38 protein-coding genes and 1 pseudogene (1 of these 39 running past the window's edge) are annotated in these 57,671 nt (G+C 64.0%); 21 read left to right on the plus strand and 18 right to left on the minus strand.

Going from position 1 to position 57,671, the window contains the following annotated elements; genetic code table 11:
• Nucleotides 1–106: 106 nt before the first annotated feature.
• Entirely contained in the window at nt 107–907 is an 801-nt protein-coding gene (locus ACWUI7_RS02440; protein ID WP_496640593.1) for a DUF2103 domain-containing protein, read from the minus strand.
• Between the two features lie 49 nt (nt 908–956).
• Nucleotides 957–2,162: an ArsA family ATPase gene (locus ACWUI7_RS02445; RefSeq protein WP_496640594.1), complete on the minus strand. Its 1,206-nt coding sequence runs from the start codon at nt 2,160–2,162 to the stop codon at nt 957–959.
• Nucleotides 2,163–2,328: 166 nt separating this feature from the next.
• Here ACWUI7_RS02445 and ACWUI7_RS02450 point away from each other — a divergent pair, with 166 nt between their 5' ends.
• Nucleotides 2,329–3,093, plus strand: coding sequence for a PHP-associated domain-containing protein (locus tag ACWUI7_RS02450; RefSeq protein WP_496640596.1), 765 nt, complete (start codon nt 2,329–2,331; stop codon nt 3,091–3,093).
• 405 nt (nt 3,094–3,498) lie between these two features.
• Complete coding sequence (locus ACWUI7_RS02455; RefSeq protein WP_496640597.1) at nt 3,499–4,281, plus strand: enoyl-CoA hydratase/isomerase family protein; 783 nt, start codon at nt 3,499–3,501, stop codon at nt 4,279–4,281.
• Nucleotides 4,282–4,291: 10 nt separating this feature from the next.
• On the opposite strand, the gene ACWUI7_RS02460 is transcribed toward ACWUI7_RS02455, so the two are convergent.
• Nucleotides 4,292–5,431, minus strand: coding sequence for an acyl-CoA dehydrogenase family protein (locus ACWUI7_RS02460; protein ID WP_496640598.1), 1,140 nt, complete (start codon nt 5,429–5,431; stop codon nt 4,292–4,294).
• A gap of 99 nt (nt 5,432–5,530) precedes the next feature.
• On the opposite strand from ACWUI7_RS02460, the gene ACWUI7_RS02465 reads away from it, so the two are divergent.
• The 6 genes from ACWUI7_RS02465 (at nt 5,531) to ACWUI7_RS02490 (ending at nt 12,694) form a co-directional block, all read left to right on the plus strand.
• Nucleotides 5,531–6,298 (plus strand): nucleotide-binding protein, encoded by a 768-nt coding sequence (locus ACWUI7_RS02465; RefSeq protein ID WP_496640599.1) that lies wholly within the window; start codon nt 5,531–5,533, stop codon nt 6,296–6,298.
• Nucleotides 6,295–6,987 (plus strand): DUF8054 family protein, encoded by a 693-nt coding sequence (locus ACWUI7_RS02470; protein WP_496640600.1) that lies wholly within the window; start codon nt 6,295–6,297, stop codon nt 6,985–6,987. Before ACWUI7_RS02465 ends, ACWUI7_RS02470 begins: the two co-directional genes overlap by 4 nt.
• Before the next feature lie 22 nt (nt 6,988–7,009).
• Nucleotides 7,010–7,744, plus strand: a complete 735-nt coding sequence (locus tag ACWUI7_RS02475; protein ID WP_496640672.1) for a DUF8116 family protein — start codon at nt 7,010–7,012, stop codon at nt 7,742–7,744.
• 264 nt (nt 7,745–8,008) lie between these two features.
• Nucleotides 8,009–10,423 carry a phosphoenolpyruvate synthase gene (gene ppsA / locus ACWUI7_RS02480; RefSeq protein WP_496640601.1) on the plus strand — a complete coding sequence of 805 codons (2,415 nt, stop codon included), beginning with the start codon at nt 8,009–8,011 and terminating at the stop codon, nt 10,421–10,423.
• A 451-nt stretch (nt 10,424–10,874) separates the two neighbouring features.
• A complete protein-coding gene (gene mfnA / locus ACWUI7_RS02485) occupies nt 10,875–11,942 on the plus strand; it encodes a tyrosine decarboxylase MfnA (protein ID WP_496640602.1) in 1,068 nt (355 codons plus the stop codon).
• Nucleotides 11,943–12,034: 92 nt separating this feature from the next.
• Entirely contained in the window at nt 12,035–12,694 is a 660-nt protein-coding gene (locus ACWUI7_RS02490) for a halocyanin domain-containing protein (RefSeq protein ID WP_496640604.1), read from the plus strand.
• A 21-nt stretch (nt 12,695–12,715) separates the two neighbouring features.
• Here the strand turns inward: ACWUI7_RS02490 and ACWUI7_RS02495 are convergent, their stop codons facing one another.
• Nucleotides 12,716–13,762 (minus strand): glycosyltransferase family 4 protein, encoded by a 1,047-nt coding sequence (locus ACWUI7_RS02495; protein WP_496640606.1) that lies wholly within the window; start codon nt 13,760–13,762, stop codon nt 12,716–12,718.
• A 150-nt stretch (nt 13,763–13,912) separates the two neighbouring features.
• Here ACWUI7_RS02495 and ACWUI7_RS02500 point away from each other — a divergent pair, with 150 nt between their 5' ends.
• A complete protein-coding gene (locus tag ACWUI7_RS02500; RefSeq protein WP_496640607.1) occupies nt 13,913–15,718 on the plus strand; it encodes a S9 family peptidase in 1,806 nt (601 codons plus the stop codon).
• Nucleotides 15,719–15,745: 27 nt separating this feature from the next.
• Here the strand turns inward: ACWUI7_RS02500 and ACWUI7_RS02505 are convergent, their stop codons facing one another.
• From ACWUI7_RS02505 to ACWUI7_RS02515, 3 genes are all read right to left on the minus strand, one after another.
• Nucleotides 15,746–18,277 (minus strand): heavy metal translocating P-type ATPase, encoded by a 2,532-nt coding sequence (locus ACWUI7_RS02505; RefSeq protein ID WP_496640608.1) that lies wholly within the window; start codon nt 18,275–18,277, stop codon nt 15,746–15,748.
• A gap of 3 nt (nt 18,278–18,280) precedes the next feature.
• Complete coding sequence (locus ACWUI7_RS02510) at nt 18,281–19,183, minus strand: sulfite exporter TauE/SafE family protein (protein ID WP_496640609.1); 903 nt, start codon at nt 19,181–19,183, stop codon at nt 18,281–18,283.
• A 100-nt stretch (nt 19,184–19,283) separates the two neighbouring features.
• Nucleotides 19,284–19,700 carry a plastocyanin/azurin family copper-binding protein gene (locus ACWUI7_RS02515; RefSeq protein WP_496640610.1) on the minus strand — a complete coding sequence of 139 codons (417 nt, stop codon included), beginning with the start codon at nt 19,698–19,700 and terminating at the stop codon, nt 19,284–19,286.
• Between the two features lie 221 nt (nt 19,701–19,921).
• Here ACWUI7_RS02515 and ACWUI7_RS02520 point away from each other — a divergent pair, with 221 nt between their 5' ends.
• Entirely contained in the window at nt 19,922–20,719 is a 798-nt protein-coding gene (locus tag ACWUI7_RS02520) for a bacteriorhodopsin (protein ID WP_496640673.1), read from the plus strand.
• A gap of 182 nt (nt 20,720–20,901) precedes the next feature.
• On the opposite strand, the gene ACWUI7_RS02525 is transcribed toward ACWUI7_RS02520, so the two are convergent.
• Nucleotides 20,902–26,322: a choice-of-anchor D domain-containing protein gene (locus tag ACWUI7_RS02525; RefSeq protein ID WP_496640674.1), complete on the minus strand. Its 5,421-nt coding sequence runs from the start codon at nt 26,320–26,322 to the stop codon at nt 20,902–20,904.
• A 1,572-nt stretch (nt 26,323–27,894) separates the two neighbouring features.
• A pseudogene (locus ACWUI7_RS02530) lies at nt 27,895–29,622 on the minus strand (Ig-like domain-containing protein); the annotation flags it as partial.
• Between the two features lie 51 nt (nt 29,623–29,673).
• On the opposite strand from ACWUI7_RS02530, the gene ACWUI7_RS02535 reads away from it, so the two are divergent.
• Nucleotides 29,674–30,276 (plus strand): hypothetical protein, encoded by a 603-nt coding sequence (locus tag ACWUI7_RS02535; RefSeq protein WP_496640611.1) that lies wholly within the window; start codon nt 29,674–29,676, stop codon nt 30,274–30,276.
• A 234-nt stretch (nt 30,277–30,510) separates the two neighbouring features.
• On the opposite strand, the gene infB is transcribed toward ACWUI7_RS02535, so the two are convergent.
• Nucleotides 30,511–32,304 (minus strand): translation initiation factor IF-2, encoded by a 1,794-nt coding sequence (gene infB / locus ACWUI7_RS02540; RefSeq protein WP_496640613.1) that lies wholly within the window; start codon nt 32,302–32,304, stop codon nt 30,511–30,513.
• 137 nt (nt 32,305–32,441) lie between these two features.
• Here infB and ACWUI7_RS02545 point away from each other — a divergent pair, with 137 nt between their 5' ends.
• The gene (locus tag ACWUI7_RS02545; protein ID WP_496640614.1) at nt 32,442–32,687 is read left to right on the plus strand and encodes a PRC-barrel domain-containing protein; all 246 of its coding nucleotides are present in this window, start codon (nt 32,442–32,444) and stop codon (nt 32,685–32,687) included.
• Nucleotides 32,687–33,145, plus strand: coding sequence for an NOB1 family endonuclease (locus ACWUI7_RS02550; protein WP_496640615.1), 459 nt, complete (start codon nt 32,687–32,689; stop codon nt 33,143–33,145). The genes ACWUI7_RS02545 and ACWUI7_RS02550 overlap by 1 nt, the downstream gene beginning before the upstream one ends.
• 117 nt (nt 33,146–33,262) lie before the next feature.
• Here ACWUI7_RS02550 and uppS read toward each other — a convergent pair whose 3' ends face one another.
• Nucleotides 33,263–34,249: a polyprenyl diphosphate synthase gene (gene uppS, locus ACWUI7_RS02555; protein ID WP_496640616.1), complete on the minus strand. Its 987-nt coding sequence runs from the start codon at nt 34,247–34,249 to the stop codon at nt 33,263–33,265.
• A 106-nt stretch (nt 34,250–34,355) separates the two neighbouring features.
• Here uppS and lwrS point away from each other — a divergent pair, with 106 nt between their 5' ends.
• From lwrS to ACWUI7_RS02570, 3 genes are all read left to right on the plus strand, one after another.
• Nucleotides 34,356–34,724 (plus strand): LWR-salt protein, encoded by a 369-nt coding sequence (gene lwrS, locus ACWUI7_RS02560; protein WP_496640617.1) that lies wholly within the window; start codon nt 34,356–34,358, stop codon nt 34,722–34,724.
• A 112-nt stretch (nt 34,725–34,836) separates the two neighbouring features.
• On the plus strand, nt 34,837–35,145 hold the full coding sequence (locus tag ACWUI7_RS02565) for a PadR family transcriptional regulator (protein ID WP_496640618.1): 309 nt from the start codon (nt 34,837–34,839) through the stop codon (nt 35,143–35,145).
• 127 nt (nt 35,146–35,272) lie between these two features.
• Entirely contained in the window at nt 35,273–35,731 is a 459-nt protein-coding gene (locus ACWUI7_RS02570) for a CopG family ribbon-helix-helix protein (RefSeq protein WP_496640619.1), read from the plus strand.
• A 330-nt stretch (nt 35,732–36,061) separates the two neighbouring features.
• Here the strand turns inward: ACWUI7_RS02570 and ACWUI7_RS02575 are convergent, their stop codons facing one another.
• The 4 genes from ACWUI7_RS02575 to ACWUI7_RS02590 form a co-directional block, all read right to left on the minus strand.
• Nucleotides 36,062–42,571 (minus strand): choice-of-anchor D domain-containing protein, encoded by a 6,510-nt coding sequence (locus ACWUI7_RS02575; protein WP_496640620.1) that lies wholly within the window; start codon nt 42,569–42,571, stop codon nt 36,062–36,064.
• A gap of 51 nt (nt 42,572–42,622) precedes the next feature.
• Entirely contained in the window at nt 42,623–44,584 is a 1,962-nt protein-coding gene (locus ACWUI7_RS02580; RefSeq protein WP_496640621.1) for a surface glycoprotein, read from the minus strand.
• Between the two features lie 625 nt (nt 44,585–45,209).
• Nucleotides 45,210–45,485, minus strand: coding sequence for a hypothetical protein (locus tag ACWUI7_RS02585; RefSeq protein ID WP_496640622.1), 276 nt, complete (start codon nt 45,483–45,485; stop codon nt 45,210–45,212).
• Nucleotides 45,486–45,767: 282 nt separating this feature from the next.
• Nucleotides 45,768–48,029, minus strand: a complete 2,262-nt coding sequence (locus ACWUI7_RS02590; RefSeq protein ID WP_496640675.1) for an AAA family ATPase — start codon at nt 48,027–48,029, stop codon at nt 45,768–45,770.
• A gap of 118 nt (nt 48,030–48,147) precedes the next feature.
• Here ACWUI7_RS02590 and endA point away from each other — a divergent pair, with 118 nt between their 5' ends.
• The 3 genes from endA to ACWUI7_RS02605 all read left to right on the plus strand — a co-directional run bounded on the left by endA (nt 48,148) and on the right by ACWUI7_RS02605 (nt 53,474).
• Nucleotides 48,148–49,341: a tRNA-intron lyase gene (gene endA / locus ACWUI7_RS02595; protein WP_496640623.1), complete on the plus strand. Its 1,194-nt coding sequence runs from the start codon at nt 48,148–48,150 to the stop codon at nt 49,339–49,341.
• A gap of 62 nt (nt 49,342–49,403) precedes the next feature.
• Nucleotides 49,404–51,008, plus strand: a complete 1,605-nt coding sequence (locus ACWUI7_RS02600; protein WP_496640624.1) for a tryptophan--tRNA ligase — start codon at nt 49,404–49,406, stop codon at nt 51,006–51,008.
• A 483-nt stretch (nt 51,009–51,491) separates the two neighbouring features.
• Nucleotides 51,492–53,474: a helicase HerA domain-containing protein gene (locus tag ACWUI7_RS02605; protein WP_496640626.1), complete on the plus strand. Its 1,983-nt coding sequence runs from the start codon at nt 51,492–51,494 to the stop codon at nt 53,472–53,474.
• Between the two features lie 92 nt (nt 53,475–53,566).
• On the opposite strand, the gene ACWUI7_RS02610 is transcribed toward ACWUI7_RS02605, so the two are convergent.
• From ACWUI7_RS02610 to pyk, 3 genes are read right to left on the minus strand one after another with little or no spacing between them, the layout of a single operon-like run.
• Entirely contained in the window at nt 53,567–54,178 is a 612-nt protein-coding gene (locus tag ACWUI7_RS02610; RefSeq protein ID WP_496640627.1) for an NfeD family protein, read from the minus strand.
• A gap of 57 nt (nt 54,179–54,235) precedes the next feature.
• Complete coding sequence (locus ACWUI7_RS02615) at nt 54,236–54,460, minus strand: DUF7312 domain-containing protein (protein ID WP_496640628.1); 225 nt, start codon at nt 54,458–54,460, stop codon at nt 54,236–54,238.
• 45 nt (nt 54,461–54,505) lie between these two features.
• Complete coding sequence (gene pyk, locus ACWUI7_RS02620) at nt 54,506–56,263, minus strand: pyruvate kinase (protein ID WP_496640629.1); 1,758 nt, start codon at nt 56,261–56,263, stop codon at nt 54,506–54,508.
• 234 nt (nt 56,264–56,497) lie between these two features.
• On the opposite strand from pyk, the gene ACWUI7_RS02625 reads away from it, so the two are divergent.
• Together ACWUI7_RS02625 and ACWUI7_RS02630 are read left to right on the plus strand one after the other, a co-directional pair.
• A complete protein-coding gene (locus ACWUI7_RS02625) occupies nt 56,498–57,400 on the plus strand; it encodes a DUF7351 domain-containing protein (protein ID WP_496640630.1) in 903 nt (300 codons plus the stop codon).
• Between the two features lie 88 nt (nt 57,401–57,488).
• Nucleotides 57,489–57,671, plus strand: partial view of an eL43 family ribosomal protein gene (locus tag ACWUI7_RS02630; protein ID WP_496640631.1) — the 5' portion only. It continues 84 nt past the right edge of the window; the window shows 183 of its 267 coding nt (coding positions 1–183); it begins with the start codon at nt 57,489–57,491; its stop codon lies off the right edge, out of view.

The raw sequence follows: 57,671 nt of genomic DNA on the forward strand, positions 1-57,671 counted from the left end.
AGTGTGTCCGAGTCTCGTGCGGTCGTGTTGGTCACACGGTCACCATCGCACATATGTGGAGAGGGTGTAACTGAAATAGTGTCCGCGTCTCACGAACTTGTGGTGTTCATCTCTCCTGTAACTCAGCCTCACAAAGTGCCTCGTTCAGGTCTGCTCGGACTCGTTCACCAGTCTCACGATCCATCGCCGTGGTCACGATCCGGTTTTCTTGCACGCTGGAGCCGTCACGCAAGAGCAGCCGAACGTTGCCGTTCGTGCCGGCCCGGGTCGCCTTCGCTCGGAGTCCAGTCCGCGAACCGGTGCCACCGGCATCTATCGGTCCTGGGACAATCTTCTTTACGTGTGGATGGTCAGCAACGGTGCGGATCGCGAGCCGACCCGACCGCCCACCGATGAGTGTTGAGTGTGACCCACCGATCTTCTCGCGCGGCGGCGTCTCGACCACCTCCAGCGCGCGGTCCCCGCGGCGGTCGAGCACCCACGCGACGACGGGGCCGTAGTCGGCGTCTCGGCTGCCCGCCTCCGAAGCCCCGTCACCGGTCACACCACCGCTATCGGCTGTATCACCACCATTGGGAACCCGGTAGAACTCGTGGTGGAGCTGTGCGCGGGTCTCCCGGAGCGGGTCGCGTGTGCCGGCGGCGTACACCGTCTCGGGGCGCTTGCGACGGATTTCGTCGGCGACCCGCCCGGCGAAGTTGCGGAGTTGGACGCCACTCAGCTCGTCGTCGTCTTCGGGTCGGGTCGTCACTGTCGTCTGGCCGACGACTGCATCCCCATCGAGCATGGTCAACTCGGCGCGGTCGGGAGCGAACTCGACGACGACCGCGTCGCTGTTTTCCGTGCGACAGGTCAGACAGTAGTCGCCCGGTTTCTCGAGCGGCGTCCCACACCGCCGGCAGTGCATACCGTCTTAACACGCGTGATGCCTAAAAGCGCGTTCGTTCGGTGACCGGTCACTCGAGACACGCGGCGACGACCCGAAGCGCAGCCTCACCGCGCACCTCGTTCGCGAGCAGCGGGACCCGTTTCACGTCGCGACCGCGAAAGAGGTCGGTCGCCTCACGGAGGGCCGCCTGCTGGACGTCCCACCGTCGAGCGCAGAATTCGCACGTCTCGGGGTTCGGCTCAACAACCCACTCCGGGGCGACGTCGGCGACGTCGCTCACGCGCTCCATCACGCGGTTGACCACGACGGTATGTACGGGGATATCGAACGAATCGAGTTGGGCAATGAGCCGCTCGGATTCGACGACGCTCATCTCCTCGGGGATCATCACTACGCGGAAGTCAGTGCGGTCGGGGTCCTGGAGCACGCCGCGGAGGCGTTCGATGCGCGCCCGGAGCGCCTCAAGATCGGCCTCGGCGGTGTCGTCCTCGCTGCCGCCGCCGAACATTCCCTTGAGCCCCTCCATCATGCCCGAGAACCGCTGGCGCAGCGTCAGGACACGCCCGAGCATCGAGTCCATGATCTCGGGGAGCTCGAGCAGCCGGAGTGTGTGGCCCGTCGGGGCGGTGTCGACGATCACGCGGTCGAAGCGCGGGTCGTCGAGGTACTCGAGCAGCTGCCGCATCGCGGCCGCCTCATCAGCGCCAGGCATCGTCCCCCCGAGCAGCGAGCCGAGCGACCCCTCACCGTCGGGGCCCGCGCCGTCGCTCGCACCACCGGCCGCTCCGCCCATCGCCTCACCCATCCCACCCATCGCCTCACCCATCTGACCGAGACCGCCGAGCGGGTCGCCGTCGGCACCGAACATTCCTTCTTCGAGTGCCGCGTCGGGGTCGATCTCGGCCGCGTACAGCGGCAGCTCCTCGTGTACAAGTGCCGGCTCCGCGGGAACGTCGACGCCGAGGGTGTCAGACAGCGAGTGTGCCGGATCCGTTGAGACGACAAGTGTCGTTTCGCCTGCGGCCGCCGAGGCGAGCGCGGTCGCGGCCGCCATCGTCGTCTTTCCCACGCCGCCTTTGCCACCAAAGAGCACGTACTCCGGGGCGTCGATGCGGTCCGGCATGGCCTCGTCACCGACTGTGGTTCCGGTGGGTTGGTCGTTGGTCGCCGGCTCGTCGCTGGTGGCCCGTTCGTCGTCGGCCGGCTGCCCGTCAGTTGGCGTCGCCTCGTCGGTCTCGACGCGCTCAACCGGCTCCACGTCGATCTCGTCCATGGCCAACACTGGTGGGGGCGGCCTTGTGTACCCGTCGGTCTCACGGAGGTGTGGTGGCGGCATTGCGTCTCGCGGCGTCGCGGCCCGTGGCGGTGGTACGACAGCGTCCCGCGCGGCCAGCATCCGGGAACGACACGCCTATTTGTGACTCCGGTGTAGCGCCGATGTGAGTCGTCCCCGAACGCGCGTCGACGCCCACGTAAAGGTGCTCGACGACGCCGTCGTCGCCCGGGCAAAGGCCCGCGGACTCGACGCCCTCGTGTACGCGCCCCACTTCACACGGCTGCCGACGATCAACGAGCGTGCAGCCCGATACACCGACGACGAGTTGACTGTCGTTCCCGCCCGCGAGGTGTTCACCGGCGACTGGGCGAACCGTCGTCACCTCCTCGCGCTCGGGCTCAGCGACCCCGTCCCGGACTACATCACCTTCGAAGGGGCGATGGCCGCCTTCGAGCGTCAGGGAGCTGCCGTGCTCGTGCCGCACCCAACGTTCGCGACCGTCTCGCTCACCCGACCCGAGATCGACGCCCACGCGACCCGGCTCGACGCCGTCGAGACGTACAGCGCGAAGTTGCTCCCGCATCAGAACGCGCGGCTGCCGGGGCTCGCTGACGACCTCGAGCTCCCTGGCTTCGGCTCCTCGTATGCACACCGGCGGGCGACGGTCGGCGAGGCGTGGACGACGTTCGACGAGTCGCTTCCTGACGTGGCTGCGATCGTTGAAGCATTCCGTGAAGAGCGGCCGCGACGGATCATCCGGCGGCCGGGAGTTCGCCACCGGCTCCGCGGGCTATTAGAGTACGCTCACCTGGGGTACGAGAATACGTGGACAAAGGCTGACCGACTGTTCCTCTCGGGTGACGAGCCTACGCTTCCCTCGAACGTCGCATACGAGGGGCGGTTTGACGACGTTGCGGTGTACGAGTGAGCGTGAAGCAGCGGGAAGGACACGACCCTGTGGCTCCTCGAACCGCATTCGATCGCCCGTCTCAGCCGATTCGCTCTCGTACGCGTGTGGTAGTCGTGTGACCGAGACGACTTCGTGACACCCGGGCACCAGTTGGGCCATGCCCTCCCCAGCCGATTCGCTCTCATATGCCGAGGGCTACGCGACAGACACGACCGCGCGACATCCGGGCACTCCTTTCAGCCACACCCTCCCCAGCCGATTCGCGAGTCGCCTGTGGCGACTCGCTCATCCCTCGCACGCGCTCGCAAGCCCGCCTTCGGCTGCCTTGCGAGGCGCGCGCCACCGCAGGTAGGTCGATCGGTGGGCGTCGGCCCGTGACGAGGATCCGTATCTATTTAGCCCGTGGGCGGACCCGAACGAACGATGCTGTACGACCACGTGAGCTACGCGGTGACGGGCGGGATCGCGACGATCACGATCGAGCGGCCGGACGTGTACAACGCGTTCACGCGTCAGACAGTCCTCGAGCTCAACGACGCGGCGCGAACCGCCGAGGCTGACGACGACGTCTACGCCGTGATCCTCACTGGCGCGGGCAAGGGCTTCTGCTCTGGCGCCGATACGACGGCGATGCCGGACTGGGACGATCAGACACCGGAAGAGTACGGCGCCTTCCTCTGGCTCATCCAACAGTTCGTCTGGCGACTCCGACAGATGGCAACCCCCTCGATCGCGGCGGTCAATGGCCCGGCGATAGGCGCCGGCTGTGACTTCGCGCTGGCGTGTGACCTGCGAGTCGTCGGCGAGAACGCGATCCTGCGCGAGGGATTCGTCAACGTGGGATTAGTGCCGGGCGACGGGGGGGCATGGCTTCTTCCGCGGCTCGTCGGCGAGTCGAAAGCCCGCGAGTACCTGCTGACCGGCCGAGACATCGAGCCGGCTGACGCCGTCGACATCGGCCTCGCCGTCGAACACGCCGACGACCCGCTGGCAGCGGCCGGCGACCTCGCAGCGGAGATCCGTGATACACCCGCTACCGCGGTCCAACTCACCAACCGCCTCGTCGATCCCGAGCGGAGCTTCGACGAGTACTGCAGAGAGGCGGCCGCGTTCCAGTGGGAGTGCGTCATTGACGATGAACACGCCGAGGCAGTGGCGGCGTTCAACGAGGGCCGCGAGCCGTCCTACGACCGCCCGAGCGAGTAGCGACGCTGGTCTAGCGGTCTGCGACCGGCGGCAACCCGTCTGATTTCAGCGCCCGCGCGATGGTGTTCAGCTGCATCTCGTCGGTGCCGGCGGCGATGCGCCGACTCCGGGCGAATCGGTAGAGGTACTCGAGCGGATGGCCCTGCTGATACGCGCGTGCACCGACGACCTGGACCGCCTCGCTCACCACCTCCTCGGCGATCTGTGAACAGTGCAGCTTCGCGGTCGAGGTGCGCAGTCGCGAGGGAGGGCGTTCGTGACCCTGCGCCCCGGCCGCACAGCCGTACACCAGCGACGCCGCGGTCTCGGTTTGCCGGTACATCTCGGCGAGCTTCCACTCGATGCCCTGGAACGAATCGAGCGACTGGTCGAACTGTTCGCGCTCGCTCGCGTACTCGAGCGCCTGCTCTACGGCCGCCTCCGCCCACGCAACGGTGAGCGCGGAGCTGCCGAGTCGCTCCCAGTTGAGTGAGATCAGCTGCTGTTTGAACGCCTCCTTCCCACGGGTGAGCACGTATTCCTCGGGGATCGTCACCTCGTCGATGGTGAAGTGCGTCTGGGCGTACCCCGCCATGTTCGTGTACACCTGTTCGATCTCGACGCCGGGGTCGTCGTAGGGAATCACCACGGAGCCGAGTCCCTCGGGGAACCGCACCCACGTGACCGCGGCGTCGCCGAACGGGACCCCACCGACCCACGTCTTCTCGCCGGTACAGACGAGCTCGCCGTCCACTTCTGTGACCTCGGTGGTCATGTTTGCGACATCAGAGCCGGCGTCCGGCTCTGAGATGGCGATCGAGACGAAGCTCTCACCAGCAGTTACGGCCGGCAGGTACTCAGCTTTCACCGCCTCGGAGCCAAATAAGTCGATCGCGCGCGGGCCAACCATGCTCTGCATGTAGGTGAACCAGCCCGTGTCTGGACAGGCCCGCCCGACCGCTTGGATCAACAACAGCGCCTCAACGTCGGTGAGCCCCTGTCCGCCGTACGCCTCGTCGATCGACGGGCAGTAGAGATCCGCTTCGGCCAGTCGTTCGAGGTTCTCCCATGGAACCTCACCGCCCCACGAGTACGCGTTGTCTGTGAACTCGGCGGCAACTGACTCGGCGTGCTCGGCGAACGCCTGCTGCTCGGCGGTAAGCGTCGTCATAGATCAATCCTACGAATAAATCATAATAAACCGTCTGGTGTGCGTTTCGACCCGACGGCGCACAGACAGTTTTTAGCTCACTGGCGCGGAGCAATCCGTATGGTCGAGGCGTTCGCGGTCGCCAGCGGCAAGGGCGGCACCGGCAAGACGACGAGCACGCTCGCGCTCGGCATGGCGCTAGCGGTCGAGTACGACGTGACTGTCGTCGACGCCGACACGGGGATGGCAAACCTGCTGTTTCACACCGGGCTCGATGACGCCACGGCGACGCTACACGATCTGCTCATCGAGGGGACTGCGACGGATGTCACGGAGGCAACCTACGAGCGATTCGGCCTGTCGGTGGTACCCTGTGGCACCTCCCTTGCCGGGTTCGAGGCGGCAGACCCGGCGCGGCTTCGTGACGTCGTCGCCGAACTTGCCACCGACACCGACGTCCTGTTGCTCGACTCGCCGGCCGCGCTGGGCTCGAAATCCGCGGTATTGCCCATCGTCTTAGCCGACCGAGTTGTGATCGTCGTCGAGCCGACGATACCGGCGCTCTCGGATGGGCTCAAGGTTCAAGAGTACGCCCGGTCGTATGGCACCGAGACCGCCGGCGTGCTGCTCAACCGGATCAGAGAGGCAACGGAGCCGGTAGCCACGCAGGCCGGGCGACACTTCGGTGGCCCGGTACTCGCGTCGGTCCCCGACAGCGACGTGGTCCGGGCCGCACGCCGAGCTGGGATGCCGTTGCTCGCGCACGCGCCCGACAGCGAACCGGCGGACCGCTACCGGGAGGCGGCCGCGCGACTCGAGGTTCGCGACGGCAACAGCGAGCAGGTGGCGGCACGGTTCAAAAGCGCCGTCGTGCCCGACACGCCATGACCGCCCCGACCGACGAGGCCTCCCTTTCTATCCCCCGCGGAGAGCTCCTTCGGTCTCGGGTGGTCGCCACCGTCGGAGAGACGCTTGCGGAGGTTCTCGACCGCGAACTCACCGGCTACGCGACGCTCGTGCCCCAAGAGACGCTGTTGTCGGCTGGCGACGCCCGCGGCGTGCTTACCTTCGAAGCCGGCGTACCCGTCTTGGCGTACAACACGGCGACGGACCGCGGCGGGTCGGTGGCGCTCGCTTCGATTGCGGTTCCCGGGCCGTACCGGGTCGAACTGTACGCCGTTCCCCGATCGGAACTGGAAGCGGCACACGCTGTTACGGCTCTCCGGGTCCCTCCGGACGCGCCGGCAACAGAACTGGCGGACGATCCGGCGCTCGCAGCCCGGACGAGAGATGCCGCCCCGGCCGAGCGCCAGCCCGACCGAAATGGCGGCGATGGCGGTGATGGCGACGCGGTCGCTGCGTTCCTGGCGGACAACGATCGGATCGAAGCGATACGAACACAGGCCCGCGAGGAGGCTCGTGCGCGGGCCACGGAGTGGGGACTCACCGAGGCACTCGCGAAGCCAGACGACGCCGCTGATCGAGGTGACACGGACGAACTGGACGACACGGGCGAACTGGACGACACGGCCGAGCTGGACGACGCAGCCGACACTGCTGAACCGGACGGGTTTTGACCGCGTCCATCGTACCGCACGTATCACTGTTCTCTCTCTCCTCCGACTGACGACACCACGTGACTTCGCAGAGTGGTACGCGGCGGGGCGTGCGTACACTCGCCGCGTCGCTGTCGAGATGGAGTTCACGGGTGCGACCCGGATCGAGGGAGACCAGGTTGCATCTCAGCTCGCGACCAATCCGAGTGCGCTCTCGCCCGCTGCGGCCCGGTCCGTCGCGGCGACGCTCCTTGCGGACGGCGTCTTCTCCGAGCCGTACTGCGAGTGGATGCCGCTGTGGTACGAACTCGCGCTTCTCGCGCCGGTGCGCTACGCTGACTGGCGGCTCGGTCGGGTTGCCCGCACGGTCGCCGCGACGGCGGACGTGTCCGTGTCGGCGCCGCGTTTCTCGCGGCCGCGTGACGTCGTCGTCAACGGTCATCCGCCGCTCGCTTTTATCTCCGGATTCCGCGATCGGTTCTTGCTTGCGGCCGCGCTGTTGCATCTTGAGTGGTTTGTCCACGTCGCCGCCGCAGACGGAATCGACGTGCCACCATCACTCGTCGCCCGGGCACGTGCCGAGTCACTGTCATACTATGCCGGCGACCGTGGGGCCCTCTCTCCGGTGGTGGCTCGGTTCCAAGCGGCGCTGTTCGGCGACGACGCCTGGGTACGCCGGATCGATGACGTCTACGGGCTCAACAGCTGGCTGTTTGAGATGTGGGAGCGGCTGCTTCGTGCAGAGCGTCGTCGACTCGAACTGGTACAGGGGCTGTAACACCCCCGTAGGGTACCCACATTTGACAGCAGGTAAGTATAGAATGTGAAGACACGTTCACCTGTGTACGAACCAGCGCTGGTTCGTCTCCCCTACGACGATTTCGGCCCTCCCCACCTGCTTTCATGTTGTCCGTTGTCGACGCCTCGCGGCAGCCCTGCTGGCCACGGCCGTTCGGACAACTCAGACGCGAGTAATCTTTTATTCACACTTGTTCGCTTCGGAAGATTCATACGTCGGGTCGTGGATTCACCGAACACACGAATGGCAGTACTTTGGCTGGACGACGTCGACGCCGACGACATCGACACTGTCGGCGGCAAGGGAGCGTCGCTCGGGGAGCTCACGGGCGCCGGGCTTCCCGTTCCGCCTGGCTTCGTCGTCACGGCGGAGACATATCGGGCGTTCATCGAAGAGGCGGGAATCGACGAGGAACTGTTTGCTGCCGTTGACGTCGACCCTGAAGACGCCGCGGCACTCCGTGCGGCCGAAACGAAAGCCCGGGAGCTGATCACCGAGACACCACTCCCCGAGCCCGTTCGCGAGGAGATCCTCGACGCCTACGGAGAGATGGGGACCGACGACGAGTCCGCATTCGTCGCGGTCCGGTCGTCGGCGACCGCAGAGGACCTGCCGGACTCCTCGTTCGCGGGCCAACAGGAGACGTTCCTCAACGTACAGGAGGCCTCGCTCCTGTCGCGGGTCAAGGCGTGTTGGGCGTCGCTTTTCACCCAGCGAGCGATCTACTACCGACAACAGCGGGGGTTCCCGCACGCCGACGTCGACATCGCGGTCGTCGTCCAGCGGATGGTCGACGCCGAAAAGTCCGGTGTGCTCTTTACTAGCCACCCGTCAACCGGTGACCCAGAAATGACGATCGAAGCCGCGTGGGGCCTCGGCGAGGCCGTCGTCTCCGGGGCGGTCTCACCGGACAACTACGTGTACGACCGCGGGCGTGGGACGCTCGCAGACGTCACCATCGCGGATAAGAAGATCGAGATGCTCAAAGATCCCGAGACCGGCGAGACGGTCGAACGTACGGTTGCGGACGACCGTCGTACGGATCGGGTCCTCTCGGACGCGGAGATTGACGAGCTCGTCGGCCTCGGCGAGCGCGTCGAAACCCACTACGGGACGCCACAGGACGTCGAGTGGGCGATCTACGAGGGAACCATCTACATGCTCCAGTCGCGGCCGATCACGACGATCCGCGAGTCACCGGCCGATGCGAGCGCCGAGGCCGGTGGCGTGGGCAGCGGGGCTGGCAGCGTGGGGCCTGAGGCGACCGGCGACGGTGCTGGCGACGCACCAGTGGGAGTGTCTCCAGTCCCGAACGGCGGCACGAACGCCAGTGCCACCGCTGGTGCGACTGGCTCTGCAGCGGGCGGCGATAGCGACGAGGACGTCCTTGTCGACGGGCTCGGCGCGAGCCCCGGAGCGGTCTCCGGAAACGTCCGCATCGTGACGAAGCTTGACCATCTCGACCAAGTTGATGACGGCGACGTGCTTGTGACGGAGATGACGATGCCCGACATGGTGCCGGCGATGAAACGCGCCGCCGGCATCGTCACCGACGAGGGAGGGATGACGAGTCACGCCGCGATTATTTCGCGCGAGCTCGGGGTGCCGGCGGTCGTGGGGACGACCAATGGCACGCAGGTACTCGAAGACGGTCAGTCGATCACCATCGACGGCGACAAGGGAACAGTTCGGGCCGGTGCCGACGATGCGGCCGAGCCAGCAGCCGAGTTCGAGCCCGTTGAGGCTGCTCGTCCGGAGACACCGGTCAAGCCGATGACGGCGACGGAAGTAAAGGTGAACGTCTCTATCCCCGCAGCCGCAGAGCGCGCCGCAGCGACAGGTGCCGACGGCGTCGGCCTGTTGCGCATCGAGCACATGGTGCTCTCACTCGGAAAGACCCCAGAGCGCTACATCGCCGATCACGGCGCCAGAGCGTACCAAGACGAGATCATCGAGGGTGTGCGGCGGGTCGCAGACGAGTTCTACCCGCGGCCAGTCCGCGTCCGAACCATCGACGCACCGACCGACGAGTTCCGCGAGCTCACGGGCGGTGACGGCGAGCCGCACGAGCACAACCCGATGCTCGGGTGGCGTGGCGCGCGGCGGAGCCTCGACAAGCCCGCGCCGTTCCGTCAGGAGCTCGCTGCGTTCGCACGACTCTTCGAGATGGGGTACGACAACCTTGAGGTGATGTTCCCACTCGTCAACGACGCGGCCGACGTGGCGGCACTCCGCGAACATCTTGATGAGGCCGGCATCGACCCCGAGACGCACCGTTGGGGCGTGATGATCGAGACGCCGGCGAGCGCCCTCCAGATAGACTCTCTCGCCGAGATGGGGATCGACTTCGCCTCGTTCGGGACGAACGACCTCACCCAGTACACCTTGGCGGTCGACCGGAACAACGAGCACGTCGCCGACCACTTCGACGAGCTCCACCCCGCGGTGTTGCGCCTCATCGGCGATACGATCGAGCGATGTCGCGAGCTCGACGTCGACACGAGCATCTGTGGCCAGGCCGGCTCGAAGCCCAAGATGGTCGAGTTCCTCGTCGAGTCCGGTGTGTCGTCGATCTCTGCGAACATCGACGCGGTCCGAGACGTCCAACACGAAGTGAAGCGGGTCGAACAGCGGCTGTTGCTCGACTCGGTTCGCTAGGTCTCGAGGGCCGGGTTGTTCTCGGTGCAATTCGGTGCGGCCTGTTCGACCACACCACAACGAACGCGACACATGGCCTGGCGTGCGCCTTGTGGGCCGCGGCAGCGGTCCGCAAGCGCGCGCGAGGGATGAGCGAGTCGCCCGTGGGCGACGAGTGAATCGGTTGGGGAGGATGTGGCCGAAACTCATGTCCGTGTATCACAAGATCATGCTCCCACTTCGCGTGCCACTGCCGAGAGTGGCGATTCGCTCTCATAAGCCGAGGGCTACGCGACAGCCACGACCGCGTGACATCCGGGCACTCCTTTCAGCCACACCCTCCCCAGCCGATTCGCTCGGTCGCCTCGCTCCCTCGCTTATCCCTCGCACGCGCTCGCGAGTCCGCCTTCGGCGACCTCGCGAGGCGCGCGCCATCGTAGCTCGTAAGCTTGGGCGCGAAAACGATCACGTGATGCAACAGCCGGAGCCGCAGTCGTTCGAGCGGGTCCTCTCGTCGATGTGCACAGAGCCGCACCCGGACGCTAGAGCGGCCGCGGAGCGATTCCTCACGAGTAATCCGGGTGACCCAGCGACGTACGAGACGATCGCGACACTCGAGACGCGCGCGGTCGAAGGGCTCGCAACGCTGGCTGATCACCCGAATCCGCCCGATGCCGCAGGGTACATCACCGCCGGCGGAACAGAGGCTAACATCCAGGCCGTGCGGTCGGCTCGAAATCGCCACCCGAAAGACGACGTCAACGTCGTCGCCCCCGAAAGCGTGCACTTTTCCTTCCACAAGGCCGCGTCGCTGCTTGACGTTGAGCTACGAACGGTGCCGCTTGACGATGACTACCGGGCCATCCCCGATGCCGTCGCTGCGGCAGCCGACGAGTCGACCGCGCTCATCGTCGGTGTCGCCGGCAGCACGGAGTACGGCCGTGTCGACCCGATTCCAGCGCTGGCCGAGGTCGCGTCGACAGTCGGCGCACGATTCCACGTCGATGCGGCTTGGGGTGGCTTCGTGCTCCCGTTTACCGACCACACGTGGTCGTTTGCTGACGCGGCCGTCGACACGTTGACCATCGACCCACACAAGTTCGGACAGGCGCCGGTCCCCGCAGGCGGATTACTCGCGCGCGAGGATGCAGCCCTCGACGCGCTCGCAGTCGACACGCCGTACCTCGAGACCCGCTCACAGGCAACGCTCACGGGCACCCGAAGCGGGGCGGGCGTCGCCGGCACCGTCGCGGCACTGGACGCGCTGTGGCCGGACGGGTACCGAGCGTCGGCGCGTCGGGCGATCGAGAACGCCACGTGGCTGGCAGCTGCGCTCTCCGACCGCGGCTACGACGTGGTTGAGCCGAGACTACCACTCGTCGCGGCCGCGGTACCGACGCCGACGTTCGAACGACTCCGCGAGCGCGGCTGGCGGGTGTCGCGGACCGGTGCCGGCGAGCTTCGAGTGGTGTGTATGCCACATGTCACCCGGTCGGTCCTGCGCGCGTTTCTCAACGATCTAGATCGCGTTCGGAGTTAAGTCCCGTCTCACGCCGGGGCTGTACACTCATCGCCACCGCGGCCGAGGTGCGGATCAACATATTCACTACGGACTACGACGAATCCGCGGGTATGAGTTCGGACGACGTCTCTCGGCGCGCGTTCATGCGGACGGCAGGCGGGTCGGTCGCCGTCGTCGGCGGCACGGCAGCCGCGACGGGAACTGCCGCGGGACAAGAAGACGGCGGGGGCGCAAGCGTAGAGCCGGAGTGGCCGAGCGGCGTCACGAGCGGTAACCTCGGTAGCTATCAGGACGCCCGGGGCCAAGATTCCGTGACGGTCTCTGTTGGCGCGGGTGAGAACGGCCTGGCGTTCGACCCGACCCAGCTGTGGGTCGACCTGGGAACGACGATCACCTTCGAGTGGACCGGCGCCGGTGGCGCCCACAACGTGAAGACAGTCGAGGGCGGCGGGCCGGCAAGTCTCGACAGCGGTGACCCGGTCGGTGAAGAGGGGGCCACCTACGAGTACGAGGTGACCGAAGAAGACGCCGGAATCTCCCACTATCACTGTGTGCCGCACACGGCCGTCGGCATGCACGCCGGTCTCGCCGTCGGCGGCGACATCCCGACCGTCGAGACGGGCGGTGGCGGCGGCACGAGCAGTGCCGTCTTTGTACCGGAGGGCGCCCGCGCACTCACCATCGCGACGTTCATCGCCATGGTGAGCACGCTCGGGCTCGCGTTCGTCTTCATGAAGTACGGCGGCACGGTCACCCAAAACGAGGTCTAGGCGGTCCACGCGGCCGCTCCGTCACGTTTCGACGAGTGACCGGTACCGGTCGAGATACTGATCGAGCACGACCGCCCCGTCGTACAACTCGAACGCTGGGTCAACCGACAGCCGCTCTGCACCCGCGACGGCTTCCATTGCGTCTGCGAGTTCGGCGGGACTCGTCACGAGTCGCCCACGCTTGCGTCCCTCGACGAGCTCGTGGGCGCTGGATTCTGCTTGGTACTCGACGAGACCGATACAGCCGCACGCGAGTGCCCACAGCAGCTCCGTCGCGAATGGCTCGCGTGCTGCGGTCTGTGTAAAGGTGTGGGCGCCTCTGAAGATCGCCACGCGCTCGTCGAGCGGCCGGTCACCGAGGAACGTGACTCGGTCGTCGATCCGGAGATCGGCGGCCGCCACCTCAAGTCTGTCCCGCTCAGGTCCATCACCGATCACGGCCGCCGTCCAGTCGTCGCGGCGTCGTTCAGCTAACGCCAGGAGGAACGTCTCGACACCAGCGTGGCGGTCGAGTCGCCGAGAGTACACTGCGTCGAACCGGTCGTCGACGGGTGCGCCCGTGATGCGGTCGACGTCGATCCGCTCCGGCACGACGTCAACAGCCGCGTCTGCGGCGCCATGCTCGCGAATTCGTGTTTTCGTCGTCTGTGTCGGCGTCGTCACCACCGGCGCGCGTTGTGCGAGGAGCCGAGCGACCGCCCGCGAGTCGGCCGGGTGCTCACGCCACCAGTCGACGAGGACTGGGGGGCCGCCGAGTCGTCCGGTGAGAACTGCGGCGAGCGCCGGGAGCGGCGGGGTGTTGATCGCGTGGACGACGTCGGGGGCGACCGCGCGGAGCTCGCTCGGGAGCCGTGCCGCGAACGTGGCCGGTGAGGGTTCATCGAGCACGGCTCGGTAGGCGATTCCGTCCAGCTCGAACGTCTGTACCGACCCTCCCCACCAGCGGGCACACAGCCACACGACGTCGTGACCCTGTGTGGCGAGGTCGACCGCGGTCCGGTGCGTCCGGGTGCGTGCCGGCGTCTCCCCGTGTTGTGGGGTAAAAAGCGAGACGACGGCGACGCGCATGGCTCGTCTGACGACGCCGTCTGTCAAAAAGCCCGCCCTCTTATTACCCTGGATCCACCACTTTATCACTCCACGTCCACCGCCTCATCACTCCACGTCCACCCCTTCACCACCCGAAACGGTTTGCTGGCGGCGACGGTAGTGTCGCGCATGCCCCAATACGACGTCGAACGATACCTCAACGTACGGAGCGCGAGCCGGGCGAGTGTGGGCGTCGACGGCCGCGTCTGGTTTCTCCTCGACACGACTGGCACTGCACAGGTGTGGTCGCTTACGTCGCCGCAGGCGTGGCCGACCCAGCACACGTTCTTCGACGAGCGCGTCACGTTCGTCGACGCCTCACCGGAGCGCGCGGAGGTCATCTTCGGCATGGACGAGGGCGGCAACGAGCGCGCACAGCTCTATCGGCTCGACGTCGGGTCGGGTCAGATCACGAACTGTACCGCCCACCCGGCGGCGAAACACCGCTGGGGTGGGTGGGCCAGCGACGGCGAGCGGTTTGTCTTTGCGTCGAACCGTCGAGACCAGTCGGTCTTCGACGTGTACGTCCAGGGCCGGACCGAGACCGGAACGGACGCCAAGTGCGTCCACGAGGGTGACGGCTGGCTCTCCGTCGCCGGCTGGTCGCCAGACGACGAGCGGGTGATCGTCCACGAAGCACACTCCTCGTTCGACCACGACGTGTACACGCTGTCGGTCGACACCGGTGAGTTGACCCACCACACCCCTCACGAGGGTGCTGTCCGGTACGCCAGCCCAGAGTGGGGTCCCGAAGGCGACGCGCTCTACTGCGTCACCGACCGCGAAAGCGATACGCTCCGGCTTGAGCGGCTCGATCTCGCCACCGGCGCGTTCGACGTCGTCGAGTCCGGCGACGAGTGGAACGTCGATGGGGTGACGCTCGATGAGTCGTCCCGGCGGATCGCCTACACGCGAAACGTCGACGGCTACACCGAGGTTTCCGTCGGCGAACTCGTCGCGGCCGATCGTATCGATCCCCTCCCCGCTCCCGACCTGCCGACCGGTGTCGCTGGGGGCGTCTCGTTCGGCCCGGACGGCGACCGATTCGCGGTGACTGCCACCGGCCGCACGACGAACGCAAACGTCCACGTCGTCGAGACGACGACGGGTGAGACCACACAGTGGACGACCGCGTCGACGGCCGGCATCTCGCCCGAGACGTTCATCGAGCCCGCACTCGTGCACTATCCGACGTTCGACGGCCGAGAGATACCGGCGTTCGTCTCGCTGCCCGAACGCGAGCCGCCGGCCGACGGCTACCCTGTCGTAGTCGACATCCACGGTGGCCCAGAGTCCCAGCGACGACCCTCGTTCGCAGGCGTCACCCAATACTTCCTCGACGCCGGCTACGCCGTCTTCGAGCCGAACGTGCGCGGCTCGGCCGGATACGGTCGATCCTATGCCGCCCTCGACGACGTCGAGAAGCGACCTGACGCGGTCGAGGACCTCCGAACCGCCGTCGAGTGGCTCCACGATCACCCGGAGGTCGATCCCGACCGCATCGCAGCTATGGGCGGCTCGTACGGCGGGTTCATGGTCCTCGCGGCGCTGACCGAGTTCCCTGACTTGTGGGCTGCCGGCGTCGACGTCGTTGGCATCGCCAACTTTGTTACCTTCCTCGAGAACACCGGCGACTGGCGCCGAACACTGCGGGAGGCGGAGTACGGCTCACTTGAGACCGACCGTGCGTTCCTCGAATCCATCTCGCCGATCACCACCATCGACGCCATCGAGGCGCCGCTTTTCGTCCTCCACGGCGCGAACGACCCACGGGTCCCCGTGAGTGAGGCCGAAGCGATGGCCGAGGCAGCACACGACAAAGACGTCCCGGTCCGAAAGCGGATCTTCGAGGACGAAGGCCACGGCTTCTCGAAGCTCGAAAACCGAATCGACGCGTACCGTGACGTCGTCGAGTTCCTCGACACCCACGTGTGACACCGAGTGTCGAGGACGGCACCACGCTCACGACGACAACAACGGCCGCGAGGAGTTCGTCACCACGAGCAGGCTTGAGAGTCCCATGGCGACCGCCGCGAACAACGGGTTCAACAGCCCCGTGACCGCGAGCGGGATCGCGATGGCGTTGTAACAGAACGCCCACCCGATGTTCCCTTTCACCCGCCGACCGGCGGCTCGTGAGAGTTCGAACACGGTCTCGACCGACGCGAGGTCGTCGTCGATCACCGCGACATCGGCGGCATCAGCTGCCATCGCGGTTCCTCCACCAAGTGCGATGCCGAGATCGGCGGCCGCCAGCGCGGGTGCGTCGTTTGTTCCGTCCCCGACCATCACGGTTCGCCCACGGCCTTTCAGTCGCTCAACCGTTTCGGCTTTACCTTCGGGCGGGACTCCGGCGAACACCTCGGTGACCGCGTCGTGCTCGCGGAAGACGGTCGCGGCCCGCGCGTCGTCGCCAGTCAACACGACGACGTCGACACCGGCCGTAGCCAGCGAGGAGAGCGTCTCGGCCCATCCTGGACGGAGCTCGTCGCCGACGACGATGACGCCTGAGGCGGCGCCGTCGCGCCCAACCGCGACCGGTACACGGCCCACGTCTCGTGCCGCGGTAATGGCCTCACTGACGGCCGTCGGTACCCGCCAGCCGCGCTCGTTGAACAGACCTGGGTGCCCGACGACGACCTCGGTCCCGTCGACGATACCGGAGACGCCGCGCGGGTGACTCTCGAAGGCGTCGACAATGGGCGCCGACTCGTCGGACTGGGCTGACTCGGCGGCCACGCCCGCACCGTCGGTCCTCGCCTGCCCGCTCGGGTCTGCCGCGGCGACGACCGGTTCACCGGTCTGTGCGGCCGCGATCGCTTCGCCAACCGGGTGTGCCGAACGCGACTCGAGTGCCGCCGCGAGTGCGAGCAGGTCGTCGTTGACGTCGCGGTCGACGACCCGCATCTCGCCGGTGGTGAGTGTCCCGGTCTTGTCGAAGACGACGGTGTCGGCGCCGCGGATCCGCTCGAAGACGGTGTCGTCGAAGACGACTATCGAGCGTTCTAACGCGTCACGAAGCCCGGCGGCGACCGCCAGCGGGGTCGCGAGCCCGAGCGCGCACGGACACGAAACGATGAGCACGGTGAGCGCAACGAGCATCGCCGCCGCAACGCCCGCCCCGAGCGCGAGGTTGACGACGGCGACCCCGACAGCGACCGTGAGCACGACCGGAACGAACACCGTCGCGAGCCGGTCAGCGAGCTTCTGGACGCCATGGGTGCCACTCTGGAGGTCCCACACGAGCTCTGCGACCCGGTCGAGACTAGAGCTCGCGTCGGGACCGACGGCGACGACGAGCGACCCGTCGGCGACGACCGACCCGCCGACGACGACGTCATCAGGGGTCTTTCGCACCGGCAGCGACTCGCCCGTGACGACCGACTCGTCGACGGCCGCGTCCCCGTCGATCGCCTCGCCATCGACCGGGACGCGTTCGCCTGCCCGGACGAGTACGCGGTCGCCCGGCGCGAGGTCGTCGATGGGGACCTCGGTCGTACTTGCGTCAGTTGCACTCGCGCCGGCGTCGCCATCGGCAGTCGCTGGGTCCTCGAGGCGACGGGCCGTGTCGACCTGTACCGTGGTGAGATCAGAGAGGAGCTCGGTCGCCCGAGACTTGATGCTCGACTCGTAGTGGTTCCCCACGGTGACGACGACGACGATAGCGACCGTCACGTCGTAGTAGATCGAGGGGCTCTCTAAGAACGCGACCGCAAGCGTGCTATAGAGGTACGCGCTTAGCGCGGCGATCGCGACGAGGAGGTCCATGTTCGGCGACCGCGTCCGGGCGCTCACGTATGCGCCCCGCAGGATCGGCCGGCCGGTGATGAAGAGGACGATCGTCGTCAGCACGCCGAGGACGATGAAAAAGTACGTCCCCGAGCTCGACGCCATCGCCTGGTTCAGGTACTCGAGCGTCCGCTGGTTGTAGAAGGGGAACGCGAAGTACGTCGGGTAGATCAACACGATGTACTGTAACATCACGGCCATCCCGACGAGAACGCCAATCGCGAGCCGAGCGGTGGCCAGGTCGTCGGCCCGTCGCCGCGAGAACGCGTCCTCTCGGTCGTACGCGCTGTAGCCAAGTCCGCTTACGGTCTCCGTGAGGTCGGCCGTCGAGACGGTCGCGGGGTCGTGGTCGACCCGGACCGTGTCGGTGACGTAGCTCGCACTCGCCGCGCTCACGCCCTCGGTCTGGGTCGCGACCGTCTCGATGAACGCCTCACAGGTCGCACAGTGCATCCCATCGACCTCAAGGAACGTCGCCTCGTGGTCGGCCGGGACCGACGGCGTCTCGTCTGTCGCGTCTGCTGTGGCCGTCTCGCGTCTCGCCGCGACGTCGTCGGCGTCGACGTCGACGTCACCGAGGGTCTCGTACACCCCGCGACAGCCGGTACAACAGAACTCGTTGTCATCGCCGTCGACGACGTCGACACCCGCAGTCGGGAGATCACACAGCGTACAACCGCCGTCGACTGCCTCGGTCGATCCCATCGGTCAGCCGCCTCCGTGACCGACTATCCGCACGCTGTTCGTCTCTATTTCGCCCAGCCATGTACTGCTCATCCCCATTCCACTCATCTCCATCCCAGTGTCGAGCGGGTTCCAGAACGGCAACATCGGGTGCGGGATGTGGATCCCGAGCGCCATCAGTCCGTGCGCGAGCAGGACGTACCCGAGGATCACGAACGCGACCCCAAGAAGTCGGTGAACGCGGCGGCGGTGGACCGCGTCGACGCTGCCGATCAGTGTGCCGTACAGGAAGACGGCCGGCATCGTCCCAATTCCCAGCGCGGCGAGTGCGGTCCCCCCGGCGAGCGCGGAGCCGCTGGCGAACGCGTAGAGGTACGCCGGGTAGAGGATCGGACAGGGGAGCAATCCGTGAACAGCGCCGAGCGCGACGATGCCCGGCCCGTTCGCGAGCCGATCGACGTGACCCGTGAGCCAGCCGGTGACCCGCTCGAGTCCGGGTAGGTGGACGCCGCCGGTCGCGCCGCCGAGGACGTAGCGCGCCCCAACGACGACAACGACGACACCGACCACAACGCCGACAACACCACGGACCGGGCCCGCAGCCCCGGTGATCGTCGCGGTCGTCACGAGCACCGCGCCGCCGAGTGCGCCGAGTGCGGTGCCGATGAGTGTGTAGCTCGCGGTTCGACCGAGATTAAAAAGTGCGTGTTGGCGAACCTCGTAGGTGGTGAGGTGACTCTCGCGGCCGTGCTGTTGGGTCGACCCGGCCGTGTGTCCACCGCCGTCGGTCCGTCCCGTATCTGGGTCCATCCGGGCCGCGTACGTGGTGACGAGCGGGCCGCACATGCCGATACAGTGGGCACCGCCGAGCAGCCCGATGGCGAGGAACAAAAGCACATCCACGCCGAACAGCGTCGTGAGGTCCATCGTGTAAGTCTGTGGACCTAGGGGCCCGGCGCGCTAAGGCGTTTCGTCACAGCGAGGGGTCTCACCGGCTCCAGTCAACCTGCTCCGATCGCCGCATCGGTCACTCCTCGACGAACACTGTCGCGTACATGCCGCCCGTCTCGTGAGGAATACAGACGTAGTCGTGCCGTCCGGCGACGCCGAACTCGTGGGTGAACCGATCGCCGGTGTCGAGCCGGCCGCCGAAGTCGGTCATCCACGCGTCGCGCGCGGCCGACTCGGTGTCGAACCCGCCGGAGGCGAAGTACGTGGCCGCGTCGGGGATCGCCGCCTGGTACGCGGTGACGGTGTGTCCGCGACTACTCGTGTTTTCCCAGACCACTGTGTCGCCGACCTCGACGGTCAGCTCTTCGGGAACGTAGCCGCTCGCGAGCATGCCGACGTCGTACTCGTCGGCGAGACAGCCGGCGACCGAGAGAGAGCCGCCGACCGCGACGCTCGCGGCCCCGACCCGTCCGAGAAACCGTCTGCGGTGCATATCGGTAGTCGGGTCTTCGGGCGTTTGAATATCGCGGTTGGTCCCGATGCGCCGGAGGGCCTGCGTCTCTCGTGCAGCCACCGAACCCGATCCGGGTGCTGCGTATCATACTAGTCAGGTCCGGTAATTTATATTCGCCACCACGAATGTGCGGGCGTCGTATGAACAAACTAGCTGCAGCTGATCTGGCGTTCGCATCGCTCGGGCGCGTCCCGATGGAGATGGGACAGACCGAGGTGTATCAGGCGATACAGGCCGACCAGCTTTTGAACCTCTCGTTTTGGGCGAATATCGTGCTCGCGGGACTGTCGATCCTGCTTTTCGTCTACATGGGGCGGCAGGTCGAGGACCCGCGCGCGCAGCTCATTTTTGTCGCGACGCTCATGGTCCCACTCGTCTCCATCTCGAGTTACACCGGCCTGGCGTCGGGGCTCACGGTAAGCTTCCTAGAGATGCCACCCGGCCATGCGCTGGCCGGCGAGGAGGTGCTGACGATGTGGGGGCGGTATCTCACGTGGGCGCTGTCGACACCGATGATCCTGCTGGCGCTCGGACTGCTCGCGGGGTCGAACGTGACGAAGCTGACGACCGCGATCGTCACCGACATCGGTATGTGCGTGACGGGTCTCGCAGCCGCGTTGACCACCTCCTCGTACCTCCTCCGGTGGGTGTGGTACCTGATTAGCTGTGCGTTCTTCGCGGTCGTACTGTACATCCTGCTCGTCGAGTGGGCAGACGACGCACAGATCGCCGGCACCAGTGAGATCTTCGACACGCTGAAGATCCTGACTGTCGTCCTCTGGCTCGGCTACCCGCTCTTCTGGGCGCTCGGTGCGGAGGGCTTCGCGGTGCTCGACGTCGCGATCACCTCGTGGGCGTACAGCGGCATGGACATCGTCGCCAAGTACGTCTTCGCGTTCCTCCTGTTGCGGTGGGTCGTCAACAACGAGCGAACCGTCGCGAGCATGGCGTCCGGACTCGGTGCGGCCGGGAGCCGCGGCACGCCCGCCGACGACTGATCGGCGCGAACGGCGGCAACTACCGTGAGTAGCGAGGCTTTCGGGTCGAGTTTCCGTCATCCCTCCCCGTCGCAGTCGATACCACGACAGACACAGCGTTCAGAGAATCGGGGAGGAGGTATAATGGCTTCAGTCAGAGAGAGTTGACGCCGGTGGGTAACTATAATAACGTTCCAGAGGCGTTAGTCTCTGTTGGATCGCCGTGACATCCACACAAAGATGGCACCAAGCACCACCACCAGCAGGATTACGATGCGTTGAGGGAGTAGAGCGGACGCATCATCGTCTGTCGGTGGCGCAACTGGGTCAGTGCTCTCAGCAGCCTCACTAGTGGTAAGCCTCCCGATCGATTGGCCAGTCAGTGAGAGCGTCACTCCGTCAGCGTCTAGCAGGGTCGTCTGGACCCTCGCCGTCACCGTCTCTCCTGGCGGCACCGAGACCGTCGTCGTCGCGAGCACCGTGCCGTCACCGCGGAGCCGTGCCGTGTACGTCCCGGCGTGGGAGCCGACGTTCTCGACCGGGACCGTCGCTTCCACGCGCCCGCTCGTCTCGTCGGCCGTCACGAGCGCGGGGTCGCCGAGGTCGAACACCGGGGCGTCGGTCCCAATCACGAACGTCGAAAAGCCCGGCGTCTCCGCCTCGAAGTAGTGGAACGTCTCGTCGGCGTCGACTTCCCGCGTCGGGAGGTCGCGGTAGCCGTCCGGTCCGTCACGATAGAGCGTGACGCTCTCGGCAGTGGCACCCGTCGCCGCGAGGTAGCTCTTGCGCACCCGGAACCGGTGTGTCGCCGTCTCGAGGTCGTCCGGCTCGAAGCTGTGGTCGACGGTGATGAAGCCGACCGGCCGACGAGCGGTCGCCTCCACGAACTGACGACTCGCCTCACCGAGCGCGTCCGTGGAGCGATCCACGGTGTCGGCTGGAGGCGTCTCGTTCGCCGCTGTCACGTTCGTCGTGAAGACGTCGACGTCGCGCGCGGACACACTGAGGTCGTAATCACCTCTGTCGGCGACGGTGAACACGAGTCCATCGGACTGGACGTTTCGGACAGCAGACGCCTCCGATGCCGGTGTCTCCGTCGTCGCCGTCGGTGGCCAGGTGTCGGCACCTGGGGTGACAACGCCAGCTGTCGCCTGCTCGGTGGTAAAGTCGGCGACGACCTGCTGGCCAGCGTAGACGTCTCGCAGCGTGACGCTGTACGCCGGCCCTCGCATACTCCCGGCAGCCTGACTGGAACGCACCTCGGCACGGCTCGACGAGCGTGCACCACCACCACCGCCGCCCGAGCTGGGTTCATCGCCGGTATCCCCACCGGCACGCACGCTAATCGGCTGGGTAGCGGTCACGACCCGGGCGCCGACAGTCACGTTCGCGACGAGGGTCGTGTCACCGGCCCCAGTGCCGACGACCGACACGCCCGATGCCCCAGCACGCTCAACACGAGCGATCTCGGGATCCCGGCTGACGATCGTCGCGTTCGCCGTCACCGTGTCGGTCGTGCCGTCGCTGAACGCAGCGGTCACGTCGACACGAGCCGTCTCGTTCACCTCAAGTGTCGTCGCAGCCAGATCGAGTGTCAGCGATTCGAGCTGCGTCTCCGGCGCTGTCACGGCCAGGGTCTCAAAGCGCTGCAGATCGGCTTCAAATCGGTACCGAGCCGGTGATTCGTCGACGAGTTGCAGCTCGACGGGTTCCCACGTATCACGGTCGGGGACGAACTGCTGGAGTGTGATCGCTTCGGAGGTGACGCCGTCCGGCAGCGCAGCCCGGTCGACGTCGATCGTTGCTGTCCGGTCGGCGAACAGACCTGTTGGCACGCTGCGGTTCTCGAAGGCGACGTACCGAACGACTGCTTCACCCGGGCCGCGGTCGGGCGCTGTCGACTCCGGTGAGCTGTACGTGTACACTGTGTTCAGCTCGAAGTCGCCGTCGGTAGCCTGCGCGAGATTCATCCTGACGACCGTGACCGGCTCGTCGGCAGCAGCCGGCGTCGTCGTGTTGACGCGATGGACGTCTCCCCGCTCGAGATTTGTGCCTTCGATGTTGACCGTCGGATTGCTCACCTCTCGAACGAGAATGTAACTCCGGACGTTCGTCAGCCAGATCGTCGCGAAGGGGTCGTTTGCGGCGTTACTCTCGAGTTGGAGTTGGGCTGTCCGTTCACCCACGTCGCTGGCCGTGAAGGCCACTTCGAGCGTGCGTGTCTCCCCGGGGGCGAGTGTCTGTGGGGCGCTTCCCGAGACGATGTTGAAGTCCTCCGGGTGCTGGCCGACGATGGCCGTCCGGTCGATCTGCAAGTCACCTGGCGACCCCGGCCGATTAGCGACGCTCAGGTTCAGCGTTGCCGTTTCCCCGACGGCCGTCTCACCGAAGTCGAGCGTGCGTGCACCGATATCGATCGTGGCGGCAACTCCCTCGGCGGACAGTCCAACGGTTCGTCGTGGTGTCGTCGGGTCGGTGCTCTCGATCGCGAGCGTTGCGTCCTGCTGTCCAGCAGTCGTTGGCGTCGCCGTCACGTCGACCGTCGCCGTCTCACCGGGCGCAATCGTGGCGGGTGGTTCGCCTGCGGTGAACCCATCAGCCGCGGAGCCAGTGATGTCCAGCCCCGTAATCGTGAGCGCATCCGTGCCGTAGTTACTGATCGCGAGCGTTTCCGTGGCTGCCTCATCGACGCCGACCTCGCCGAAGGTCATGGTGTCGTCGCTGACGCGCAGGGCCGGGGCGATGCCCGAACCAGTTAGTGAGGCGCTGGCAGTGCTGCCGGCGTCGGCACTCACGGCGAGCGTCGCCCGCGTGTCACCAGCTCGAGTCGGCGTAAACGTGACGGTCACCGCCTCGGTATCGCCTGCTGGGATAGTGTCGGGCGCGTCCGTGACGGTCATCTGTGGATCGGTCGCCGAGACGTTGCGAAGCGTGGCAGCTACATCGCCCGTGTTCTCGAACGCGACGGTCGTCGTCGTGGTGTCGCCGACGGTCACTGATCCAACTGTTCCCGTCGAATCGACTGGCGTGAGGTTGCTGTCGACGCCCTCGCCAGCCACGTCGATCCGTGTAGTGGTCAGCGTTGGGTCGTCCGTCTCGATGACGAGTGCAGCGTCAGACAGCTCTTCGGCGGTCGATGGGGCAAACGTAACCCCGACGGACTGTCGCTCACCAGGCCGCACGGTGAGCGATCCGGTGTCGAGCGGCTCTGCGAGTGCGTAGGCGGCCGCGTCTGCGCCCTCAATGGCGGCATCGGTGACGGTCAGCGTCTCGGTGCCAGTGTTCTCGATCGGTATCGTCTGGGTCGTCGTCGATCCAACGGCCACCGTTCCGAACGCGAGCGGCTCCGTCTGTACGTCAGCGTGAGGCCCGTTGACGAGGACCGACTGTGTAGCGGTGTCCGTCTGGCCGCTCGTGTCCGTGACGGTCACGCGCACCTGGTACTCGCCGGGGGCAGCGTAGCTGTGCGTCGGCGTCGTGAGCGTCGGCCCCTGTGCGGTCATGTTGTCGCCGAACGACCACGCGTACGAGTCGATACCGACGGCATCACGTGACCCGTTCGCGTCAGCCGTCACCGTCGTCCCGGGCGTGACACTCTGATCGGAGAGGGTGAGCGCAGCCGTTGGCGGGCGGTCGTCGACGTCGATCGTGACACGGTCCGTGTCGTCGGCCGACGCCCCTTGCGCACTAACGCGAACCTCGACTGTCTGTGAGCCGCCCTCGGTGAACGTGTGGGTGGTGACCGGAGCCGTCGTCTCTGCGATCTGAGTGCCGTCGACGGTCCACGTGTAGGTGGGCGTGACTCCGGGCGCGATAGTCGAACCAGTCGCTCGGAGCGTCACCGTCGTGCCAGCGGTCACACGATAGCTGCTTGCCGACACCTGGGCTCGAACGAGCCGGTCTTCGACGCGGTTGGTGACGGCGACGTCGCTGAACGACGGGGCGGCAACACCCGTCGGACCGACGAGCGTCTCGGCACCCTCGTCGTAGCTCACGGTGAGGTTCGACCCAGCACCGACCGGGCGACCGAGTCCAACCAGTAGCGTGTCGTCAGTGGCGACCACCGTGGTCACTGGAACGGCCGTACCGTCGGCCGTGACGCGTATCCCTGCGGTCGGATCGTCGCCAGAGAGCGAGACCCCTGGCGAGAACGTCACCTCGAGTAGGTCTGGCCGTCCGGTGGAGACGACGGCCGTGTCGACCGTGGGCGTGGCGTCTGCGACGGTGAGCTCGGTCGTGGCGGTCCGATTGGCGTACGTCACGGTGATCGTCGTCGTCCCCGGTTCGACACCGGTAACGGTTCCATCGGGGTCGACGGTCGCAATCGTCGGGTCGGCCACGGTGAACGTCGCCGCATCGGTGACGGTCGACGTCGTCGTATCGGTAAAGACGGCCGTCGCCGTGGCAGTCGTCGTCTCCCCGGCGAGTATCGTGTCGGCGGCCGTGTCTACGCGGAGCGATTGGACGGCTGGCTCGACAGCGAGACTGGTCGTGGCGGTGTCGGCGGCGGTCTGAACCTCAGCCGTGTAGCTGCCGGCGGCACCCGAGGGAGGCGTCCAGGTGAACGTAACGCTCGTCGACGCACCAGGCTCGAGCGTGACGGCCGTGCGCTGCGTGACGTTGGCTCCGGGGATACGGAGCACGACGTCTTGGGTTGCCGCAGCAGCCCCCACGTTTTCGATATCGGCCGTCAGCGTGAGCGCTGTGTCTTCGGTGCCCGAACCGGTCTGAGTGAGTGACGTGACGGCGAAGTCGGTGGTCGACGCCCCGACGCGGACGGGACGCTCACGCGTCTGGTTGGCGGCCGTGACGGCGGCGGTGTAGGTGCCGGCGTCGCCAGGCGTGGTCGGCCACTCGAAGGTGACGGTGGTCGTCTCAGTGGGCCCGAGACGGACGGTCGTCTCGTCGCTGTAGTCTGCAACGGTGAACGCGACAGAGGCTTCCCCGGGGCCTGGCCCCGCGTTTTCGAGCGTGGCGTCGACGAGGAGCGTGCCGTTCTCCGTGACGGGTGAGGAGGTGGTCACGTTCGCGATACCGATGTCGGCCGGCCCGGGCGACTCGACGGTGACGCTCCCGGTCGCGCTGTCGTTCGCGCTCGCGACGGTGATGGACAGCGGACCGACGTCGTCGCGGTCGGGACGGTAGGTGAACGTCCCACGTTGGGACGCGTTCGCCGCGAGGTCGACCGGTTCGGTCGCTTCTTGTGTTCCATTCACGCGGAACTGGAGCGATTGTGAACCTGCTCTCTCGCCGCGATTCGTGACAGTATACCCGACGGTCAGTGGCTGGCCGGCGTCGATCGTGGCCGAAAGGTCGTCAAGACTCACCTCAAGTGAAGCCGCCGAGGCGGAATCTTCTACCGTAATCGAGGTTGCGACGGAATCGTCATCGCTTGCAACGGTGATAGGCACCTCGCCACGGTCATCCATCCCTGGTGTCCACGTGAGTGGTACCGAGGTTTGCTCCCCGCCAGCGAGTGTGACCGTAGTTTGATCGACGGTTATCCCTGCTGCTTGGAGCTCAATTGTCTGCGTGTCCGATCGGTCGCCGGTGTTGACTACTGCTACGTCAACGACTGCTTCACTGTCGGGCGTGACGGAATCCTTGACCGTGCTGAGGGTCACACCGAAGTTAGCTGGATCCGGCGTTGGCGGGGGTGACGGTGATGTGGTACTAACTGAAACAGTAGCTGACTGATTGTTTCCTCCGTCGTTGCCGACAGCGTCCGTTGCCGTTATAAGGGTGACACTGTAGTCGCCGTCACTCGAGCCAGCATATGTTGTCGTGTACGTGTGCGCCCCATTACTGCGCTCAGTGAAATCGGCCTTACTGAGTGTCTGCGACTCAGCACCACTGATCGCTGCCTCAAGTGTACTGAGCTGTTCAGTAGTATCAAACGAGATATTGATATCTTGCCCAGCTTGGTTCGTGATGGTGAGGTTAGATATCTGTGGCGGGGTTACGTCTACACCAACACTACTGGATTCGCGTGCAGCCCCATCATTCCCTGCCGCGTCTTCTGCCGTGGTGAGTGTAGCCGTGTAGCTCCCATCGATGCTACCAGTATACGTTGCGGTGTAATTGTATGTCCCATCGGTATTAGCTATCTCAGTAAAATCTGATCTAGTAAGAGAAACAGTCTCTGCGCCGGTAATTGAAACCACTACTGTAGACAGTTGATCAGTTGAGTTGAATGAAATGCTTACGTTTCGATCGGAGGGATTACCCACATCGTATTGGGATATGACTGGAGCAGGGTCAGTAATTGCAATTGTCTTCTCACCGCTTAGATCAAGCGTTGGATCACCGGCTGAGCCGCCGTACTCAACGACGTAGCCTTCAATTGAGTCGTCCCCATTCGCATAGTCGTTCCACTGTGCATCGGTCAGGAAGTGTGCGCGATCTTCACCAGAAGCGTAGTCATTGGGCTCATTAGTATCCCAATTTACGTAGCTGCTATTTACTGTGTTCCCCCCACCAGGAGAGGTACCTCCGTAAACCGAGTCAAGACTGTCAGAGTTCTCGGCTGCACCAGTTTGGCTGAAGAAGTGTCGACCACTACCTCCTTCCTCGGTGCCTTCAGGACCGGTGACCCACCGCCACGTGCCCTCTTCAGCGGCATCAGAGGCTCCCATCCATCCCTCTCCCGAGAGTTTGTCTGCGACAAACTCGTTTTCTGACTCTGACGTGACTGTTACAAGATACCCTTGGAGCCCAAAATAGGTCTTTGCTGCAGCATTCCGGTTTGCATCGTCCCAGTCGATAGAGGAATTCTCAACAAACTCGTAGTAGTGGTTTGTCTCTGGGCTATACAAGCTGTCTGACCCGAGTGAAAAGGTAATTGAACGATTGACCGTAGCAGGGTCACGCACCATATTGTCGTAGCTGACCGTCCGCAGCACAGCCTGCCACTCACTGGCTGTTGCACTCCCAGTAAATGTAAGCACGCCAGTATCTGAGTCATACGCACCCGACACATCAACATCGCTTGCAACGGTACGGTTCCAGCTGAGTGAGTCTTCAGCTGAGTTAAATCCGATCCCTATGCTTACTTTAGCTCCTGCAACCGTGCCGCCGTCGTCATCACTGAGAGTTAGCCCATTATCAACTACGACGGCGCTGCCCTCTACGGTATAGCTACTGCCGCCCTGTGTGGTTGACAGCGTCGGCGGTTCAGTCACGTCGGTAATGGTAACTGTAACCTCCTGTACAGCAGTGTTACCAGCCTCATCAGTCGCAGTTATATTTAATTCATAGTCATTCTGCGCGTCGCTGTCGGTCGGGTTTTCGTAATCTTTTGCTGTATCGAGAGATAGCTGTCCAGTCGTTGTATTGATGCTGAAATCTGCTGCGTCATTTCCGGCACCACTGGACAACGTGTACGATACTTCCGAGGAAGATACCCCATCGTCAGCAGCGTTGGGATCAAGGATGTCACTTTCATTTCTGTTTTCAGCAATGGATACGCCGGCAGTCGACCCAGCGTCAAACACTGGATCAGTATTGTCAATACGATACGTCTCACCGGTAGCACTGCCGTTTCCGCTACTACTGGTCCCAGTGCCTCCAAGCGGGACGCCGTTGCTGTTGGTGATGCCGTCGTCGTCGCTGAGGTTAAGCCGAAACGTTCCATCCTTACTGTCGCTCACTGAGAGATTAACAAGATAGGTTGAGCCATTACCGTCCCCACCAGTGTTAATTTCCGTAATACTTGGTGAGGGTTCCCCATTCACTACTGTCGTCTCAAAGTCTCCACTAGTGACATTACTTACACTCTCTGAAAAAGTTATATTAAATACGACTGTATCAGCGCTGGTGTTCTGTGTTAGTGGAGTCGCTCGAGAGATTGAGACGACCTCCGGTGCATCAATGACGGTGACTGATAGGGTTGCTGTCGCGGTACCCCCGTTGCCGTCACTTACCTCATATGTAATATTAACGTCAGTATCTTGGTTTGCTCCCGGGGTAAACTCAATTGTCTGATTATTCTGTCCAGTAATTTGAGCAATTCCATGAGAGGGCCCATCAGTAATATTGGATATGGTAAGTGAATCCCCATCCTGATCGCTATCATTCTTGAGTACATCAGACGTGACAATGCCATCCTCATCCACCGTTGCTATGTCATCGCTGGGCGTCGGCGGATTATTCGATACAACATCACTCGTCTTCGTTGTTGCTGCACCACCGAAAAAATTGAATGAGCCTGCTTGGTTGTCAGTAACATTAATTGTAATTTTGTCTAATTCTTTCTGTGAATTCGTTGATATTGCGTAACCCCAGATTGCAGGCTGATTTGCGTTATCATATGTATCATCAACTTCAATTCGATCCATTCCGTCAATAAGCGCGTATCCTGGGTCGCTCGGTGGGTCGCCGAACCAATCAGGAACGGTGAATTCTTGGGATGTTCGAGTACTTCCGTCGGTATAGTGCAGGCGTGTCTCGAATCTTGCAGGATTTCCAGTGCCAGCCCCACCAGCAGAGGCTATTATATGGAGTGTTTCATACTTTCCGGGGGTTATATTTGTAGTAATATTTTCAGTCCCCGATGCCTGCCATGTATTGTTCCCATCGGTACTATGTCCGGTATCTAGCTCTATTTTTGGATGAGTCGCAGTTGACCCAAATATTCCATCATTTGGCAACCCGTCTCCCGAATTATTGTTATTTTCTGCTGTATTATTCGTAATTAATGCAGCAGAACTGTCAAACTTCCCGGACTCGTCTGCTCCATACACTGCGTCGGCATTGTAAGCTGAGGAAAAGTCTAGTTGTACGGTACTATTGGCTGCAGTAGCAGTACCTATTGGTCCAGTAAATCCAGCAACCACAATTACTGCTACTATTAGTATGATGCAGATCACGCGTGAATACGTTTCATTAGATTTCATCAATGGGGATAGTGGAGTATATTCGGGCATGAATTACTCCGATAAAGAGTCTAACGATACGAAATTGCTGACGTCCCGCAGGTGGCCGCCGCCGAGGCAGACACAGACGGTGACGACGCCGACACGCCACTCCGGGCTGGCTTCACTCGTGAGGCAGTCCCCGTGCCCGAGCGCGTGTGTGAAGATGATCTCCCCGGCAATCCAGACTCAGTTACGGGCGAGTCGGTTGCCGGCGGCGAACAGCTCACCACCATTCCCACGGACGCCCGTGCCCCGCTGATTGACCCGACCGACAGTAGCTACCGGGCGCTTGATGCCCTCGTCTTCGATCATGACGGGAGTAGTGGAGCGGCCCACGGTCGTGGCGACGACCCCGGCACGGACGACACACCCGATAGCGACACGCCGACCAGCACCGACGCCGACACAAACACGACTGAGGACACGTCGGGTGGTGACGGACACGCTACGCCGGCGACGGACACAGCGCCGGCCGCCGACACCGACACGCCGACCGCACAAGACGCGCCCACCTCAACGGCTGAGCTTGAGGCCCGGCTTGAACCGCAGGGCAGCGTCCTCAACGAGGTCCGTTCACAGCCGACAAGCCCGAGTACTTCCAGCAGTGGGAGATGTAGGCTGAGTTGCGGGAAGCGAATAGCCTCCCCCGTGATCAGCCACTGATCTTGGCGAGTTCAACACAGCCATCCAACGTAGTACCGTTTTATCGACCGACTGCTACCGACAACAAGTCAGCAGATGGCGGCCTCAGAATCTGCAACGTTGCGGCGGCCGCGTATACCATCTACGACAGCGTCCGGCCGTCTCAGCGATGTACCACGTGGATTGAACCGCAATTTGTGAAGCGGTATTAAATGCCACGATAGGCTTTGAGGTAAGATCCGATAGCGGTTAGTCTCACTTGCCCCAGAACGGGTCGCGCTTTCGCCGCGTGTCGAGGTAGGCGGCGAGCGCCTCCCGCTCGTCGCCAGTGATCTCCGATTTCAACTCCTGTTCGAGGATCTTCGCGTGCTTTTCGGGCACCTCACTCCAGAGGGTGTCACCCTCCTCGATGTCCCGTCCGACGGTCGGGCCGTCGATGGCGATGCTCACGCGCTCGCCAGCGCGAGCCTCATCGACGTCGTCGCCCTGCTTTTGAATCCCGGAGAGCGTGCCGAGGCGGTCGAACTCGTTGCCCTCGAACGCACCCACGTTCCGGTTGTTCTGGAGCGTCCCGGCGAGCACCTCGACGCCGACGACTGCGGGGTCGTTCTGCCGGAAGGTGTGATCGGGAAGCAGCCGAAATCGGGCGGGGCGGACCACCTTGTCGAGGACGGTCTCTTGTTGAGCGCGCTTGCGCTGTTCGACGTACGTCTCGTAGTCTTCTATCAGCTGGTAGATGACGTCGTTGGTGAACAGGGTGACGTCGGCGCTCTCGAGTTCGTTCTCCGCGTTCGGGAGGATACTGACGTTGAAGCCGAGCAGCGCCTTGTGCTCGTCTTGGTTGGCCGTCTCCGCGATGGCGATGTCGCGCGGCGCGATGTCGCCCACCTCGGCGCGCATGATCGGTACTTCGGCCTCTTTGAGCGCATTCGCCATCGCCTCCAACGAGCCGAGGGTGTCGGCTTTGACGACGACGCCGTCCTCGGCGGTGTCGACTTCGATCTCGGCAAGCGCGGCGTTCACCTCCTCGATGACCTCCTCAAGTGGCCGGTCGCGCACAACGCGGACCGGTGCACCGGCCATCGCCGTATCGAGGTCTGGCGCGGCGATCTTGACACCAGCGGCCGCGCTGACCTCGGCTGCCTTCTCGAACCGCTTCTCCGTGCGGATCTCTTCGAGGGGTCGCGGCCGCAACAGTGCGCGCACTTCGGTGACGATTGGGTCGTCCTGACCGCCAACAACGATCGTGTCGCCGTTTCGCACGACGCCGTCATACACCACGGTGTCGATAGTGGCGCCGAACCCTCGCTCGTCTTTTACCTCGAGGACCGTCCCCTCGCCGGGTCCGTAGACATCGATCGCCATCTCTTCGCGCATGAACCGCTGTGAGAGTCCCATGAGTACCGTGAGCAGGTCGGGGATTCCCTCGGCGGTCATCGCGGAGACGGGGACGACACCGATGTTCTTCTGGAAGTCTTGGACCCGCCAGTAGAGATCCGCAGAGAAGCCGGCATCAGAGAGTTGTCCGATAATCTCGTAGAGGTTCTCGTCGAGCATCGACCGCGCTCGGTCCGATTGCGCCGCCAGACTTTCTTGGATTGGTGTGCCGTCCTGTGGGTTCCACCCGGGGGTCGTGTCTACCTTATTGGCGGCGACGACGAACGGGGTTCCCGTGCGTCGGAGGATGTCGATCGCCTCCTCGGTCTGCGGCTGGAAGCCGTCGTTGACGTCGACGACGAGCACAGCAATGTCGGCGAGCGCCCCGCCACGAGCCCGGAGCGTCGAGAACGAGTGGTGTCCGGGGGTGTCGATGAACAATAGTCCGGGGAGATCAAAGTCCTCGGGCATCACGAGCTCACCGGCCATCGTGGAGATCGTCGACAGTGGAATGTCAGTCGCACCGATGTGTTGGGTGATCGCGCCGGCCTCGCCTTCGCTGACCGCAGAGCCGCGTATCTCGTCGAGCAGACTCGTCTTGCCGTGATCGACGTGGCCGAGCACGGCGACGATCGGCGTCCGAAGGGTGTCCGTGTGTGTGTCGTCAGTCATGAGAATCGCCCCGAGAAGGTCGGTTATATACCGTTCGACCCGGCCGTCAGTTAAGTGTTTCATCACGGTCTCGGCGTCTCGTCATCCCAGGCGCGTCCCCGTGGCGTTTAATACCGTCGCAAAGGAGAGGTGAGCATATGGCAGACATCCTCGCGGAGAACCTCTCCGGGAAGGCGGTGATGGGGTCGGACGGGACGGAGCTCGGTGACCTGTACAATATTACGATGGACCTCAAGTCGGGCCGGCTCAACGACCTGCTTGTGACCCCGAACGAGCAGGTTGATCCCGACCGACTCCCCTTTGACCGCGACGACGCCGGGCGGCTCCAGGTGCCAGTCGCGAACGTGCAGGCAGTCAAAGACTACATCGTCGTCGGCCGCTGATGAGAGTCCTCGACACGTCTGCGTTCATCCACGAGTACACCACTGACGACGCCGTGGTGTCTGTCCCGGCAGTCCACGGCGAACTCGAGGGCGAGACTGCGCTCCGATTCGACGCGATGGAGGGGTCGGGGATGGCGATTCACGTCCCAGCCCCTGAAGTGGTGACGACCGTCGAGCGCGCGGCACGCGGGTCCGGCGACGCCGACGAGCTCTCTGAGACCGATGTCAGACTCGTCGCGACCGCCCTCGAACTGGACGCGACGCTCGTCACCGACGATTACGCGATGCAGAACGTTGCGGAGCGACTTGACCTCGACATCGAGCCGATCGCCCGCGACGGCATCTCTGAGGAGCGCGAGTGGCTCTTTCAGTGTGTGGGCTGTGGCCGGACGTTCGACGAGCAGCGCGAGCGCTGTCCGATCTGTGGGAGCGACCTGACCCGAAAGAATCCAGTCTGAGCCCATCGGCGACACAAGCGGGCGGCCGATGTGTCGGCACTGGTCCGTTTCGTCGGCGTTGACATCCTCCCCGCCCTGAAGGGCGAGGCTTTCGCCTCGAATTTTCCGTAATGTGTCTCAGTCGGCCGACCCAGGGTCCTCGTGTTCACGGTCCTCCTCGGCACCTGTTGCTCCGGACAGCGACGACCGGTGCCCGGTGTCGGCGAGCGCTGTGACGACCTCGTCGCCGTCGGTCCGTGGGAGCCGCTCCCGGAGTCGACGCGCCACCCGCCGTGCCTCTGCGAGCTCGACCTCGGCGACCGCTCGAACGAGGGCTGTGGCGCGCTCGGCCCGCGCCCGCTGCCACGACTCATCCCGCGACTGGTACGTTCGGATCGCCCGCATAAAATCGACCTCGGAGAACTCCGGCCAGTACGGGGTACAGAAGTAGACGGCCGCCTCGTTGCCGTTCGCGTGCCACGGGAGAAAGTTCGAGGTGCGTTCGTCCCCGCCGGTCCGAACGATCAGGTCGACGTCGCGAATCGGGCGGTCGTAGAGCCGCGTTTCCACCGTCTCGGTGTCCACGTCGTCGGGGTCGAGCCGGCCGTTGGCGACGTCGCGGGCGACACCGCGGGCGGCGTCGAGCAGCTCCGTCCGCCCGCCGTACGCGAGTGCGACGTTCAGCGTGAACTGGTCGTTTCGCTCGGTGCGACGCTCGGCGTACGCGACCGCCTCGCGAACCCGCCGCGGGAGCCGCTCGACGTCACCGAGTGCCCGGATCTGTACGCCCTGGTCGTGGACCCGGTCAGCGTCGGCAAACTCGCGTAGTTTGGCCTCGAGTAGGTCGAAGAGTGGCTCCAACTCCGCGTCGGGACGCGCGAAGTTCTCGGTCGAGAACGCGTACAGCGTCAGCTCGGAGACGCCGATGTCGGCACACCAGTCGAGCACGCGTTCGGTCGTGTCTGCACCGGCACGATGGCCGTCCGGGACCGCAGCACCGCGGTCGCGGGCGTACCGGCGGTTGCCGTCTTGGATGACCGCGACGTGTGTCGGAACCGTCTCGATCCGTCGCCGCAGGTACCGGAGGTACGCGCGCTCGACGGCCGAGCGGAGCCGGGTCAACATAGCCAGGTCTGTGTCGTACGTCGGTATGTAGCTTGTCGTTTCGCTTCGTCGACACCACGCGAAAATCGCCGAAACCGATATTCATCCTCGTGCTGACGAGTTGGCCGTGAACGCCGCCTACGTCTTTCGCGTGACGTTCGAACTGGATCCGGACCGTGCCAGCGTCTCGCCTGACCGGTTCGAGACGGTCGTTGAGGTGCCTGCCCCCGAGCCCGGCACCGAGGGGTGGCTGTTGTTCCGCGATCGGCTCTGGCGCGGGTCCGTGGGCGACGAGCCTTCGACGAGGGCGTTTCTCGGCGACCGACTCGGCGTCACCGTCGTGGAGGCCGCGTTCCGCGAGCTGCGGACCGACCGGGCGTACCTCGACGCGCTCGAGACGGCGATCGCGGCCGATCTCTCTCGATTCGAGGCCGACGGCGTCGACGAGGTCCTCCACAAGTACCTCGGGTCCTCGGTGCACATCCGGGGGCCCTGAGGCCGAGCCATCCCACCGACGCCGGCGGCGATCCGTCGCTGTGACCGTCGGGGCCGTTGAACCCCGCGGACGCGACCGAAACCGTGGTGACGCTGGCGGCGGATAGATCTGCATGGCGAAGTGGTTTCACAGCGGCCGTCGGCGCGACTGTTGTGCGGTGGTGTACGCGGCCGGCGAGTTGCGCGCACAGTCGATCAAAGCCCGAATCGAGCGGCACTACGACGAGCGAATCGACCCGCAGAGCTTCTATGCGACCCTCTCGTCGCTCGTCGAGAGCGGTTATCTCACTCGTCGTCGGGATGGACTCGCGGACGTCTACGCGCTCTCGTCGGCAGGCGAGACGGCCCTCCTCGAGCACCACGCGTGGCTCTCGTCGCAGGTCGACGCCCACCGCGGAGACGACCCGTCGACCGCCGAGTGAGTTCCCCGTTCGCCCCGCCTGTGGTGTCGGTTCCCACGTCGATTCGCTCCGCCGGGCGGCAGTCGACCGCACCGGGGCGCCACGCGGACCCAAAGGAGTAACAACTGTCGCCGCCTGGATTAATATCATGACCGTCGTCAGCGTCTCGATGCCGGAGGAGCTGTTGAACCGTATCGACGAGTTCGCAGACGAACACGGCTACACTGGCCGGAGTGAGGTGGTACGGGAGGCCTCTCGGAACCTCCTTGGTGAGTTCGAGGACGCCCGTCTTGAGGAGCGACAGCTCATGGCTGTCGTCACCGTGCTCTTCGACTACGAGACGACAAGTGTCGAAGAACGGATGATGCACCTCCGACACGAACACGAGACGCTCGTCGTCTCGAACTTCCACACCCACGTCGCCTCGCGATACTGCATGGAGCTGTTCATTCTTGAGGGGCGACTCGCGGAGATTTCGACGTTCGTCGGCAAGATCCGCGCCACGAAAGACACCCTCACCGTCGACTACAGCGTGACGCCGGTTGACGACTTCGGTGCCGGCGCCGTCGACGAGGCGGACGGCGGCACAGAGCACGGCCACGACTGATATCCTCCCCGTCCCGAGCGGTAGTTGCCGAATCAGCCGATCAACGCCGCAAACGACCATCAGATTGTGTAGACTCCGGTAAACATCTTACAAACTGTAAAATTCGTTTGTTTTCATACGGGGGTAGTCGGCGAGATTAATGATGATGCATATGAATACTTACTCGTGGGAGAATTGATTCGGCAACTACTGCGATAAGGCTCTCGAATTCAATCAAGATAGGATGACACATGTGTCTTCTTTCTCCGTGTGCGCGTGGAGAAACTCCATCGCGGGACTTCAGACAGAGTGCCTCGGAATGTGCCTCCGAGGCGGTTCGTCATAGCTGAGTCAGTTACGGCCTCGTGCTCGGCTGACAGCGATAGCCAGTAGAGCAATGGTGAGTAGTGCGACAATCCCGACGAGAGGGCCAAATCCAGGGATCCCGTCTTCAGTCTGCCCGTCGTCCTCAGTCTGAGAGTCGGTAGCAGTCTGGTTGGGGTCCTCAGTAGCCGGTTCGGCGGGGTCCGTCTCGGTCGCGGGTTCTTCGGTCTCTTCGGAGGGCACGGTTATGTTTCCAGTTGCCCTATCATCGTCGGCATACACGCCGAGAGTGTACTCACCAGCAGCCAGCTCGACTGAGACGTTGGTGAACTCAACGGTCTTGCGCTCGTCAAGCGCGATCGTTGCTGATCGCGTCGCGACGGTCTCATTTCCGATACGAAGCTCAACGCGTTGAGTGTCTTCGAGGAAGCTATCAGATCCGACGGTGGCAGTAACGGTGACCGTCTCACCTTGTTCTACCGTAGCCGTCTGCGGGGTTAGATCGGAGACGACGAATTCGGGGTCTGCAGCCCCACCGCCGCCACCACCTCCGCCGCCACCACCGCCACCACCGCCGCCCTCGGTCCCATCGTCGCCATCATCGACGCCACCAGTGTCTCCGTCTTCGCCGTCGTCGCCACCGGTCTCACCGTCTGCCGTCTCGTCTGTGACACCAACAGCGAAACCCGAGTAGCTACCGGTAGTGACCTCGTACACATAGCCACGGGTCGTTTCGAACAACAGCGTGGTGGCTACAGGCTCGTACTCGCCGTCGTTCTCTCGGTACACGGTCACGTTCTCAGGTGCCGCATTTCGCGCCGCGATTGCAGCCTTACTGACCTCGATTTGGAGCGTTGATGCATCGAACTGCGCCGGCTGTGCCGTCGTCGTCGCATCGAGATACTGCACGGCGACCTCACCGTCACGTGCCGCTTGAAGTGGGGCGTCTGCCCCGACCGCCGACGGCGTAACGCCGAAGGTGTAGTTCACGGCGTAGTCCTCGCTCGTGTTTACGACACTACTGGTACTGACGAGCGTAGCATTTGCCGTTCCAAGCCCTTGATCCACGTTAACGGCGAGCGGCTGACCCGGAGTGGGGTTGATGTACTGCACGTCGATGCTGCCGTACTCGACGGCGTACACGGTATCTGTGTTGGACAGGCCGACCTTGCTGACCGACTGACGCGGGTCGGCAGTTTGTACCGTCAGTGTGGCGAACTTCTGTCCCGGCGAAGTCGGCGTGAGGCGGACGGTGGCCGTTGCTGACTCACCTGGAGCCAGCGTCCGGGGCAGGTCACTGTCCGAAAGCGTCACCGCGTACGCACCAGCGTCACGACCACTGACGGTCACTCCTGTGACGTCGATTGGCGTCGTCGCAGACGGTGCGTTTGCTACGGTGAAGCTCTGTGTTCTCGTCTCCCCGATCGTCGTCGTTCCGAACTGGAACGTTCGTGGCGTGGTGAGTGCCCCGGTTTCAGCAGCGCCGGAAAGCGAGACCGACTGCTGGTCTCCGGTCGCAGTAACGACCTCGAGTGATGCGCTCGCATCAAGCGGTATACCCTGGGCTCGAGTTGCCGCGTCAGGGAGCGCCGCGGGGTCGAACTCGATCGTTGCTCTCCCGCTGCTTCCCGAACTAATCGACCCGGTGGGACTGTCAACCACGTTGAACGCGGCGGCATCACGACCAGTCGTCGAGACGCCTGTGACCTCAAGTGGCGCGTTCCCGTCGTTCGCAACTTGGACATCCGTCGTGGCGGTTTCGCCCACACGCACGGTGCCCACAGTCGTCTCCGTCGAGGGGGCGATGGCGAGTTCTGGACTCGCAACTGTCGCACTGACGGGTGCCGTGACCGTTTCGCCTGTCGTTGCAATTGCGACTTGGGCGGCAAGCGTCCCCCGTTCACGGCCCGCCGTGTCGACTGTAATATCAAACGACGTCGTGTCGCCTGGCTGGACGCGTTGTTGTTGTAGCCCATCGACGGTAACGGCACCACTATCCGTCCCGGTGACAGACGCCCCTGTGATCTCTACTGGAGCCGTGCCATCGTTTACGAACGACACAGACCGCGTTTGTGTCGTTTCGGGATTCAGCGCGCCAAAGCTAACCGCGGGATTAGTGAGGCCAACGTCGCTTTCGGTGGCGCGCCCGCTCAGGGCTAGCTGCCGGGGCGTCTCTACGGCCGGATCGTTTTGCGGCCGGATCGAGAGGGTTGCCGTGTTCTCACCTGCGGTGGTTGGATTGAAGCCGACGGTGACCGTCTCGCTGCGTCCAGGCGCAATACGCAGCTCTCGGTCACCAGAGAGCAGACTGAATGCCTCAGCGTTCGCGCCCTCGATCGTCGGCGTCGCGACAACGAGTGGCGCGTCGCCGGTGTTCTCAATGTCGACTGACTGCTGGGTCGCACTCCGAGTCGGCGTATCCTCGAAGCTCACACTCTCGCTCGCGAGTGCGAAGGTTGGCGTGGCGACAGTCCCGGTCAAGCTGGTAGTGAGCGGTTCCGCCGTCGTCGAGATATCGACTGTCGTGTCAAAGGATCCGCCAACCGACCGGTTGACGACCACAGCTATGGTTCGGTCTTCCCCTGCGACGATTTCGCCGCTGCCGACCTGTTCGGCGCGGACCCCACTCGCCCCTGCATCGACACCCGTGATACTGAACGGCTCACCGCCGTCGTTCGAGACCGTGATCGTTCGCCGTGTCGTCTCACCGGCCGGAATATCGCCAACCGTGAGTTCATCCGTCGACACGGTCGGGTCCGGGGAACTCACCGTACCAGCAACGTCGAGCGTTCGCGTGAAGCGCTCCTGACCGCTCGACGCCTCGATCGTCAGTTCCGTTTCTCTCACACTCGGCCCGGTAGCTGCTGGGGTAAACGTCACCGGGAGCGTTGCCTCGGATTGTCCAGATATCACCGTCTCTTCGGTGACGCCATCCGAATCCAGACTGAACTGCTCCGTGTCGGCGAGGTCGACGTCGTCGATAGCGAGTTGGCTCCCGGCAGGCCCGGGATTCTCGATCGTCACTGCCCCGGTCGTCTGGCCGTCTGTCGTTGTGACGCCCGTCCGGAGTGTCTGTGTACCCACGCGGAGGTCGGCCGTCTGGCCACGTCCAGTCAGTGCCGCTGTGAGCGTGGTGCTGTCCGTATCGGTGCGTCCACTAACCGTGAGCGTTCCAGTCTGCGTGCCACCCGCGGTGGGGTCGAACTGGACTTCAACCTCGGTAGAGTCGCCATTCTCGAGTGTCGTCCCGGCGAGGTTCGTCGTCGTCTCGTAGGCCGTTCCCTCGACGGAGACGTCTGAGACGGTGAACGAACTCCCGTTGTTCGTGACGGCCAGCGTTTCTGTCGTCGCATTCCCAACGCCTACCGCGCCGAATTCGAGTTGTCCGGTCGAGAGCAGAACGTCTGTCGCGATGCCATTACCCTGTAGCGTAATACTCCGCTGTGGCGCTTCTGGGTCGTTCGTCACGAGCGTCAGCTCGGCTGTCGTCTGTCCGGCTGCCTCCGGCGTAAACCGGACCGGGAGCTGTCGACTCTCCCCAGCTGGAATCGAAAGCGAGCCGTCTATCGGTACCGCAAATGCGGTCTCACCGAGTTGTTGGTCAGTACGTACGGTGAGGGTTCCATCGCCCGGGTTCGAGATGTCGATCGCTTGCGTCGCCGTCGACCCCTGTGGAGTCGCGTCAAACGAGAGCGGGTCGGATGTGGCAACGCTCAGCTCAGGGGCTTGCCCCGTGACCGAGAGTGACACGCTCTCGGTTACCTCCCCGTCGGCGCTCTCGATACGCAGACTCCCGGAGCTCTCGCCCGCTTCGGCGGGGGTCGCTGTGACGGTGAGGAACGCTTGCGTGTCGGGTGCGAGAGTGAACTCACGGTCGTCGCTACCGAGTTCGAACGCATCCGTATCGGTCGTTGCTGTGAGCGTCTCTGTCGTCGTACCCGTATTCTCGATGACGACGCCCGTGCGTTGCGTGTCGTTGATCGGCACGGCATCGAAGTTCACCGCCGTGGTCTGGGCCGTGACCTCTCGGTTAGTAATGGTTCCGACGACCGGAACCGTCGTCGGTGAGAGCGTCTCGTTCGTGGGTGTCAGGGTAAGCTGTGTGGTGACGGTCGGTGTGTCGCTTGCCTGCGGCGTGAACTCGACATCGAACGTCTCGGTTCCGCCGGCGGCCACGGTGACCGTGTCCGGCTGGGTGAACGACTCACCGATCGTGAGCTGTGTCGTCACTGGAGCGTTTCCATCGTTCGACAGCGTAACGGCCGTCGTGGCCGAGCTGTCTGGCTCGGTCGTGAGCTCAATCGGTAACGCGGTGTCGACGTTGAGCTCCGGCTGGGTGCCCGTCCCGCTAATCGAGACCGTCTGGTCGTCGACGCTGAGCGTTGGCGAGATCGTGCCAGCCGACTGCGGTGTGAACGTGACCGCGAGAGTGCGGTCCCCATTCGCTGGGATGCTCTCAGCGACGGCGTCTCGATCGAGTGTGACCGTGCTCGCGCCGGGTCCGGTCACTCGCAGCGACCCGACCTCTACGGCAGTCGGTGACGGGTTGCTCACCGTTACCTCGACGGTTGCCGTATCGCCGACGGCGACGTCACCGAACGACACCGACTGGCGGTCAACACGCAGCGTCGGTGCCGACGCGGTGATCGAGACGCTTGCCGGAGCGAACTCCGTGGTGTCGGTTGCGGCCTTCGTGGCGACCGCATCGAGTTGACCGACGGTCTCTATCGGAATGGTCGCCGTTCCATCGTCGCCCGTCTGTTGTGTTGTCCCCAACACCCTGACGGTCGCGTCGACGGGTGCGCCGGTGGGGTCGGTCACCGTGAACGCGACGGCTTCACCGCGGACGACCGATGTCTCGTTAGCTTGGAGACGGAGTGGCGTCCGGTTGAGCGCTCCACTGACCTGTACCTGACTGGTTGCGGTGTCGTTCGCAGTTTCGACCCCGACGGTTAGCTGCTGTGTCGTCGCACTGCTGGGGACTGAATACCCGAAGGATTCGGTCGTTTGCTCGCCGGCAGCGAGGGTGACGCTTCTCGACGTCTCCTCGCTGCCACCGACGAGCAACGACACCGGCTGTGTCCCGCTCTCACTGCCAGTGTTCTCGATGGTCGTGCTCACGGAAATCTCCTCGCCAGCAGTCACCGCGTCGGGCGTCTCGACGGAGGCAACGGTGAACGAAGATACGGCGGGTTCGGTGACGCTCACGCTACGGGTGGTCGAGTCGGTGTCACTCGCGACCGTGAGCTCGACCGCGGGTGCGTCGTCGGTGGTCGTCGTGTACGTGAGCGTGATCTCCTGGCTTTCGCCGCCATCGAGCGACACCGACGCCGAATCGACCTGCGTTCCACCGGCATCGAGCGTGATCGACTGGCTTCCGGACTGTTCACCGGTGTTCTCGACGGTCGCTGTGACCTCGACGGTGTCGCCAGCGGTCACCGTGTCGGGCGCGTCGACGGAGGTGATATCGAACGCGGCGGCCGCAGGTGCACTGACGCTCACCGTGCTGCTGGCGGTGTCGTCGTCGCTTGCAACTCGGAGCGTGACCGAGGGCGTGTCGTTGACCGTGGTGTCGTAGCTGAACGAGACCTGTTGGCTCGTACCGCTATCGAGTGACACCGACGTCGAATCGACCTGTTCACCGTCGACACTGAAGCTGATCGACTGGCTTCCGGACTGCCCACCGGTGTTCTCGACGGTCGCGGTCGCGGTCACCGTCTCGCCGGCTGTCACGGTATCTGGTGTAGACAAGGATACGCCGAAATTAGCCGGATCGGGGCTTGGCTCCGGGTCCGGTGGGGATGGGACAGTAACGGTGGCTCTGTCGAGTTCAACTGCGGTGTCGTCCGTCTCGAAGACGACGAAGTCGATGTTCTCGTCGGAGACAGACCGGCTGAGATCAACCGTCACTGTTCCGTTGCTGCTGGTCGATGTCAGTTGTGACGCAATCGAGTCACCATCGTTGTCTTCTACGTCGAGTATGATGTTACCGCCAGCCGTCCTTGAGAAGGTAACGTCCGCTGTGACCGACTGATCACCCGCTGCAACTGAACTTGTGGTGACGCTTGCTGTCGGATCAGAGGGAATTATAACCGTGTCGTTGGCGATGACGTTAGAATCAAACGTGTTACCCTGATTCTTCAGCACATCTGAGAGCGTGAGCGTATCTACTTGATCGTCCACGTAGACAGTACTGTTGTCACCAGTGAACGCATTACTGGAGATGTCAATATCGCCACCCGAGAGTGCAAGGACACCTGTCGGGTTGGAGTCAAAGTCATTACTACTGATAGTGATGCTCGGCGATTCACTATCGTCGTGGTTCAGCAATACCGCAAAGTCATCTTGACTTGTGAACGTGTTATCGCTGACTAGCAGTTCTCCTGCCGATTGTTGGAAGCCGACGTTGACTCCAATTGAGTTACCATCGAACGTGTTCCCAACGACCTCGTGACCGTCAGGTCCAGAGATAACTACTCCATTACCAAACTCACCCGGCTGGGAATTGGTAATGCCGACGAATTCGTTATTGCGCACCTCACCATCACTAGTGCGACCTTCGTACCGTAGAGCGTATCCAGTACTGTTTTACTCAAGCTCGAACGTGTTGTTTTCGATGGTCACGTTGTCGCCACTGATGTAGGCTGCCTGCCCCTCAAACACAACCGAGAAGCCGTTAATTGTGACATTATCAGCAGGAATGTTAGTTCTGGAATCTGCACTAATGTCAATCGTCGGCTCTGCGCCCTCTGCGGCTTCGAGCGTTAGGCCGTCGACATTGATGCTCACACTCTCGTTGTACGTTCCAGATTCAATCTTAATGATGTCATCCGTATCAGCAGCGTCAACCGCCGCCTGAATCGAAGCAAATTCCCCCTCAGAGTCGTTCGTTACTGGCGCGAACGACTGGCCATTGTTCTCGGTGCTTGCGTCAAGCCACGGGGCGAATGTGACGTTCTCGGAGACTCCCGCTCCTTGATTAGTTTCATTATACGTGTTGTCGTCAGATGATGGACCGCCCTGACTACCCCACCAGTTCGAGGTGGCGTCAACTGTTCCTGACCCATCAGTTGCGTTGACTCCCTCGCTAACATCAACGATGTTGTTCTGGGAGACAACGATTCCGGTTCCTGCGTCAGCGTCAGCACCGAAATCCACGCCGGTTGAGTCAGTCACCAGCGTAAAGCCGGAAACTGTCACTCCTTGGGAACTGATAGAGACCGCGTCTCCACTGCCGGTTGCATTGATTGTCGTCTCGTCAGCACCGGCCGTCGAAGTGAGCGTGACGTTCGCCGTGCCGATGCTCACGCTCTCGTTGTAGGTTCCAGGTTCAGCCACGACGGTCTCATCGCTACTGGCCTCATCGACAGCTCGATCAATACCTCCAAGGATTTTGTCAACCACGATGTCGCCGCTACTGTTCTCAACAGTTACTGCCCTGTCGAACGTGTTACCCTGGTCGTTCAGGACGGCACTGAGGTCCAGAATCGGATTGTCTTCATCAGCCACATATATGGTACCACTGTCGCCAGTGAAGTCATTATTCTCGATGGTGAACGAGGCCGGGGTTCCACCATTCTGGAGGATACCCACGGTGCTGGCCTCAATTTCATTTCCGCTAATGACGTAGTCCACGGTCTCCAACGCATCCGCCGAGTCGCCGATGCCGATTGCCGTGGTTGCTCCGTTAACATCGTTGTCGACGATGTTGACAGTTGTCGAAGAGATTCCGCGTCCCTCAATGAATCCAGCGCCCTCATTGTACAGCCGGTCAACGTCGGTCAGCGTATTCTCACTCATCTCAATAGTGTTGACGGGAGACTCAGCAGCGTTGTATGCGACTGACGTCCCACTTCCGGAGTCAGTGAATTCGTTATTCTCCATCGCGAGGTTGTCAACTTCCTCAGTGTAGATACCGACACCGACACCACTCTGCTCGATATCGATAACACTGTTTTTAATCGTCGCGTTCTCAACCTTCTCCCCTCTGTCAGCCACACTGACAACCCCATCAGTCACACCACTGTCGGTGGTGGCCATCTCTACTCCATCGATGACAACTTCACCACTGAGAGTAGCACTATTGTCGGTACCTCCGATATTGACCTTGCCGGTAATCGTCGCTTCAGCACCACGCTGGTCGCTGTCAAAAGCGACCCCAGCGTTCGGGCCTTCAAGAGTCAGGCCTTCGACATCAATCACAACGTCGTCAGAGCTATTGTATGTTCCAGGCCCAACACGAACGGTACTATACTCAGTAGTCGCGTTATCGATAGCGAACTGGATCGCTTTTGTTGACTCGGTAGCAGGATCGATATCTGCGACCTGTTGATCGGTTACGGATCCATCAGTGACGTTGATCGTCCCGGATGTCGTGTTCACACCCCAGGTCGCACTCACAGTCCCTGTCGATTCGTTCAAGAGGGACACTTGAAGCGTACCAGGCGAGTCAGTTGTCGAATCCGGCGGAGCATCAGCCGCCGCAGAGCCAGCAAACGCCGCGCCGCCGATCGCTATCATGGACATGACCATGATGAACGAGAGGAACATGGCTTGCGCTTTCTCGCGCCGATTTGAGTCACCCGTCATGCTGCCACCGCCTGAGGGCTCACTGTTCCCAACCCCTGTAGACCCGCTACACGCACACTATACGGATCTGTCAACTGAGCACGCACGAAGAATGCGGCACAGTCGCAGAGCTCCTTCTCCACTTTGCTTATGTCCTGTCCACCCAGTAGCAGCCAACCGGGTTCGGGGCGTTCTACACCCCCCACGAGATTTTGTGGTCGTCCGTCGCTACGTCTTCTTCCCCGTTGTGTACGCTGGCGTATGCTATCATCGGCGCGTGATTAGTGATCGCTCAAGCGGGCAGCCCCGCCAATATGTAGGGCGTTTGAATAGAGCAATGTACTCAAAATCGAAGTTTCCGGTGTCATTTAAAACTAATGGCTAACGAGAATATTCTGTAAAAACACATATTTTGATATACAGAATTGCCTGCGTTTATTTACCAAACATGTCGATTGTATTGTCTAAGAGAACCGTTGAAATATTCGGCTGTGGGGAAAGTTTGGTGAAATAACGATCTTCAGTTTTCATATTTGATGCCAATGCGCCCCTGGCCGAAGAACCCTGATCGCGCGAGCAAATGAACGGACGAGACGGCAGACCCTGATCAGAGGGCTGTCTGGGCGGGCAGATGCAGGGCGTCGCCGTACGTCGCTTCAAGCACGTGCACCGGCGGATGTTCACCGAGCGGGACGACCAAGACGTTCGCGTTACCCAGCACAGATGGTCGGCGTCGTCCTAACACGGTAAAGCGGACCGCCGGCAGGCCAGCCGACGTAACCCACTGTGCGCCCGCCAAGTCAGCACCACTGGCCGCCTCAGAGACCGAGACTTCGGCGTCGAAATCTGCGAGCCTGACGCGGCCATTGAGCAGCTGGATCATCCCCCATCGACGAGCACGTTAGTCACGGGCCGGCGTCTAAGGATAACGGTAGGTGCCGAAACTGCCCGAGATTCTTTAGAACAGCAAGGTGTCGACTGTGTCGTGCGTTTGCGACCGAGAAGTAGAGTGAAAGGCCGGCTCAGCGTTCGCGCTGAGACGATTGCTGGGGAGTACACACCGCGGCGAAATAGAACCATGTTTGATCCGGAGCGTAGCGTGAATCACGGAACCAGCTGCTCAGAGTTCCGTAATCCGGCACCTCTCTTGGCGGGTCTCGGTCGATCAGAGACCTGCGGGCGACACCGCCTCAAGCGCCGCGTCGAAGTCGTTCGACCGAACGAGCACCTCGTCGGCGTGGTCGACCGCCGCTGAGCCGTGTTCGTCGGCGACCCGCTCTATCGCGTGCATCGCCGCCTCGCGACACACCGCCGCGATCTCTGCGCCGGAGTATCCCTCCGTCTTGTCTGCGAGTTCGTCGAGGTCGACGTCGTCCCCGAGGGGCGTCTCACGGGTGTGGACTGCGAACACCGCGCGGCGGGTCTCGCCGTCTGGCGCTGGCACCTCGATGTGGGTCTCCAGCCGGCCGGGACGCAACAGTGCGGGGTCGAGTGCGTCTCGCCGGTTCGTCGCCGCCACCACGGCGAGATTCGGGTCGTCACTCGCGCGGTCGAGTTCGGTCAACAGTTGCGAGACGACCCGCTCGCCCACGCCGGAGTCACCCCCGCCAGCTCCGTCGCGCGCCGTCGCGATCGCATCGATCTCGTCGAAAAAGATGATCACGGGTGCGGCCTGTCTGGCGCGGTCGAAGAGGTCACGCACGGCCTTCTCGGACTCGCCGACGTAGCGATCGAGCAGCTCCGGCCCGGCGACTTCGATGAAGTTCACGCCGCTCTCGCCGGCGATGGCCCGCGCGAGTAACGTCTTTCCGGTGCCTGGCGGTCCGTACAGGAGGATGCCCGTCGGCGGGTCGGCGTTCGCGGCCTCGAACAGCGGTCCGTACGAGAGCGGCCAGTTCACCGCGCGCTCCAGCTTCGATTTTGCGGCTTCGAGACCCCCGACGTCGGCGAAGTTGGTCGTCGGCTGTTCGGCGACGTACTCGCGCATCGCGCTCGGCTCGACCGCGGCGCGGGCGGCCTCGAAGTCACCTGCTCGAACGGTTACCGACGCCGGCGACTCGTCGTCGTCGGTGCGGGCCCGCCGCAGCGCAGTCATCGCCGCCTCCTGGGCGAGCGACTCGATGTCGGCGCCGACGAACCCGTGCGTCCGTGCCGCCAGGCGGTCGAGGTCGACGTCGTCGCCGAGGGGCATCCGCCGGGTGTGCACGTCGAGGATCTGTCGCCGGCCTGCCTCACCGGGGACCCCGATCTCGACCTCGCGGTCGAACCGGCCGCCGCGTCGCAGTGCGGGATCGAGCGCGTCGACGCGGTTTGTCGCACCGATCACGAGGACGTCGCCGCGCGCGTCGAGCCCGTCCATGAGCGAGAGGAGTTGGCCGACGACGCGGGTCTCTACGTCGCCGCCGTCGTCGCGCTCGGAGGCGATCGAGTCGATTTCGTCGAAGAAGACGATAGCGGGTGCGGCCGCCTCGGCCCGCTCGAAGACCTCTCGGAGCCGTTCTTCGCTCTCGCCTTTGTACTTCGACATGATCGCCGGGCCGTCGATGGTGAAGAACTCCGCGTCGACCTCGTTGGCGACCGCCCGGGCGATGAGCGTCTTCCCCGTTCCCGGTGGCCCGTAGAGGAGGACCCCCTTCGGCGGGTCGATCCCGAGTCGGGTGAACACCTCAGGCTCCGAGAGCGGGAGCTCGATCGTCTCACGTACCAGCTCTAACTCCTCGTCGAGTCCACCGATATCTTCGTAGGTCGTTCCGGCGGTGTGTTCGGCCGGCGGCGCGGGCTCGTCGCGCGGGCTGGTCGCGTCGCCGGTGGTGGTGTCACTGGCAGTCGTGTCGCTGGCGGTCGTGGTGTCGATCGATGTCCTACCGGCGGTTGGTTCGTCGGCGCTCGCGTCGCTCGACTCGCCTGCTGTGTCGTGCAGGGCGCCCTCAGCGAGCGAGACGGTGGTGTCGTCGGTGACCCGCACGGTGCCGGCCGGCTCGGTCTGCCCGACGACGAACCGGAGGCCGCCAAGTCGTTCGACGTGGACGGCTTCACCGTGGGTAACCGGTCGGTCACGGAGGTCACGGGCGAGGGCCCGCTCGACGACGTCTCGGCTCACGTCGGCTGCGGCGAGTGACGACGGTGCTTCGATCACGACCCGGTCGGCGTCCGCGACGTCGACTGGTGCGACGGTCACGGCGTCACCGATCTTGACGCCGGCATTGGCCCTGGTGTCGGCGTCGATAAGTACGACGTCACCGGCCGCCTCCGGACCGGCCGGCCACACCTTCGCGACGGCCGACCGGTCGCCGTCGATCCGCACCGTGTCGCCGCTGAGCAGGCCGAGCTGCTTGCGTGCCGCTTCGGGGAGTCTGGCGATCCCTCGGCCGGCGTCGCGCTTCTCGGCGGCACGGACAGTGAGGGTCACGCGGGCGGTCGCAGGCATACCTCTCGGTCCGGTCGCTCGCGCCTTACCCTTGTCGACGGCCGCGCCCGGCCGTCGAACGGCTCGCGATGCAGCGTCGACCGCAATCGCCTTACCCGGTCCACCCGGCTGTGCGGACATGCACCCGACAGGGGAGATCCGAGGCGAGTCGGTCCACGTCGGTGGCGACGCCCGCCAGCGCTTTCACGACTCGCGCGGCTACGGCCGCCCGCTCGACGGGAACGCGATCGCGCTCTCGCGGGTCGAGACGGCTCACCTGTTGTTTCGCGGCGACCTCGCGGGCGTCACCCTCGGTGACGGGGATAGGGCGGCCGACCCCGTCGGCTTCCGGCGCTTCGTCGCCGACAGCGCCGCGGCCGTCGACGGCTTCTTTACGCGGTACCTCGTCTACGCTGACCTCCGCGACCGGGGGTTCTACCTCTCGCCCGCCCGTGATCCGTGGCCTGGTGGACGTGCCGACGTTCCGGACGCGGTCGACTTCGTCGCCTACGAGCGGGGGTCGACGCCACGAGAGGGCGCCGTCGAACATCCGGTTCGTGTCGTCGGCGAGCGCGAGTCGATCCCGGTTGACGGACTGTCTGGACAGACGCTCGCCGTCGTCGACGAGGAGAGCGACATCACCTACTTCGCGGCCGACGAGGCCGACGTAACGGGAGCGACGCGGTACGACCCACCGTCGACGTTGACCGGCGAGGTGGTCGGTGACCGGGTCGTCCTCTGGGACGCCCCCGACGCGCTGTACGAACGCGGCTTCTACGGCCAGCGACTCACCGGTCGGGCGGCTGCCGTCGAGGGGGTGGTGCAGCTCTCGCTGCTCGAGGCCGCCTCGCTCGCCGCCGACGGTGTGCTGCAGCTCACGGATTCGGCGAGTGATGTGGACGAGGTGGACGGCGTGGACGCGGCTGTGACGGATGCGTCGCGCGCTGCCGACCCCGCGGCCGCCGTGGCGACGATCCTCGGCCGCGGTCGGTCGGTCGAGGGTGACCGATTCGACCGTCGGCTCGCCGTCTATCGTGCCCTCCGTGCGCGCCAGACCGTCCCGAAGACCGGGTTCAAGTTCGGTGCCGACTTTCGGACGTACCGCGACGTCGACACCGTCGACGACCTCCCCCACTCGGCGCACCTCGTGCGCGTCGTGCAGCCGGGTCATCGGTTCGCGCCCCGCGAGCTTTCGCTCGACGTCCGGTTGGCGGGCGGGGTTCGCAAGGAGTTGGTGTTCGCGGTCGTCGACGAGGCGGGTGCGCGACAGCGCAGTGGGAGCACGACGGACGATTCGATCCGGTGGCTCTCGGTCGGACGACTGACGCCGTAGGAATCGGTCTTGATCGCCACCCCAAACGAACGGTTTTTGCCTCGACCGCCGGGATAGGGCGTATGGACGGAGACATCCCCCGCACGGACGGCGGGACCGGGCGCGCCGACGGGTCGACCGAGGACGTCGCGCTCGACCCGTGGGGGTCGGCGTCGGTCGGCGACTACGCCGACCTCTTCGCTGAGTTCGGCATCGAAGCCTTCGACGACGTCGTCGACGACGTGCCGGCCCCACACTACCTCATGCGTCGGGGCGTCATCTTCGGTCACCGTGAGTACGACGCGGTCGCCGAGGCGATGGCGAACGACGATCCGTTCGCGGCGCTCTCCGGATTCATGCCCACGGGTGACCCGCACATCGGTCACAAGCTCGTCTTCGACGAGCTGATCTGGCACCAACAGCAGGGTGGCGACGTCTTCGGGCTGATCGCCGACCTCGAGGCGCACGCCGCACGCGGGATGTCGTGGGACGAGATCGACGAGCACGCCCGGAGCTACCTGCTCTCGCTGCTCGCGCTCGGATTCGACCCCGAGGCGGGCGAACTCTACCGACAGTCGGACAACCGTGCAGTCCAGGACCTCGGTTTCGAACTCGGCGCGAAGGCCAACTTCTCCGAGTTCGAGGCGATCTACGGCTTCGACGGCGAGACGAACGTCTCGCACATGCAGAGCGTGGTCACCCAGACTGCAGACATCCTCTACCCACAGCTCGTCGACGAGCCAAAGCCGACGGTGATCCCCGTAGGGCCCGACCAGGATCCCCACGTCCGACTCACGCGGGACCTCGCGACCCGCGTCCGTTACTTCAAGGTGACCGAGGCGTTCGCGAGCTTCGAGCTCGACGACGACGAGCGGCGACTCGTGCGGACGGCGTACGACGCGCTCACAGCAGCAGGCAGCGGGGGAGACGACGGGTCCGACGACGTTCGCTCGGCCGAGGCCGCCGAGTGGCTCGTCGACTACGAGCCGCCGGCGGGCGAGGCGGGCGACGCGCTGCGGGCGGCCACACCGAGCGCGGTAGAGACGCTTCGCGCCGGGGGCAAAGAGCCGCTTCGGCCGCGGGTGCGGTTCTTCGACCGCAACGCGACCGAGGCGGCGTTCGAGGCGCTCATCGAGGCGGTCGACGGCGAGAAACGCGTCTTCGAGGGTCACGTCGACGCCTTCGAGCTGTCGCGCGCTGAGGCCGAGTCGTTGGCGCGCGAGATCGAACTCGCCCATGACGGCTTCGGGTTCCGCCAGCCGTCGTCGATCTACCACCGATTCATGACTGGACTCACCGGTGGGAAGATGTCGTCGTCGATCCCGGCGAGTCACATCTCGCTGCTTGACGACCCCGAAGACGGCTACGACAAGGTGAAGTCGGCGACGACCGGCGGCCGAGAGACGGCGGCAAAACAGCGTGAACTCGGCGGCGAGGCCGACGAGTGTCCCGTCTACGAGCTGTACGCGTACCTGCTCGCGAACGACGACGACGGGCTCGCGGCCGAGGTGTACACGGAGTGTGTGAACGGCGAGCGCCTCTGTGGCGGGTGTAAAGAGCAGGCGGCGACGATGATGCGGGAGTTCCTCGCCGAGCACCAAGAGAAGCGTGCGGAGGCCGAGGCCGTGCTCGCGGACCTCGATATCGACCTCGACTCGGACCGGCGTGGAACCGGCGGCGAGCACTGAGCGTCGAGGATGGTAGAGGCTGGTCAGTCCTACACGTGTGTGACAGTGGCTGGGTGAACCTGGTGACTCGTGACACCCGGGCCCTCCTTTCAGCCACGCCCTCCCCAGCCGACTCCGTGCGTGTGTTGTGGTAGTATGATCGAGACGACTGTGCGACCGCCAGACACCACTTAGCCACACCCTCCCCAGCCGATTCTATACGTGTGTTGCGGTAGTATGATCGAGACGACCTGTGACACACGGGCGCCACTTACCGCCACGCCCTCCCCAGCCGATTCACGAGTCGCCGCCGGCGACTCGCTCATCCCTCGCACGCGCTCGCGAGCCCGCCTCCGGCGTGCTCGCAAGGCGCGCGCCACCGCCAGCGTACGGTGGACTGGACTCGGTGCTTTCGGGTGAGGAGCGTTGTCGACTCGCGGTCGTGTCGGCGACGCCACCGCGGCGAGCCAACACTTTATGATGGAAGCGGTTCCCACAAGCGATATGGCCGAGGAGGAGGCGATCCACGTCGCCGACGTCAGCGAAGGGATGGGTGGCGACGCGACAGCCGAGCCGGGATCACCGGTCGAACTCCCGGTTGTCGACGTGCTTACCGGGCGATCGTTCATCACGGGTAAGTCCGGCTCGGGCAAGAGTAACACCGCGTCAGTCGTTATCGAGAATCTCCTGTCAAATGGCCTGCCTGTCATGATCGTCGATACCGACGGAGAGTATTACGGCCTCAAGGAGGCGTATGAAATCCTCCACGCCGGCGCAGACGACGAATGCGACATCGTCGTCTCGCCGGAGCACGCAGAAAAGCTGGCGACGCTGGCGTTAGAACAAAACGTGCCGATCATCCTCGACGTCTCCGGGTACCTCGAGGAGTCGGTTGCCAACGAGCTACTGTTGGAGGTCACTAAACACCTCTTCGCCAAGGAAAAGCGGCTCAAGAAGCCGTTCTTGCTCGTTGTCGAAGAGTGTCACGAGTACATCCCTGAAGGAGGCGGGATGGACGAGACGGGCAAGATGCTGATCAAGGTGGGCAAACGCGGACGGAAACACGGACTCGGCATCGTCGGGATCAGCCAGCGCCCCGCAGACGTCAAAAAGGACTTCATCACCCAGTGTGACTGGCTCTGCTGGCACCGGCTCACCTGGGACAACGACACGAAGGTCGTCGGCCGGATCCTCGGCTCCAAGTACGCGAGCGCGGTCGAGGACCTCCGTGACGGCGAGGCATTCTTGATGACCGACTGGGACGAGTCCATTCGGCGGATCCAGTTCCACCGCAAACAGACGTTCGACGCGGGAGCGACACCCGGACTCGACGACTTCGAGCGGCCAGAACTCAAGTCGGTTTCAGACGACCTCGTCGGTGACCTCCAGTCGATCTCAGAGGAGAACGCCCGGCGGGAGTCAGAACTCGCGGATCTTCGCCAAGAGCTCGAGAAACGAGACCAACAAATTCGTCAGCTTGAGCGCGAACTCGAGGACGCCCGCGACCTCAGTACTATGGCCGACCAGTTCGCACAGGCGCTGCTCGGGAAAGCCGGAGCGTCGTACCGCGGCGGCCCCGGTGGCTCCGTCGCCTCACAGAAGCGCGCCGCACAGGCCGACCTCGAGGCGTACGAGTCCGCCGACGGCGACGCGGGCGCGAGTGCGGGGACAGAGGCGCTTGAGGCGGCAGAGCAAGAGGCGACCGCGGCCGAGAGTAACGACAGGCGCAACGTAGACCATAATACACGCGATGTTGACGAAGATAGACGCGACGTCGACGGTGATGAACGCGACGTCGACGGTGATGAACGCGACGCCGAAGCAGACGCGAGTGAGAATCCAGTCGAGCCGGTGACGCGGGACGATGTCGTCGCCGAGGCCCTCCGATTCGACGACGCGGTCGAACTCGGTACCAGAGAGGCTGTGATCGAGGAGCTCAAAGGGCGGGTCGCGTCGCTCCCACCACTCTCACGCGACATGCTTCGCCACTACCGCCGTAAGGGTACGAGCGAGCCGGTGGCAGCCCACATCGATGCCGGTGGTGACGGCGACCGCGGACACGCCTACAGCCGTCAGCGGCCCATTCGCACGGCAGGCCTCATCAGACACACGGGCGAGGGGCGCTACGCATACGCTGTCCCCGATCTCGTCCGCGAGGCGTACGCCGACCGCCTCGATGAGCCGGCCGTCGAGGAGATGGTCCAGGCGGTCGAGACCGCGTTCGTCTCTCCCGACGAGCGGTCGACGCTGGGCAACGGGCTGACGACGTCAAGCAGGGAGCGGACGGCGGACGAGCTGTCGGCGACGACGGACGAGTCGGCTGTAATTGAAGACGAATCGCACGCGGTGGCAGACCGGTCTCTGGAAACGGGAGATACTGCGGACGCGGGGGACGCCTCGTCCCGGTCGTCTGACTCCGGCGGCCTGAGTGAAGCGGCTCGTCGGCTCGCAACAAAACGGGAGCGGTCCGAGGACAGCTCCGAGTGATCCGGTGACTGCGCGTGAACGACTGACAGCACCACCCAGATCGGATGGCGGCGGTGTGTGCGTGACGTGCGTCTCGACCGCTGGCGGACACCCTACTTCGTGTGCTCGCGCGCCGGCTCTGTGGTCGCGTCGTCGGGAGGCGTCTCAGCGCGTGCCTCGTTGCGGGCTCTTTCGGCCGCGAGTTCGCGGTCGATGTCGTCTTCGACGTACGCCATCGACTCGACGGTGACGACATTGCCGCCGCCGGGATCGACGACGATCACCTCCTCCCCTTCGGGGATCGTACCATCGATCGACCGCGCCGAGTAGTGCGGGTTGAAGCCCCCGCCCTCAAGTTTTACCTGGCCGCCCTGCGGGGTAACGGGTTCGACGACTGTCCCGGTCGTACCGGTGAGGCTCTCGCGGTCACTCGTCTGTTGTTGACCCTTCCCCCCGTATACGTCGAACTCGTGGTAGCCGTAGAACGCCACGGCGCCGAAGATGAGCGTGAGCGCTGCCATCAAAAGCGTGAGTACGCCCCCGGCGACTCCGAGTGTTGCAAAGAGCAGCCCACCGAGTCCGGCTCCGATCAGCGCGATCCCAACGACGATGAAGTTCGCTCCCGGCGCGATCGCCTCGGCCATCGCCAACAGCAGTCCGGCCGTCAACAACAGCAGTGGTAGCGTGTCCGGCCCGACGAGCGCTCCCTGTGCGAGCACGTCCATACGTGGTCTACGGCTGCGAGGTGGATAAGTGGTCGTTCGCGCGATGGCTCGCCGTGTTCAAATCCCAAGCGCTAACACGCCCACAGTGAGCACGACACCGAGAAGCACGAAGAGCGCATTCTCAGGGTTGATCGATTCCGGCTCGATCGGTGTCGACACGGGGGTCGCGGTGTCTTCGGTGACGCCGTCGGGACCGACCTCGTCGAGACTGAATCGCCATTTCCGGCCGTCGTCGTCGGTTCGGCTCTCGTTCGCCCGATGCCGGGCGTCGTCGCGGCTCATTGAGCCTAGTACGACGGGGGTGAGTAAATGATTGGTGGACCGTGACTATCGCTGTCGGCCGGGAGTGACGATATCCCCCTCGTAGACGACGCCGCGTTCGCCATCGACCGTGAGGATCTCCCCGTCGGCGATCGAGTCTGGTACCGAGGCATTCGACACCATCGGCACGGCAAGCTCTCGGGCGACGACGGCCGGGTAGCCGGTCATTCCCGGCCTGGCGTCGACAATCCCGGCGATGCGGTCGAGGTCACCGGAGAACTCGCCTGTGAACGCCGCGGACAACGCGACAATCGACCCGTTGGGAACCCCCGAGAGGTCGCCGTCGTCGGTCCGATAGACCGGGGCGGCGACGCGTCCCGCGACAGCGGCTTTGCCCGTGGTAACCGTCTCGGCGGCGACATGCACCTTGAGCGTGTTAGTCGCGTTCGTTCCCTCGAGTTCGGTCAACATCCCAGAGAGGACGACGAGTGTGTCACCGGAGTCAGCCGCGCCGGTCTCGAGTGCTGCGTCGACTGCGTTGTCGAGGACGGCCTCGATGTCGCCTGCGTACGCCGTCTTCACGGGTTGGACTCCCCACGAGAGTGCGAGCTGTCTCCGCACGCGATCGTTCGGTGTGGTCGCGACGACTGGGACGCCCGGACGGAACATCGCCGTCTTCCGGGCTGTGTACCCCGACTCTGAAACCGCGACGACGGTCGAGGCGCCGAGGTCGCGCGCCAGGTAGCGCGCAGAGCGTGCGAGCGCTTCGGTCCGTGAGTCATCCGCGGCAGCTGGAACCCGCTGTTCGCGTGTCTCGGCGTACTCTGCGCTGTTTTCGACCTCTCTGACAACTCGGTCCATCGTCTCGACGACTGCCGCTGGGTGGTCGCCTATCGCCGTCTCACCCGAGAGCATCACCGCATCGGTCCCGTCGAGGACCGCGTTGGCGACGTCTGAGGCCTCCGCGCGGGTGGGCCGCGGTGAGTGGACCATCGAGTCGAGCATTTCCGTCGCCGTGATGACTGGGACGCCCGCCTCGACGCAGGTTCGAATGATGCGTTTTTGAATGATCGGGACATTCTCGAGCGGGCACTCGACGCCGAGGTCGCCGCGGGCGACCATCACGCCGTCTGCGGCATCGACGATTCCGGTGAGGTTCTCGACTGCGCCGGCGCGTTCTATCTTCGCTATCACCGGGATGTTGTCGCCACCGTACTCCTCGAGAGTGTCAGCAATTCGGTATACGTCTTCGCCGTCGCGAACGAACGAGGCCGCGACGAAGTCGGCGTTTGCGCGCGCAGCGAGCCGTAGTTCGGCCTCGTCCTCTTCGGTGATGAGGTCGACGTCGATGTCGACGCCGGGGAGATTGACGCCTTTTCTAGAGCCGAGTTCGCCGCCCGAGACGACCGTCGCGACGACCGACGCCCCATCGACTGACTCGACACGACACTCGATCCGTCCGTCGTCGAGCAGTACCGTATCGCCGGGGTCGGCATCGGCAATCGAGTGAGAGAGTCCGACGCGTTCCGGGGTCGCGTCGTCGCCCGCCGCAAGCGTCACCGTCGATCCGTCAGCGAGGACGATCGAGTCGTCTATCTCGGCAGTGCGTACCTCCGGGCCCTTGAGGTCGACCATGACCGCGAGCGGATCCTCGATGGCGTCGTCGACCTCGCGGACGCGTTCGATGACGGCTTCGCGGTGGGCTGTCGTCCCGTGGCTTGCGTTGAGTCGGGCCACGGACATTCCAGCCTCGGCGAGATCCTCGATACCTGCGCTGTCGTCCGACGCCGGACCCAGCGTACAGACGATCTTGGCGTTTCGCATACCGACAGTTCAGCGGAGCGGTGGAAAAAGCTACACGGTCCGCCTCGGGAACGACCGATCGAGAGAAGCTGAAGTAAGGGTCCTCTACATATTGATTTCGGCATATACGCCGAAGTCGATCGTGGACGATACAGACAGATCGGTTTGGGAGGCTCGTTAGCACGCGTCCGTTGGTGCAAGTCATGTCAACATAATCTACATATATGTGGGTGCACTACTCTACATTGTTGACAGATGGATGGCCCTCAACCCGCCCGGTCACACGACGCGCTGGTGTTTTCGGTACTCGACAGCGAGATTCGGCTGGCGATTCTCGACGCGCTCTACGACCGGACGGTAGAGCCAGGGCCCTTCTCTGGAGAGACAAGCTACTCGTCGATCAAGGAGGCGGTCGGGATCGACGACAGTGGGCAGTTCAATTACCATCTTGAGCGGCTCACCGACGAGTTCGTGCTCAAGTTCGGTGATGCCTACCGGCTTACCGAGCGCGGCCGCGAGATTGTTCGACTCCGACGGACGGGAACGCTCACAGAGAACCCGCGAGTCGCTCCCGAGCAGGTCGACTCGTCGTGTTATCTCTGTGGAGCACCGATCGAGGTCTTCTATGCGAACGGATTCATGGTGACCCGCTGTCCCAGTTGTGCGGGCGCCGTCGACACCGAAATATTCCCGACTGGGACGATCTCTGCGCTTCCATACCCGCCTTCGGGCGTTGACGGGGTCGACATCGAGACCGCGTTCGAACGCGTCCATCGGCGGTTCATGTGCGTGTACCGGGCAATGGCGCGCGGCTTCTGTCCAACCTGTGGCCACGATGTGCGCGTAATATTTCCGCGCCACGAGGGTGTTTCTGACGACGAGGTGGATTTGTTACAACACGTGACACACGATGGGCTCGTGATGCTCTCATGTACTTACTGCGGCCAACATCGGGTGACACACCCGCTCAGTGCGACCGACGACCGCGACCCGATGGCTCACTACTTTATCGACCGCACGGTCGATCCAGGATGGGACCGGCTGGCGACGGCGCTGAGTTGGGACGTCGACCGCCGGGAGGACGCGATGGTCTTCGAGACGGACGACGCGGCTCGGTTCGTGGTCGACGAACAGCTTGACGTCAGCCGCGAGGCGTGATTGGCGATACGGTGTGATCGTCACCGCGACGTGTGGCGCGCCCCGACTCGTAGCCTTTTTACCCGCGCTGGCGGTACGTGAGGCCACTATGGCTGAGGACAAGGCTCGAAGCACCGGCAGTGCGGGCCGATTCGGCGCCCGCTACGGCCGCGTCGCCAGAAAGCGGGTCAAAGACATCGAAGCGGAGATGCGGGACGCGACCGTCGACGGCGACGACGTCACGCGCGTCGGCACGGGTATCTGGGTGAACGAGGAGACCGGCGAGACGTTC

The sequence above is a fragment of the Halorubrum orientale genome (genome assembly GCF_059623105.1).

Coding starts and splice junctions, on each gene's coding strand:
- ACWUI7_RS02505 (WP_496640608.1), bottom strand. CDS start 18,277: ATGGGATCGACCGAGGCAGTCGACGGCGGTTGTACGCTGTGTGATCTC.
- ACWUI7_RS02550 (WP_496640615.1), top strand. CDS start 32,687: ATGAGAGTCCTCGACACGTCTGCGTTCATCCACGAGTACACCACTGAC.
- ACWUI7_RS02580 (WP_496640621.1), bottom strand. CDS start 44,584: ATGTTCCTCTCGTTCATCATGGTCATGTCCATGATAGCGATCGGCGGC.
- ACWUI7_RS02625 (WP_496640630.1), top strand. CDS start 56,498: ATGGATGGCCCTCAACCCGCCCGGTCACACGACGCGCTGGTGTTTTCG.
- ACWUI7_RS02520 (WP_496640673.1), top strand. CDS start 19,922: ATGGGACAGACCGAGGTGTATCAGGCGATACAGGCCGACCAGCTTTTG.
- ACWUI7_RS02440 (WP_496640593.1), bottom strand. CDS start 907: ATGCACTGCCGGCGGTGTGGGACGCCGCTCGAGAAACCGGGCGACTAC.
- ACWUI7_RS02605 (WP_496640626.1), top strand. CDS start 51,492: ATGGCCGAGGAGGAGGCGATCCACGTCGCCGACGTCAGCGAAGGGATG.
- ACWUI7_RS02470 (WP_496640600.1), top strand. CDS start 6,295: ATGACCGCCCCGACCGACGAGGCCTCCCTTTCTATCCCCCGCGGAGAG.
- ACWUI7_RS02515 (WP_496640610.1), bottom strand. CDS start 19,700: ATGCACCGCAGACGGTTTCTCGGACGGGTCGGGGCCGCGAGCGTCGCG.
- ACWUI7_RS02455 (WP_496640597.1), top strand. CDS start 3,499: ATGCTGTACGACCACGTGAGCTACGCGGTGACGGGCGGGATCGCGACG.
- endA (WP_496640623.1), top strand. CDS start 48,148: ATGCACCCGACAGGGGAGATCCGAGGCGAGTCGGTCCACGTCGGTGGC.
- ACWUI7_RS02615 (WP_496640628.1), bottom strand. CDS start 54,460: ATGAGCCGCGACGACGCCCGGCATCGGGCGAACGAGAGCCGAACCGAC.
- ACWUI7_RS02570 (WP_496640619.1), top strand. CDS start 35,273: ATGACCGTCGTCAGCGTCTCGATGCCGGAGGAGCTGTTGAACCGTATC.
- ACWUI7_RS02445 (WP_496640594.1), bottom strand. CDS start 2,162: ATGGACGAGATCGACGTGGAGCCGGTTGAGCGCGTCGAGACCGACGAG.
- ppsA (WP_496640601.1), top strand. CDS start 8,009: ATGGCAGTACTTTGGCTGGACGACGTCGACGCCGACGACATCGACACT.
- ACWUI7_RS02610 (WP_496640627.1), bottom strand. CDS start 54,178: ATGGACGTGCTCGCACAGGGAGCGCTCGTCGGGCCGGACACGCTACCA.
- ACWUI7_RS02495 (WP_496640606.1), bottom strand. CDS start 13,762: ATGCGCGTCGCCGTCGTCTCGCTTTTTACCCCACAACACGGGGAGACG.
- ACWUI7_RS02545 (WP_496640614.1), top strand. CDS start 32,442: ATGGCAGACATCCTCGCGGAGAACCTCTCCGGGAAGGCGGTGATGGGG.
- ACWUI7_RS02460 (WP_496640598.1), bottom strand. CDS start 5,431: ATGACGACGCTTACCGCCGAGCAGCAGGCGTTCGCCGAGCACGCCGAG.
- ACWUI7_RS02590 (WP_496640675.1), bottom strand. CDS start 48,029: ATGCCTGCGACCGCCCGCGTGACCCTCACTGTCCGTGCCGCCGAGAAG.
- ACWUI7_RS02510 (WP_496640609.1), bottom strand. CDS start 19,183: ATGGACCTCACGACGCTGTTCGGCGTGGATGTGCTTTTGTTCCTCGCC.
- ACWUI7_RS02600 (WP_496640624.1), top strand. CDS start 49,404: ATGGACGGAGACATCCCCCGCACGGACGGCGGGACCGGGCGCGCCGAC.
- uppS (WP_496640616.1), bottom strand. CDS start 34,249: ATGTTGACCCGGCTCCGCTCGGCCGTCGAGCGCGCGTACCTCCGGTAC.
- infB (WP_496640613.1), bottom strand. CDS start 32,304: ATGACTGACGACACACACACGGACACCCTTCGGACGCCGATCGTCGCC.
- ACWUI7_RS02500 (WP_496640607.1), top strand. CDS start 13,913: ATGCCCCAATACGACGTCGAACGATACCTCAACGTACGGAGCGCGAGC.
- ACWUI7_RS02565 (WP_496640618.1), top strand. CDS start 34,837: ATGGCGAAGTGGTTTCACAGCGGCCGTCGGCGCGACTGTTGTGCGGTG.
- pyk (WP_496640629.1), bottom strand. CDS start 56,263: ATGCGAAACGCCAAGATCGTCTGTACGCTGGGTCCGGCGTCGGACGAC.
- ACWUI7_RS02585 (WP_496640622.1), bottom strand. CDS start 45,485: ATGATCCAGCTGCTCAATGGCCGCGTCAGGCTCGCAGATTTCGACGCC.
- ACWUI7_RS02465 (WP_496640599.1), top strand. CDS start 5,531: ATGGTCGAGGCGTTCGCGGTCGCCAGCGGCAAGGGCGGCACCGGCAAG.
- mfnA (WP_496640602.1), top strand. CDS start 10,875: ATGCAACAGCCGGAGCCGCAGTCGTTCGAGCGGGTCCTCTCGTCGATG.
- ACWUI7_RS02490 (WP_496640604.1), top strand. CDS start 12,035: ATGAGTTCGGACGACGTCTCTCGGCGCGCGTTCATGCGGACGGCAGGC.